At 72.1% G+C, this 57455-nt stretch carries 46 protein-coding genes and 2 tRNA genes (2 of these 48 running past the window's edge); 20 read left to right on the top strand and 28 right to left on the bottom strand.

The window, feature by feature from the left end:
* Nucleotides 1–1340, bottom strand: the 5' portion of a protein-coding gene (locus AB0E07_RS14805; protein ID WP_362250542.1) for a folylpolyglutamate synthase/dihydrofolate synthase family protein. 145 nt of this gene lie to the left of the window's left edge; the window shows 1340 of its 1485 coding nt (coding positions 1–1340); the start codon lies at nucleotides 1338–1340; its stop codon lies off the left edge, out of view.
* Nucleotides 1341–1967: 627 nt separating this feature from the next.
* Complete coding sequence (locus tag AB0E07_RS14800; RefSeq protein ID WP_362250539.1) at nucleotides 1968–4592, bottom strand: valine--tRNA ligase; 2625 nt, start codon at nucleotides 4590–4592, stop codon at nucleotides 1968–1970.
* 135 nt (nucleotides 4593–4727) lie between these two features.
* Here AB0E07_RS14800 and AB0E07_RS14795 point away from each other — a divergent pair, with 135 nt between their 5' ends.
* Nucleotides 4728–5633 (top strand): hypothetical protein, encoded by a 906-nt coding sequence (locus AB0E07_RS14795; protein WP_362250536.1) that lies wholly within the window; start codon nucleotides 4728–4730, stop codon nucleotides 5631–5633.
* A 71-nt stretch (nucleotides 5634–5704) separates the two neighbouring features.
* On the opposite strand, the gene clpX is transcribed toward AB0E07_RS14795, so the two are convergent.
* From clpX to AB0E07_RS14770, 5 genes are all read right to left on the bottom strand, one after another.
* The gene (clpX, locus tag AB0E07_RS14790; RefSeq protein WP_351924148.1) at nucleotides 5705–6991 is read right to left on the bottom strand and encodes an ATP-dependent Clp protease ATP-binding subunit ClpX; all 1287 of its coding nucleotides are present in this window, start codon (nucleotides 6989–6991) and stop codon (nucleotides 5705–5707) included.
* Nucleotides 6992–7150: 159 nt separating this feature from the next.
* A complete protein-coding gene (locus tag AB0E07_RS14785; protein WP_362250532.1) occupies nucleotides 7151–7831 on the bottom strand; it encodes an ATP-dependent Clp protease proteolytic subunit in 681 nt (226 codons plus the stop codon).
* A 50-nt stretch (nucleotides 7832–7881) separates the two neighbouring features.
* On the bottom strand, nucleotides 7882–8487 hold the full coding sequence (locus AB0E07_RS14780; RefSeq protein WP_079311141.1) for an ATP-dependent Clp protease proteolytic subunit: 606 nt from the start codon (nucleotides 8485–8487) through the stop codon (nucleotides 7882–7884).
* 345 nt (nucleotides 8488–8832) lie between these two features.
* Nucleotides 8833–10230, bottom strand: coding sequence for a trigger factor (gene tig, locus AB0E07_RS14775; protein WP_362250530.1), 1398 nt, complete (start codon nucleotides 10228–10230; stop codon nucleotides 8833–8835).
* Nucleotides 10231–10398: 168 nt separating this feature from the next.
* A tRNA-Pro gene (locus tag AB0E07_RS14770) sits at nucleotides 10399–10475 on the bottom strand.
* 130 nt (nucleotides 10476–10605) lie between these two features.
* Between AB0E07_RS14770 and AB0E07_RS14765 the strand changes: the two genes are divergently transcribed.
* Nucleotides 10606–10676 (top strand) — tRNA-Gly (locus AB0E07_RS14765).
* A 79-nt stretch (nucleotides 10677–10755) separates the two neighbouring features.
* On the opposite strand, the gene AB0E07_RS14760 is transcribed toward AB0E07_RS14765, so the two are convergent.
* Both AB0E07_RS14760 and AB0E07_RS14755 read right to left on the bottom strand, forming a co-directional pair.
* Nucleotides 10756–10995 (bottom strand): hypothetical protein, encoded by a 240-nt coding sequence (locus AB0E07_RS14760; protein WP_362250527.1) that lies wholly within the window; start codon nucleotides 10993–10995, stop codon nucleotides 10756–10758.
* Between the two features lie 141 nt (nucleotides 10996–11136).
* Entirely contained in the window at nucleotides 11137–11331 is a 195-nt protein-coding gene (locus AB0E07_RS14755; protein WP_362250524.1) for a hypothetical protein, read from the bottom strand.
* A gap of 593 nt (nucleotides 11332–11924) precedes the next feature.
* Between AB0E07_RS14755 and AB0E07_RS14750 the strand changes: the two genes are divergently transcribed.
* Nucleotides 11925–13052, top strand: coding sequence for an acyltransferase family protein (locus AB0E07_RS14750; RefSeq protein ID WP_362250521.1), 1128 nt, complete (start codon nucleotides 11925–11927; stop codon nucleotides 13050–13052).
* Between the two features lie 70 nt (nucleotides 13053–13122).
* On the opposite strand, the gene AB0E07_RS14745 is transcribed toward AB0E07_RS14750, so the two are convergent.
* Entirely contained in the window at nucleotides 13123–13575 is a 453-nt protein-coding gene (locus AB0E07_RS14745; protein ID WP_362250518.1) for an HD domain-containing protein, read from the bottom strand.
* On the bottom strand, nucleotides 13572–14762 hold the full coding sequence (locus tag AB0E07_RS14740) for a PP2C family protein-serine/threonine phosphatase (RefSeq protein ID WP_362250516.1): 1191 nt from the start codon (nucleotides 14760–14762) through the stop codon (nucleotides 13572–13574). The genes AB0E07_RS14745 and AB0E07_RS14740 overlap by 4 nt, the downstream gene beginning before the upstream one ends.
* 162 nt (nucleotides 14763–14924) lie before the next feature.
* Here AB0E07_RS14740 and AB0E07_RS14735 point away from each other — a divergent pair, with 162 nt between their 5' ends.
* Complete coding sequence (locus AB0E07_RS14735) at nucleotides 14925–16181, top strand: GNAT family N-acetyltransferase (protein WP_362250513.1); 1257 nt, start codon at nucleotides 14925–14927, stop codon at nucleotides 16179–16181.
* Nucleotides 16182–16265: 84 nt separating this feature from the next.
* On the opposite strand, the gene AB0E07_RS14730 is transcribed toward AB0E07_RS14735, so the two are convergent.
* Both AB0E07_RS14730 and AB0E07_RS14725 read right to left on the bottom strand, forming a co-directional pair.
* Nucleotides 16266–17072 carry a DNA-formamidopyrimidine glycosylase family protein gene (locus tag AB0E07_RS14730; protein WP_362250511.1) on the bottom strand — a complete coding sequence of 269 codons (807 nt, stop codon included), beginning with the start codon at nucleotides 17070–17072 and terminating at the stop codon, nucleotides 16266–16268.
* A gap of 184 nt (nucleotides 17073–17256) precedes the next feature.
* Nucleotides 17257–17742 carry a ribose-5-phosphate isomerase gene (locus tag AB0E07_RS14725; protein WP_362250508.1) on the bottom strand — a complete coding sequence of 162 codons (486 nt, stop codon included), beginning with the start codon at nucleotides 17740–17742 and terminating at the stop codon, nucleotides 17257–17259.
* 217 nt (nucleotides 17743–17959) lie between these two features.
* Here AB0E07_RS14725 and AB0E07_RS14720 point away from each other — a divergent pair, with 217 nt between their 5' ends.
* Nucleotides 17960–19435: an amino acid permease gene (locus AB0E07_RS14720; protein WP_362250505.1), complete on the top strand. Its 1476-nt coding sequence runs from the start codon at nucleotides 17960–17962 to the stop codon at nucleotides 19433–19435.
* A 75-nt stretch (nucleotides 19436–19510) separates the two neighbouring features.
* Here AB0E07_RS14720 and AB0E07_RS14715 read toward each other — a convergent pair whose 3' ends face one another.
* On the bottom strand, nucleotides 19511–21940 hold the full coding sequence (locus AB0E07_RS14715; RefSeq protein WP_362250503.1) for a protein kinase: 2430 nt from the start codon (nucleotides 21938–21940) through the stop codon (nucleotides 19511–19513).
* Between the two features lie 195 nt (nucleotides 21941–22135).
* Here AB0E07_RS14715 and AB0E07_RS14710 point away from each other — a divergent pair, with 195 nt between their 5' ends.
* Nucleotides 22136–22867 (top strand): hypothetical protein, encoded by a 732-nt coding sequence (locus tag AB0E07_RS14710; RefSeq protein ID WP_362250500.1) that lies wholly within the window; start codon nucleotides 22136–22138, stop codon nucleotides 22865–22867.
* 100 nt (nucleotides 22868–22967) lie between these two features.
* Here the strand turns inward: AB0E07_RS14710 and AB0E07_RS14705 are convergent, their stop codons facing one another.
* On the bottom strand, nucleotides 22968–23549 hold the full coding sequence (locus tag AB0E07_RS14705; RefSeq protein WP_362250497.1) for a biotin transporter BioY: 582 nt from the start codon (nucleotides 23547–23549) through the stop codon (nucleotides 22968–22970).
* Between the two features lie 352 nt (nucleotides 23550–23901).
* Here AB0E07_RS14705 and AB0E07_RS14700 point away from each other — a divergent pair, with 352 nt between their 5' ends.
* Complete coding sequence (locus AB0E07_RS14700; RefSeq protein WP_362250494.1) at nucleotides 23902–25287, top strand: amino acid permease; 1386 nt, start codon at nucleotides 23902–23904, stop codon at nucleotides 25285–25287.
* 294 nt (nucleotides 25288–25581) lie between these two features.
* On the opposite strand, the gene AB0E07_RS14695 is transcribed toward AB0E07_RS14700, so the two are convergent.
* Nucleotides 25582–26244 carry a DsbA family protein gene (locus AB0E07_RS14695; protein WP_362250491.1) on the bottom strand — a complete coding sequence of 221 codons (663 nt, stop codon included), beginning with the start codon at nucleotides 26242–26244 and terminating at the stop codon, nucleotides 25582–25584.
* Between the two features lie 136 nt (nucleotides 26245–26380).
* On the opposite strand from AB0E07_RS14695, the gene pepN (AB0E07_RS14690) reads away from it, so the two are divergent.
* Both pepN (AB0E07_RS14690) and AB0E07_RS14685 read left to right on the top strand, forming a co-directional pair.
* Nucleotides 26381–28957, top strand: coding sequence for an aminopeptidase N (gene pepN / locus AB0E07_RS14690; RefSeq protein WP_362250488.1), 2577 nt, complete (start codon nucleotides 26381–26383; stop codon nucleotides 28955–28957).
* Between the two features lie 206 nt (nucleotides 28958–29163).
* On the top strand, nucleotides 29164–30201 hold the full coding sequence (locus tag AB0E07_RS14685) for a hypothetical protein (RefSeq protein WP_362250485.1): 1038 nt from the start codon (nucleotides 29164–29166) through the stop codon (nucleotides 30199–30201).
* A gap of 183 nt (nucleotides 30202–30384) precedes the next feature.
* Here AB0E07_RS14685 and AB0E07_RS14680 read toward each other — a convergent pair whose 3' ends face one another.
* The 4 genes from AB0E07_RS14680 to AB0E07_RS14665 form a co-directional block, all read right to left on the bottom strand.
* A complete protein-coding gene (locus tag AB0E07_RS14680) occupies nucleotides 30385–31548 on the bottom strand; it encodes a serine hydrolase domain-containing protein (protein ID WP_362250482.1) in 1164 nt (387 codons plus the stop codon).
* A 107-nt stretch (nucleotides 31549–31655) separates the two neighbouring features.
* Nucleotides 31656–33437 carry a TIGR03767 family metallophosphoesterase gene (locus tag AB0E07_RS14675; protein WP_362250479.1) on the bottom strand — a complete coding sequence of 594 codons (1782 nt, stop codon included), beginning with the start codon at nucleotides 33435–33437 and terminating at the stop codon, nucleotides 31656–31658.
* A gap of 257 nt (nucleotides 33438–33694) precedes the next feature.
* Nucleotides 33695–34573, bottom strand: coding sequence for a pyridoxamine 5'-phosphate oxidase family protein (locus AB0E07_RS14670; RefSeq protein WP_362250476.1), 879 nt, complete (start codon nucleotides 34571–34573; stop codon nucleotides 33695–33697).
* Between the two features lie 2 nt (nucleotides 34574–34575).
* Nucleotides 34576–35019, bottom strand: coding sequence for a VOC family protein (locus tag AB0E07_RS14665; RefSeq protein WP_362250473.1), 444 nt, complete (start codon nucleotides 35017–35019; stop codon nucleotides 34576–34578).
* A gap of 127 nt (nucleotides 35020–35146) precedes the next feature.
* Here AB0E07_RS14665 and AB0E07_RS14660 point away from each other — a divergent pair, with 127 nt between their 5' ends.
* Both AB0E07_RS14660 and AB0E07_RS14655 read left to right on the top strand, forming a co-directional pair.
* Nucleotides 35147–35689 (top strand): CGNR zinc finger domain-containing protein, encoded by a 543-nt coding sequence (locus tag AB0E07_RS14660; RefSeq protein WP_362250470.1) that lies wholly within the window; start codon nucleotides 35147–35149, stop codon nucleotides 35687–35689.
* Between the two features lie 165 nt (nucleotides 35690–35854).
* Nucleotides 35855–39145 (top strand): S8 family serine peptidase, encoded by a 3291-nt coding sequence (locus tag AB0E07_RS14655; RefSeq protein WP_362250467.1) that lies wholly within the window; start codon nucleotides 35855–35857, stop codon nucleotides 39143–39145.
* 236 nt (nucleotides 39146–39381) lie between these two features.
* Here the strand turns inward: AB0E07_RS14655 and AB0E07_RS14650 are convergent, their stop codons facing one another.
* Nucleotides 39382–40137: a hypothetical protein gene (locus AB0E07_RS14650; RefSeq protein WP_362250464.1), complete on the bottom strand. Its 756-nt coding sequence runs from the start codon at nucleotides 40135–40137 to the stop codon at nucleotides 39382–39384.
* A 1-nt stretch (nucleotide 40138) separates the two neighbouring features.
* Entirely contained in the window at nucleotides 40139–40678 is a 540-nt protein-coding gene (locus tag AB0E07_RS14645; RefSeq protein ID WP_362250461.1) for a sigma-70 family RNA polymerase sigma factor, read from the bottom strand.
* 450 nt (nucleotides 40679–41128) lie between these two features.
* On the opposite strand from AB0E07_RS14645, the gene AB0E07_RS14640 reads away from it, so the two are divergent.
* Complete coding sequence (locus AB0E07_RS14640; RefSeq protein WP_362250458.1) at nucleotides 41129–42145, top strand: aspartate-semialdehyde dehydrogenase; 1017 nt, start codon at nucleotides 41129–41131, stop codon at nucleotides 42143–42145.
* Here the strand turns inward: AB0E07_RS14640 and AB0E07_RS14635 are convergent.
* Nucleotides 42142–42612, bottom strand: coding sequence for a DUF1203 domain-containing protein (locus tag AB0E07_RS14635; RefSeq protein WP_362250455.1), 471 nt, complete (start codon nucleotides 42610–42612; stop codon nucleotides 42142–42144). The two genes, AB0E07_RS14640 and AB0E07_RS14635, sit on opposite strands and share 4 nt — an antisense overlap.
* 113 nt (nucleotides 42613–42725) lie before the next feature.
* Here AB0E07_RS14635 and pepN (AB0E07_RS14630) point away from each other — a divergent pair, with 113 nt between their 5' ends.
* Nucleotides 42726–45299 carry an aminopeptidase N gene (pepN, locus tag AB0E07_RS14630; protein WP_362250452.1) on the top strand — a complete coding sequence of 858 codons (2574 nt, stop codon included), beginning with the start codon at nucleotides 42726–42728 and terminating at the stop codon, nucleotides 45297–45299.
* A 193-nt stretch (nucleotides 45300–45492) separates the two neighbouring features.
* Here the strand turns inward: pepN (AB0E07_RS14630) and AB0E07_RS14625 are convergent, their stop codons facing one another.
* Nucleotides 45493–46470 (bottom strand): EamA family transporter, encoded by a 978-nt coding sequence (locus tag AB0E07_RS14625; protein WP_362250449.1) that lies wholly within the window; start codon nucleotides 46468–46470, stop codon nucleotides 45493–45495.
* 105 nt (nucleotides 46471–46575) lie between these two features.
* Between AB0E07_RS14625 and AB0E07_RS14620 the strand changes: the two genes are divergently transcribed.
* A complete protein-coding gene (locus tag AB0E07_RS14620) occupies nucleotides 46576–47094 on the top strand; it encodes a MarR family transcriptional regulator (RefSeq protein WP_362250446.1) in 519 nt (172 codons plus the stop codon).
* 19 nt (nucleotides 47095–47113) lie between these two features.
* Here AB0E07_RS14620 and AB0E07_RS14615 read toward each other — a convergent pair whose 3' ends face one another.
* Complete coding sequence (locus tag AB0E07_RS14615; RefSeq protein ID WP_362250443.1) at nucleotides 47114–48646, bottom strand: FAD-dependent monooxygenase; 1533 nt, start codon at nucleotides 48644–48646, stop codon at nucleotides 47114–47116.
* A gap of 130 nt (nucleotides 48647–48776) precedes the next feature.
* On the opposite strand from AB0E07_RS14615, the gene AB0E07_RS14610 reads away from it, so the two are divergent.
* Nucleotides 48777–49376 carry a TetR family transcriptional regulator gene (locus AB0E07_RS14610; RefSeq protein WP_362250440.1) on the top strand — a complete coding sequence of 200 codons (600 nt, stop codon included), beginning with the start codon at nucleotides 48777–48779 and terminating at the stop codon, nucleotides 49374–49376.
* A 318-nt stretch (nucleotides 49377–49694) separates the two neighbouring features.
* Here AB0E07_RS14610 and AB0E07_RS14605 read toward each other — a convergent pair whose 3' ends face one another.
* The 3 genes from AB0E07_RS14605 to AB0E07_RS14595 form a co-directional block, all read right to left on the bottom strand.
* Entirely contained in the window at nucleotides 49695–49967 is a 273-nt protein-coding gene (locus tag AB0E07_RS14605; RefSeq protein ID WP_362250437.1) for a hypothetical protein, read from the bottom strand.
* Nucleotides 49968–50052: 85 nt separating this feature from the next.
* Nucleotides 50053–52221: a 4-alpha-glucanotransferase gene (gene malQ / locus AB0E07_RS14600; RefSeq protein WP_362250434.1), complete on the bottom strand. Its 2169-nt coding sequence runs from the start codon at nucleotides 52219–52221 to the stop codon at nucleotides 50053–50055.
* Nucleotides 52222–52524, bottom strand: a complete 303-nt coding sequence (locus AB0E07_RS14595) for a hypothetical protein (protein WP_362250431.1) — start codon at nucleotides 52522–52524, stop codon at nucleotides 52222–52224.
* 358 nt (nucleotides 52525–52882) lie between these two features.
* On the opposite strand from AB0E07_RS14595, the gene AB0E07_RS14590 reads away from it, so the two are divergent.
* From AB0E07_RS14590 to AB0E07_RS14570, 5 genes are all read left to right on the top strand, one after another.
* Entirely contained in the window at nucleotides 52883–53491 is a 609-nt protein-coding gene (locus AB0E07_RS14590; RefSeq protein WP_362250428.1) for an RNA polymerase sigma factor, read from the top strand.
* Nucleotides 53488–54432 carry a zf-HC2 domain-containing protein gene (locus tag AB0E07_RS14585; protein ID WP_362250425.1) on the top strand — a complete coding sequence of 315 codons (945 nt, stop codon included), beginning with the start codon at nucleotides 53488–53490 and terminating at the stop codon, nucleotides 54430–54432. Before AB0E07_RS14590 ends, AB0E07_RS14585 begins: the two co-directional genes overlap by 4 nt.
* A 341-nt stretch (nucleotides 54433–54773) precedes the next feature.
* Nucleotides 54774–55553: an ABC transporter ATP-binding protein gene (locus AB0E07_RS14580; protein WP_362250422.1), complete on the top strand. Its 780-nt coding sequence runs from the start codon at nucleotides 54774–54776 to the stop codon at nucleotides 55551–55553.
* On the top strand, nucleotides 55550–56878 hold the full coding sequence (locus AB0E07_RS14575; protein ID WP_362250419.1) for a hypothetical protein: 1329 nt from the start codon (nucleotides 55550–55552) through the stop codon (nucleotides 56876–56878). The genes AB0E07_RS14580 and AB0E07_RS14575 overlap by 4 nt, the downstream gene beginning before the upstream one ends.
* Nucleotides 56875–57455, top strand: partial view of a hypothetical protein gene (locus AB0E07_RS14570; protein WP_362250416.1) — the 5' portion only. It continues 19 nt past the right edge of the window; 581 of the gene's 600 nt are visible here — the first part of the coding sequence; it begins with the start codon at nucleotides 56875–56877; its stop codon lies off the right edge, out of view. The genes AB0E07_RS14575 and AB0E07_RS14570 overlap by 4 nt, the downstream gene beginning before the upstream one ends.

Here is a 57455-nt window from a genome sequence, read left to right as displayed (position 1 = left end):
ACGCGCTCGTCGCCGAACACCTCCACCGCGACGGCGGCCAGTTCGTCGGCGTCCATCGCGCGGTGGCTGGAGTTCTGGGTGACGACGATCTCGGCGAAGATCGGCTCGAAGGCCTCCAGCAGCCCGCGCACGTTCTTGTCGCCGCTGGCCCCGACCACGCCGATCAGCCGGCTGAAGTCGAACGCCTCCTGGACCGCCTCGGCGGCGACCCGGGCGCCCGCGGGGTTGTGCGCGGCGTCCAGCACGACCGTCGGCGACCTGCGGACGACCTCCATCCGGCCGGGCGAGGAGACGGCGGCGAAGGCCTTGCGGACGGTGTCGCCGTCGAGCGGCTCGGCGCGCACCGCGCCGACCCCGAAGAACGCCTCCACCGCGGCCAGCGCCACGGCCGCGTTGTGCGCCTGGTGGGCGCCGTGCAGCGGGAGGTAGACCTCCGGGTACTCGCCGCCCAGGCCGCGCAGGGTGACCAGCTGTCCGCCGACGGCGACCTGCCGGGACACCACGCCGAACTCCAGGCCCTCGCGGGCGACCGTCGCGTCGACCTCCACGGCCTTCTTCAGCAGCACCTGCGCCGCGTCCACCGGCTGCTGGGCCAGGATGACGGTGGCGTCCTGCTTGATGATCCCGGACTTCTCCACGGCGATCTCAGCCGGCGTGGAGCCGAGCCGGTCGGTGTGGTCGAGGTCGATGGGCGTGACGACGGCGACGTCGCCGTCGATGACGTTGGTGGCGTCCCAGGAGCCGCCCATGCCGACCTCGACGACGGCCACGTCCACGGGGGCGTCGGCGAAGGCGGCGTACGCCATGCCGGTCAGCACCTCGAAGAAGGACAGCCGGTACTCCTGCTGGGTGTCGACCATCTCGACGTACGGCTTGATGTCCTGGTACGTCTCGATGAACCGCTCGGCGGAGACGGGGGCGCCGTCCAGGCTGATCCGCTCGGTGACGGACTGGACGTGCGGGCTGGTGTACCGGCCGGTGCGCAGTTCGAAGGCGCCGAGGAGGGCCTCGATCATGCGGGCGGTGGAGGTCTTGCCGTTGGTGCCGGTGATGTGGATCGAGGGGTACGAGCGCTGCGGCTCGCCGAGCACGTCCATCAGCGCGGCGATGCGGCTGACCGAGGGCTCCAGCTTGGTCTCGCCCCAGCGAGTGGCGAGCTCCGCCTCGACCTCGCGCAGCGCCTTGTCGACCTCGGGGTCCTCCGGGCGGGTGGGTACGTCCGCGCTGGGGGCTCCGCCCTGGGTACGGAGGGTGCGGCTGCCGGCCTCGATGACCGCGAGATCGGGGTCGCGGTCGGTCTCTTCCGCGACGATCTCGTCGAAGGGGTCGCTTTCACTCACGGGGTCAGTCTAAGGCGGCGCCTGTGGAAGGGGGCGGCTGGTCCCGGTGGGCGGGTGCGGGTCCGTGGGGGGCGGTCGCGCAGTTCCCCGCGCCCCTGGGGGGTGCCGATGGCCCCCGGTCCTTTGGCGCGGCGAGCGCCTGAGGGAGGGGGCCCGCCGGTCCTGCCGGGCGGGCGCGGGTCCGTCGAGGCCGGTCGCGCAGTTCCCCGCGCCCCTGGGGGTGCCGATGGCCCCCGGTCCTTTGGCGCGGCGAGCGCCTGAGGGAGGGGGCCCGCCGGTCCTGCCGGGCGGGCGCGGGTCCGTCGGGGCCGGTCGCGCAGTTCCCCGCGTCCCTGGGGGTGCCGCGGGCCACCGGTCCTTTGGCGCGGCGAGCACCTGAGGGAGGGGGCCCGCCGGTCCTGCCGGGCGGGTGCGGGTCCGTCGGGGCCGGTCGCGCGGTTCCCCGCGCCCCTGGGGGTGCAGGTCCGGCTGCCCTGGCCGCGGGCAGTCGTGCCGCTGGGGCGGCACGGGTGGGCGCTGGGGGTACCCCCTCTGGGGGAGGCACCCCGTGAGCGCCGGGCGGCGCGGCTCCCCCACGGCAGCCCAAAGCCCCGGAACTTCGCAGCTCCGGGGCTCGGGGGATGTAGGTTACGCCGTCGGCAGGCGGTCCAGTTGGGACTGGATGCGGGTGATGTCCTCGTCCGCCTTGGCCAGGCGGCCGCGGATCTTGTCCACGACGTTGTCCGGGGCCTTCGCCAGGAACGCCTCGTTGCCGAGCTTGGCCGTGGCCTGGGCCTTCTCCTTCTCCGCGGCGGCGAGGTCCTTCGCCAGACGCTTGCGCTCCGCGGCGACGTCGATCGTGCCCGAGAGGTCGAGCGCGACCTCCGCGCCCGCGACCGGAAGGGTCGCCGTGGCCGCGAAGCCCTCGCCCTCCGGCTGGAGGCGCAGCAGCTGGCGGATGGCGGCCTCGTGGGAGGCGAGGGCCGTGCCGTCCAGGGTGAGCCGGGCCGGGACCCGCTGGCCGGGCTGGAGGCCCTGGTCGGCGCGGAAGCGGCGGACCTCGGTGATCACCGACTGGAGGCTCTCGATCTCCTGCTCGGCGCCCCGGTCGCGGAAGCCGCTGTCGCTCGGCCACTCGGCGACGACGACCGACTCACCACCGGTGAGGGTGGTCCACAGGGTCTCGGTGACGAACGGGACCACCGGGTGCAGCAGCCGCAGGGTGACGTCGAGGACCTCGCCGAGGACCCGCTTGGAGACCTCGGCCGGCTCGCCGCCCGCCTGGAAGGTGGTCTTGGACAGCTCGACGTACCAGTCGAAGACCTCGTCCCAGGCGAAGTGGAACAGCGCGTCGGAGAGCTTCGCGAACTGAAAGTCGTCGTAGAGCGCGTCGACTTCGGAGACCACCGAGTTGAGCCGGGAGAGGATCCAGCGGTCCGTGGACGACATCGCGGACGCGTCCGGCAGCGGACCCTCGACCGTCGCGCCGTTCATCAGCGCGAAACGGGTGGCGTTCCAGATCTTGTTGGCGAAGTTGCGGGAGCCCTGGACCCAGTCCTCGCCGATCGGGACGTCGACGCCGGGGTTGGCGCCGCGCGCGAGGGTGAAGCGGAGCGCGTCGGAGCCGTACTTGTCCATCCAGTCCAGCGGGTTGACCGCGTTGCCGAAGGACTTCGACATCTTCTTGCCGAACTGGTCGCGGACCATGCCGTGCAGGGCGATGGTGTGGAACGGCGGCGTGCCGTCCATCGCGTACAGGCCGAACATCATCATCCGGGCGACCCAGAAGAAGAGGATGTCGTAGCCGGTGACCAGGACGGAGTTCGGGTAGAACTTGCCGAGCGACTCGGTCTGTTCGGGCCAGCCGAGGGTGGAGAAGGGCCACAGGCCGGAGGAGAACCAGGTGTCGAGGACGTCGGTGTCCTGGTGCCAGCCCTCGCCGGTCGGGGCCTCGTCGTCGGGACCGACGCAGACGACCTCGCCGTTCGGGCCGTACCAGACCGGGATCCGGTGCCCCCACCACAACTGCCGCGAGATGCACCAGTCGTGGAGGTTGTCGACCCAGTCGAAGTACCGCTTCTCCATCTCCTGCGGGTGGATCTTGACGCGGCCGTCGCGGACCGCGTCACCGGCGGCCTTGGCGAGCGGGCCGACCTTGACCCACCACTGCATGGACAGACGGGGCTCGATGGTGGTCTTGCAGCGCGAGCAGTGGCCGACGCTGTGGACGTAGGGCCGCTTCTCGGCGACGATCCGGCCCTCGGCGCGCAGCGCGGCGACGATGGCGGAGCGGGCCTCCAGACGGTCCAGGCCCTGGAAGGGGCCGTGGGCGGTGATGACGGCGTGCTCGTCCATGACCGCGATGGCCGGCAGGTCGTGCCGCTGGCCGATCTCGAAGTCGTTCGGGTCGTGCGCCGGGGTCACCTTGACGGCGCCGGTGCCGAACTCGGGGTCGACGTGCTCGTCCGCGACGACCGGGATGGAACGGTCCGTCAGCGGCAGCTTGATGAGCTTGCCGACGAGGTGCTTGTACCGCTCGTCCTCGGGGTGGACGGCGACGGCCGTGTCACCGAGCATCGTCTCGGCGCGGGTGGTGGCGACGACGATGGTGTCGTCCCCGTCGCCGTACTTCATGGAGACGAGCTCGCCGTCGTCGTCCTGGTACTCGACCTCGATGTCCGAGATCGCCGTCAGACAGCGGGGGCACCAGTTGATGATGCGCTCGGCGCGGTAGATCAGCTCGTCGTCGTAGAGGCGCTTGAAGATGGTCTGGACGGCCTGGGACAGGCCCTCGTCCATGGTGAAGCGCTCGCGGGACCAGGCGACGCCGTCGCCGAGGCGGCGCATCTGGCCGCTGATCTGGCCGCCGGACTCGCCCTTCCACTGCCAGACGCGCTCGACGAACGCCTCGCGGCCCAGGTCGTGGCGGGACTTGCCCTCCTTGGCCAGTTCGCGCTCGACGACGTTCTGGGTGGCGATGCCGGCGTGGTCCATGCCCGGCTGCCACAGCGTCTCGAAGCCCTGCATGCGCTTGCGGCGGGTCAGGGCGTCGATGAGGGTGTGCTCGAAGGCGTGCCCGAGGTGCAGGCTGCCGGTGACGTTCGGCGGCGGGATGACGATGGTGTACGGAGGCTTGTCGCTCTTAGCGTCCGCCTCGAAGTAACCGCGCTCTACCCAGCGCTCGTACAGCGGCCCCTCTACATCGGCCGGCGCGTACTGGGTCGGCAGTTCGGTGCTGGGCGCTGGTGGCTGCTGCTGAGCGTTCTCGGTCACGGGCCCAGTTTAGGGGTGTCGCGGCCTCGTCCCGAACACGATTCTTCTGTAACGGTGCGACCCCCGGTGCCGTTCCCCGGCCGGGATTGGGTCAGGATGTCGTGAACACATAAGCATCTGGAGGGGAACCCAGAAATGAGCTACAACCAGCCGGGCCCGTACGGCGGGCAGCCCCAGCAGCCCGGTCCGTACGGCCAGCCGGGTCCGTACGGCCAGCAGCCGCAGGCCCCTCAGCCCGGCTACGGCTACCCCCAGCAGCCCCAGGCCCCGCAGCCGGGTTACGGCTACCCGCAGCAGGGCGCTCCCGGTGTTCCGCCCCAGCAGCCCCCGTACGGCCAGCAGCCTCCCTACGGCCAGGCCCCGTACGGCGCCCCGGTGCCCCCGCCCCCGGGCGGCAAGAAGAAGACGGGCCTGATCCTCGGCGCGGTCGCCGTCGTGGCGGCGATCGGCGTGGGCGTGTACTTCGTGGTGGGCGGGGGCGGCGGCGCGGGCGGCGTCGAGGACGACGGCCCGCACAAGCTCACGGCACCGGCGACGGTCCTCGACGGCGAGTTCAAGAAGGGCGACCAGGGCGACATCGATGGGCTGTCGGAGGACGAGCTCAAGGACGCGGAGGGATGGGGCGTCAAGAACCCCAAGGACGTTGGCGCGAGCTACGTGTCCGGCGAGAGCCTCACCGCGAAGAACCTGATGTTCTCCGGCGTCTACGGCACCATCGACGACCCGGAGGAGGTCGTCGACGCGATGTTCGCCAAGATGAAGGAGGAGTCCGAGGGCGACGAGGACGCCAAGCTGCTCGGCAGCCCCACGGCGTTCACCCCCGCGGGCTTCGAGAACGGGGTGCTGAAGTGCCAGGAGAGCGAGTCCTCCGAGTCCGGTCAGACCGTGACGATGCCGCTGTGCATCTGGGGTGACCACAGCACCGTGGCCTACGTCATCTCCTTTGACATCGCCGCCCTGACCGCCGGCAAGAGCACCTCCATGGAGGACGCCGCCGAGCAGGCCGCCAAGCTGCGCAACGACGTCCGCGTCAAGGCCTGACAGCCGTACGCGCTGCTACGACGAAGGGGCCCCGGTCGGTCGACCGGGGCCCCTTCGCATGCGCTGTGCGGCTACGCCGTCTTCTGTTCGCCCGAGCCCCGGCCGCGGGCGTCGCGGGGGATGAGGGTCGGGTTGACGTTGGAGTGGACGACGTCCGCGGTGATGACGACGCGGGCCACGTCCTTGCGGGACGGGACCTCGTACATCACCGACATCAGGACCTCCTCCATGATGGCGCGCAGGCCGCGCGCGCCGGTCTGGCGGAGGATGGCCTGGTCGGCGATGGCCTCCAGGGCCTCGCGCTCGAAGTCCAGCTCGACACCGTCGAGTTCGAAGAGGCGCTGGTACTGCTTCATCAGCGCGTTGCGCGGCTCGACCAGGATCTGGAGCAGGGCCTCGCGGTCCAGGTTGTGGACGGAGGTGATGACGGGCAGTCGGCCGATGAACTCCGGGATCATGCCGAACTTGACCAGGTCCTCGGGCATGACGTCCTCGAACTGGTCCTTCGCCTCCAGCTCCCGCTTGGAGCGGATCGTGGCGCCGAAGCCGATGCCCTTGGCACCCGCCCGGGACTCGATGATCTTCTCCAGGCCGGCGAAGGCACCGCCCACGATGAACAGGACGTTCGTCGTGTCGATCTGGATGAACTCCTGGTGCGGGTGCTTGCGGCCGCCCTGCGGCGGGACCGAGGCGGTGGTGCCCTCCAGGATCTTCAGCAGGGCCTGCTGCACGCCCTCGCCGGACACGTCCCGGGTGATGGAGGGGTTTTCACTCTTCCTGGCGACCTTGTCGATCTCATCGATGTAGATGATCCCGGTCTCGGCCTTCTTGACGTCGTAGTCCGCGGCCTGGATCAGCTTCAGCAGGATGTTCTCGACGTCCTCGCCGACATAGCCCGCCTCGGTGAGCGCCGTGGCGTCCGCGATGGCGAACGGCACGTTCAGCATGCGGGCCAGGGTCTGGGCGAGCAGGGTCTTGCCGGAGCCCGTGGGGCCGAGGAGCAGGATGTTGGACTTCGCCAACTCGATCGCGTCGTCACGGCCGTTGGCCCCGCCGTTCTCACCGGCCTGGACCCGCTTGTAGTGGTTGTACACCGCGACGGAGAGGGCCTTCTTGGCCGCCTCCTGGCCGACCACGTACCCCTCGAGGAACTCGTAGATCTCGCGGGGCTTCGGGAGTTCCTCCCAGCGCACCTCGCTGGTCTCCGCGAGCTCTTCCTCGATGATCTCGTTGCAGAGGTCGATGCACTCGTCGCAGATGTACACACCGGGCCCTGCGATGAGCTTCTTGACCTGCTTCTGGCTCTTGCCGCAGAACGAGCACTTGAGCAGATCGCCGCCGTCACCGATGCGTGCCACGGTGTGCTTCCCCTTCGCCTGGGAGACGCCTGGGTACAGCGGCTCCTGGTGCTGCCTTCATCCGACGGTACCTTGCCGGGGGCCTCGTTCGGGCCCCCCTTGGCACGGTTCACTTTGTCGTGCACCGCGCCAAGGAGCGCCCGACGATACCTGCCCGGGTCAGCGGACGGACGCGTTGTTCATCTTCCGGGTGGAGATGATCTGGTCGATCAGGCCGTACGAGAGCGCTTCCTCAGCCGTGAGGATCTTGTCGCGCTCGATGTCCTCGCGGATCTTCTCGATCGGCGTGGTGGAGTGCTTGGCCAGCATCTCCTCCAGCTGCGCACGCATCCGGAGGATTTCGTTCGCCGCGATCTCCAGGTCCGAGACCTGGCCGCGGCCGGTCTCGCTGTACGGCTGGTGGATCAGGACACGCGCGTTCGGCAGCGCCATGCGCTTGCCCGGCGTACCGGCGGCCAGCAGGATCGCGGCGGCGGAGGCCGCCTGGCCCATGCAGACCGTCTGGATGTCCGGCTTCACGAACTGCATCGTGTCGTAGATGGCCGTCAGCGCCGTGAAGGAGCCGCCGGGGCTGTTGATGTAGACCGAGATGTCCCGGTCGGGGTCCATCGACTCCAGGCACAGCAGCTGCGCCATGACGTCGTTGGCGGAGGCGTCGTCGATCTGGACGCCGAGGAAGATCACGCGCTCCTCGAAGAGCTTCGCGTACGGGTCGTACTCGCGGACGCCCTGCGAGGTGCGCTCGACGAAGCGCGGGATGACGTAGCGGGACTCCGCCGCGGGACCCGTGTACTCGGCGCGCGTGCGGTCGTACAGGCCGCTGCCGGGGAAGTCGTTCACTGTCTCTCTCCTAGGGGCTGAGGCGGTCGGCTGAGGGCTGCGCAGGGGTCTCAGGCCCCGGTGCCGCCGCCGCCCGGCATGTTGGCGGCCGTGGTGATGACCTCGTCGATGAGGCCGTACTCCTTGGCCTCCTCCGCGTCGAACCAGCGGTCGCGGTCGGAGTCGCGGGTGATCTGTTCGAAGGACTGGCCCGTGTGCTGGGAGGTCAGCTCGGCCATGCGCTTCTTGGTGTGCAGCAGCCGCTCGGCGTGGATCTTGATGTCCGACGCGGAGCCGGCCAGGCCGGCGGAGGGCTGGTGGATCAGGATCTCGGCGTTCGGGAGCGCGAAGCGCTTGCCCGGGGTGCCCGCGCTGAGCAGGAACTGGCCCATCGAGGCGGCGAGGCCCATGGCGATCGTCACCACGTCGTTCTTGATGTACTGCATGGTGTCGTAGATCGCCATGCCGGCCGTGATCGAGCCGCCGGGGCTGTTGATGTACAGGTAGATGTCCTTGTCCGGGTCGGCGGCAAGGAGCAGCAGCTGTGCGGTGATCTTGTTTGCGATGTCGTCGTCGACCGGCTGGCCGAGGAAGATGATCCGCTCGTTGAGCAGCCGGTTGTAGACCTGGTCACCGAGGCCGCCACCGATGGAAGGCTCGCCGGCGGCGGAGGGCATCAGATTCGTCACGTATCCACCTGCTCGTCTTACGACGGCGCCGGGCCGTCTTCACGTTTCCCTGCCGGGGGCCTCCGGCAGTTTCGCCGACTCCCCTGCCCCCGTACTCATGGACCCTAACGCGCTGGTCCCTCCGGGGAATCCCGGAGTGGGGAGTGTTCGCCGGGGGCGTAGCGCACTGGTGACATTTCGTGCACGGGCCGCTGCGGGACGTCCGGTGACCGGTCGCGCGGTCCTCCCGCGCGCCCCCGGGCGCACCCGCGCGTCCCTTGTGTCCGTAAGGCGGAAGGGCCCCGGGGACATGGTCCTCGGGGCCCTTCCTGGGGTCCGGCAGGCGCCGAGGGATCAGCCCTCGGTCTTCTCCTCGGCGGCCTCGGTGGCGTCGGCCTCGGTGGCCTCGGCGGCGACCTCGGCGGCCGTCTCGACCTCGTCCTCGTCGTCCAGGTCGATGACCTCGCCGTTGGTGTCCTTGACGGTGGCCTTCTCGACCACGACGGCCAGGGCCTTGCCGCGGGCGACCTCGCCGACCAGGAGCGGAACCTGGCCGCCCTCGACGACCGCCTGGGCGAACTGGTCGGGGGACATGCCGGAGGAGGCCGCGCGCCGCATGAGGTGCTCGGTGAGCTCCTCCTGGTTGACGTTGAGCTTCTCCTGCTTGACCAGCTCGTCGAGGACGAACTGGGTCTTGATGCCCTTGACCGCGGCTTCCTTGGTCTCGGCGTCGAACTCTTCCTCGGTCTTGCCCTGGATCTCCAGGTACTTCGCGAGGTCGAGGCCCATCTGGCCGAGCTGGTGGTGCTCCAGGTTGTGCTTGCGGGTGTTGATCTCGTCCTCGAGCAGCTTCTCGGGGACGGGCACCTCGACGAGCTCCAGCAGCTTCTCCAGGACGCGCTCCTGGGCCTGCGTGGCCTGGTCGTACTGCTTCATGTTCTCGAGGCGCTTGCGGCTGTCGGCCTTCAGCTCGTCGAGGGTGTCGAACTCGGACGCGAGCTGCGCGAAGTCGTCGTCCAGCTCGGGCAGTTCGCGGGCGGCGACCTGGGAGACCTTGACGGTCACCTCGGCCTCCTTGCCGGCCGCGGAACCGCCCTTGAGCTCGGAGGTGAAGGTGGCCTCGCCACCGGCCTCCAGGCCCTTCACGGCGTCGTCGATGCCGTCCAGCAGCTCGCCGGAGCCGATGGTGTAGGACACGCCGTTGGCGATGCCGTCCTCCAGCACCTCGCCCTCGACCTTGGCCTCCAGGTCGATGGTGACGACGTCGCCGTCCTCGGCGGCACGCTCGACCGGGGAGGTCGACGCGAAGCGCTCACGGAGCTGCTCGACCGACTTGTCGATGTCCTCGTCGGTCACCTCGACGGCGTCGACCTCGACCTCGATGCCGGAGAAGTCCGGGATCTCGATGGCGGGGCGGACGTCGACCTCGGCGGTGAAGTTCAGCGTCTCGCCGTCCTTCAGCTCCGTGATGTCGACCTCGGGCTGGCCGAGGACGTTCAGCTCGGCCTCGTTGACGGCCTCCGTGTAGAACTTCGGAAGCGCGTCGTTGACGGCCTCCTCCAGCACGGCGCCACGGCCGAACCGCTGGTCGATGACCCGGGCGGGGATCTTGCCCTTGCGGAAGCCCTTCACCGTGACCTGCTGGTTGATCTTCTTGTACGCCGCGTCGAGGCTGTCCTTGAGCTCCTCGAAGGGCACCTCGACAGTGAGCCGAACCCGGGTCGGGTTCAGGGTCTCCACGGCGCTCTTCACGGTTCGGTCTCCTTGTGGCTGACTTCTTGGGTTCTGCCGGAGCCAGACTGGTCCCGGCGGATTCGCCGCCCGGGGGCTTCAGTGGATGAGAGACACGGGCGCGCAGCTTGCATAGTAACCGCAGGCGCTGAACGGCCCAAAGGCGATCACTCGGGATGATCGGGCAGGTGGTCGGGGTGGCGGGATTTGAACCCACGGCCTTCCGCTCCCAAAGCGGACGCGCTACCAAGCTGCGCCACACCCCGTCTGGTGCGACACGTAGGGTACATGCCCGCAGGCCGCGGGACCGCCGCATTTACGGGGTGTGCGCCGACGGCGCCCGACCCGCTACGATGCCTTCAGTGCCGCGGTCACCTGACCTGCGGCGCGTCCTGTGCGGGCGTAGCTCAATGGTAGAGCCCTAGTCTTCCAAACTAGCTACGCGGGTTCGATTCCCGTCGCCCGCTCTGTACGACGTCGGGGCCGGCCGGAGGATTCTTCCTCCGGCCGGCCCCGAGTCGTTTCTCCGGGCTGCAGGCCGGCGCCTCAGCTGCCCGAGTGGTCGACGACGTTGCCGTTGGAGCAGTTGTTGGCGTGATCACTCACCCAGTCGCCCAGGACGGGCACCACGGCCACCTCGGCGAGACAGACGGCCGCGGCCGTGAAGTTCCAGTTGTCGGCGGCGTTGGCGCCGCCGCCGAAGTTGCTGTCGTTGTCGGCGTGGGCCGGGGCGGCGGTGGCGAGGGCGGCCACGGCGAGGGTGGCGGCCAGGACGGTCTTCTTCATGTCCGTCGCAACGATCATGGGGACGCCGGGGCACGAGCCGTCGTCCGGCTTCCCCCGTACGGCCGGGCCGGCCGACGACTTGCCCGCCGGCGCGCAGGGGTGTGCGCCCCCGGCCGGGTCGGTCGAGGGCGGGTCCGGGGGTCAGAACTGGATCGAGTTGACCATTTCGGCTATCGAGTCCAGGAACCGCTGGATGTCGTCGGCCATGCCGGTCGAGGCCAGGAAGAAGCCGAAGAGGACGGCGACGACGGCGGGGCCGGCCTTGAGGGAGCCGCCACGGATCAACACCACCAAGATGATCGCCAACAGCAGCACCACTGACAGCGAAATGGCCACAACGGATCACACCCTCGGTCGGTCCACTCTCCCGGCCCGGGGGTGCCATCCCCGCGCACCCCCGCCAGAACCATCGTGCCACCAACAGGCCCGCCCTATGCGGCGGGTGAGGCATCAGTGACCACAACTCCTGGCGGACCAGGGGCCGGCGGGCCGCCCGCCCGACCATCCGTCGTCGCCCGCACGGTAATTCGAGGTGACACTCGAACGAGAAATTCGACGCGATCGTTTCCATCTCCACACAACGTGTTCGCGGGTAATTCGAATTGCCGTCACAGGTGCCGCCAAGCACTCGCCAAAGCTCGCGATATGCACCATTTAGCAGGGATTCATCTACACAAAGCGGTCACATCCTGCTGCCAAGTGCCGTGTATTCACCCGCTGAAGACGGCGCTGACGTGGCGCGTTTTACGAATGCGCACAGCCGCCGCTAGGGTGCCTCAGATGTTCCACGCCGCCTCGTCCCCCGAAAAGGCAGCGAGGTTCCGGATCGGCTCCCCCCACTGCTGGCGGGAGGGTCTGTGACGAACTCGCTGCGACCGCACGGACATCACGGAGCGCCACTCCCGCCGGCCCAAACGCCGGCCCGGGGAGTGCCGAGCGCGCGCTCGTCACCGAGACGAAACGAACAGCGCCCGCCCGACGGCAAGCGGCGCGACGCCTTCTTCGACAACGCCAAGTTCCTGGCGATCGTGCTGGTCGCGGTGGGCCACACCTGGGAGCCCCTGAAGGGCGACAGCCGGACCCTGGAGGCGCTGTACACGGTCGTGTACGCCTTCCACATGCCGGCGTTCATCCTCATCTCCGGCTACTTCTCGCGCAGTTTCGACCTGCGCCCCGACCGGCTGCGGCGGCTCATCACCGGTGTCGCCGTGCCGTACATCGTCTTCGAGACCGCCTATCCGCTGTTCAAGCGGGCGATCGACGACGACCCGAGCATGAAGATCAGCCTGCTCGACCCGTGGTACCTGACCTGGTTCCTGGTCGCGCTGTTCGTCTGGCGGCTGACCACCCCGATCTGGAAGCTCGTCCGCCATCCGCTGCCCCTCGCGCTGGTCCTCGCGATGCTCGCCTCCGTCTCCCCGGCCATCGGCGACGACCTGGACCTCCAGCGCGTGCTGCAGTTCCTGCCGTTCTTCGTGCTCGGGCTGCAGATGAAGGCCGAGCACTTCCAGTGGGTGCGCCGGCGCTCGGTGCGGATCCTGTCCGTGCCGGTGTTCGCGCTGGCGCTCGCCGTGGGCTGGTGGTCGGTCCCGCGGATGAACACCGGCTGGTTCTACCACCGTGACTCCGCGCAGGAGCTGGGTGCGCCGTGGTGGACCGGGCCCGTCATGGTGCTCGCGCTGTTCGGCTGCTCCCTGGTGCTGACCGCGTGCTTCTTCGCCTGGGTGCCGCGTCGCACCCTGTGGTTCACCGCGCTGGGCGCGGGGACGCTCTACGGCTACCTGCTGCACGGCTTCGTGGTGAAGGCCGGCGACTACCAGGGCTGGTTCGAGCCGGCCTGGCTGCACGGCCCGCTCGGCGCGCTCTTCGTGACCGTCCTCGCGGCCGCCGGTGTCACCCTGCTGTGCACCCCGCCGGTGCGCAGGGTCTTCCGGTGCGTGATGGAACCCGAGATGAAGTGGGCGTTCCGGCCGGACGCGGCGGAGTCGGCCCGCGCCCGGGAGCGGCAGCCGGTGCGGGAGACGGCCGAGCGGGAACGGACGACGGTCGGTGCCTGAAACGGCTGCCGGAGAGGTCCGTCACGGCCGTGAAGGGCGTCCGTCACGGATGCGAGGGGCGTCCGTCACGCTACGGCTGCCGCAGACCGAGGAGTGCGCGCATGGCGGCGTACTTCTCGGTCAGGCGCAGCCGGGTCGCCTCGTCCAGGACCGCCAGCCGCGCCGGATCCGCGTTGTGCGCCAGATCCGCCTCCTTCACCAGCGGAGCGCCCGGCGTCGCGAGGATCCGTCCGGCGTACTCCCGCGGCGGCTCCCCCGGCCGCTTGCTCACCGCGCGGACGATGTCCTTGGTGCGGCGGCTGAGCGCGGCCTCCTCCAGCCAGCGCTCGGAGAGGGCGTCGTCCTCCACCGCGTCGTGCAGCCAGGCCGCCGCGATCTGGTCCTCGTCGCCGCCGCGGGCCCGGACGCCGTCGGCGACCGCCCTCAGGTGCTCGGCGTAGGGGCGGCCCGCCTTGTCGGTCTGGCCCGCGTGGGCGGCGCGCGCGATGTCCTCGACCTCGGCGAGGGTGAGCCGGCCGGTCACGCCTGGCCTCCCGCCCGGGCCGTGACCGTGGGGCCCTCGCGGGAGATCAGCAGCAGCGCGCGGTCGTCGTTGACGTCCTTGGCCACCGCTTCGATGAGATGCCAGGCCGCGCCGTGGAAACCGCCCGCGACATAGCGGTCGGCCTCGCCGGTGAGGCGGTCGATGCCCTCGACGATGTCCCGGTCGGACGTCTCCACCAGGCCGTCCGTGAAGAGCATCAGCACGTCCCCGGGGCGCAGCGAGCCCTTCACCGGGTCGAACTGCGCGCCGTCGTACACGCCCAGCAGCGGACCCTCGGCGGCCTTCTCCTCCCAGCGGCCGCTGCCGGCGCTGAGCTGGAGGCCCGGCGGATGGCCCGCGGAGTACAGCTCGTAGTCGCCGGAGTCGAGGTCCAGGACGAGGTGGATGGAGGTGGCGAAGCCCTCGTCCCAGTCCTGGCGCAGCAGATAGCCGTTGGCGGCGGGCAGGAAGGCGTGCGGGGGCAGGCTGCCGAGGAGGCCGCCGAAGGCGCCGGAGAGCAGCAGCGCCCGCGAGCCGGCGTCCATGCCCTTGCCGGAGACGTCCGTGAGTACCGCTTCCAGGGTGCGGCCGCCGTTGGTCCGGGCCGCGACCACGAAGTCACCGGAGAACGACTGGCCGCCCGCCGGGCGCAGCGCCATCTCGCGGTGCCAGCCCTTGGGCAGCTGCGGCAGCTTGCTCTGCACCCGGATACGTTCGCGCAGGTCGAAGAGCATGGTGCCGCCGCGCCGCCAGGGCACGCCGACCCGGCTGCGGAACTGCGCGATGAGCAGGCCGACGAAACCGCAGGCCGCGACCACCAGGACCACACCGGGCGTGACCCGGGCGGCGCCCTCGGTGTACGGGCCGAGCCGCACGGACTCCACGATGAGCGCGGTGGCGGAGGCCGCGTACAGACCGAGCAGGCTGGCCGGGCGGAGCAGCAGCCCGCCGGCGACGATGGGGAGGACCAGCGCGGCCGGTGAGCACCAGACCGGGTTGGCCAGCGTGACGGCCGCGATCAGCGGGACGGTGAGCAGCAGTCCGGCCAGCGCGATCCAGTCCGAGCCGTCGCCGCGGAAGTAGTCCACGGCGCTTCTGCGCAGGCCGACGCGGACCCGGTGCCACTGCATTCGCAACCGGGCCGCGAACGTATCGGCGGCCGCGCGCCGCTCTCGTCCTGCTGCCATTAGTTCGGGACCCTATCCATCGGACCAGGCGCTTGGCACGGGAGGTCCCACTTGTCCCCCGTCCGAGGCTCGAGTTCACAGTCAACGCCACGGAATGCCGTCGTGCGGGCACCCGGAGGAAATTCCCTGGCTCGTCCCGCAATGCCCTGGTAGGCATGGGGTATGGCAACGCATCTCCCCACTGGTTCCGAGATCGACCTGCGCCCGTTGCGGCCCGAGCAGTGGGACGGCTGGTACGACGTCCTGCTGCGCGCCTTCGGCGGTGTGCCGGAACCCTCCGAGGAACGTGAACTCTACCGGGAACTCACCCAGTTCGACCGTTCCCTGGCGGCCTGGGACGGGGATCAGTGCGTGGGTTCGGCCGGGGCGTTCCGCTTCGGCGTGACCGTGCCCGGGGGTGCCTCGGTGCCCGCCGCGGGCGTGACGATGGTGGGCGTGGCCGCCACCCACCGGCGGCGCGGCATCCTCTCCTCGATGATGCGCAGGCAACTGGACGACGTACGGTCCTGGGGCGAGCCGCTGGCCGTGCTGACGGCGTCCGAGCCGGCCATCTACGGGCGGTTCGGCTACGGCACGGGCACCCTCCAGCTCAACGCGGACATCGACACCAGCCGGGTGCGGCTGGCGGTGCCGGACGGGACGGACGCGGTACGGCTGCGGTACGCGGAGCCCAAGGACGCCGTCGAGGCGTGCGAGGCCGTGTACGCGGCACTGGTGCCGGCCCGGCCCGGGATGCTGGCCCGGGTGCGGCCCGGCTGGGAGCGGGTCGGCGTGCTCGATCCGACGGACCGGCGGGACGGGGCCTCGCCGCTCCAGTGCGTGATCGCCGAGCGGGACGGCGCGCCCGTCGGGTACGCCCGCTACGCCGTGAAGCCGGAGTGGGACGTGAGCGGGCCGCAGGGCACGGTGGTGCTGCACGAGCTGGCGGGCCTGGACCCCGCGGCGCAGGCCGCGCTGTGGCGGTTCCTGTTCGACATCGACCTCACCACGACGCTGACGGTGTACGGGCGTCCGGTGGACGAGGCGTGGCAGTACCAGGTCTCCGACATCCGGCGCTGCCGCCCGCGCCTGAAGGACGCGCTGTACGTACGGCTCGTCGACGTCGGGGCGGCGCTCGCCGCGCGCACGTACCAGGCGCCGGTGGATGTGGTGTTGGAGGTCGAGGACGCCTTCTGCCCGTGGAACGCGGGGCGTTGGCGGCTCTCGGGCGACCCGAAGGGCGCCTCCTGCGAGCCGACCCGGGACACGCCCGATCTGGCGCTGTCCGTACGGGAGTTGGGGTCCGCCTATCTGGGCGGGGTGAGCCTGACGGCGCTGGCGGCGGCGGGACGGGTGCGGGAGCTGCGGCCGGGGGCGCTGGAGGAGGCCTCGGTGGGGTTCGCCTCGGCGGTGGCGCCCTGGATGCCGCACGGGTTCTGACGGTTTCGGACGAGTTCTGGCGGGTCCTGGCGGGTTCTGGCGATCTCTAGGTGAGCAGGCCGGGTTCCGGGCGGGCGGACCCGGTCAGCGGCGTTGACACTTCGGGCACCAGAAGAGGTTGCGGGCGGCGAGGTCGGCGGTGCGGATCGCGCCGCCGCAGACGTGGCAGGGGAGGTTGGCCCTGCGGTAGACGTAGACCTCGCCGCCGTGGTCGTCCACGCGGGGCGGGCGGCCCATCGCCTCCGGGGTGTGCTCCGGGCGGACCGTGTCGATGCGGTTGAGGCGGACGCCCTCGCGCATCAGCTCCACGAGGTCGGTCCAGATCGCCCGCCATTCGGCGGGCGTGACGTCCTTGCCCGCGCGGTAGGGGTCGATGCCGTGCCGGAAGAGGACCTCGGCACGGTAGACGTTGCCCACGCCCGCGATGATCTTCTGGTCCATCAGCAGGGCGGCGATCGTGGTGCGGCTGCGCGCGACGCGCCGGTACGCGGCTTCGTGGTCCGCGTCGGTCCTGAGCGGGTCCGGGCCCAGGCGGTCGTGTATCGCCTGCTTCTCGGCGGGCGTGATCAGGGCGCAGGTCGTCGGGCCGCGCAGGTCCACGTACGCGCTGGCGTTGGCCAGGCGCAGGCGGACGGTGTCCGTGGGCGGGGGTGGTGGGGTGGGGCCGAAGCCGACCTTGCCGAAGAGGCCGAGGTGGATGTGGACCCAGGATTCGGTGAAGCCCAGGAAGAGGTGCTTGCCGTGGGCCTCGGTGGTGGTGAGGGTCGTGCCGGTGAGGAGGGCGGCGGCGTCGGAGAACTTGCCCTGCGGGCTGGTCACCTGCGGGGCCGTGCCGGAGAAGGCGGCGGCGTAGTCCTTCGCCAGTCGGTGGATCGTGTGACCCTCCGGCACGGTGGCTCCTTCTGTTCCTGGTTTTTTCGCCCCCGCCGCCCCTTCCCGTCCCGTCCCTGGGGGCTGCCGCCCCCAGACCCCCGCTTCGGCCCTGAAGGGGCCTTGTCCTCAAGCGCCGGACGGGCTGGAGGGGCGGGCCTTGTCCTCGAACGCCGGACGGGCTGGAGGGGGCGGGCTGGGTTGGCTACTGCTGGGGGTGGTGCGGGGGGATCGGGGGGAGGTCGCCGGTCGTTTCGTAGGCCGCGAGCATGTCGATGCGGCGGATGTGGCGCTCGTCGCCCGAGAACGGGGTGGCCAGGAACGTCTCGACGAACCTGGTCGCCTCGTCCTGCGTGTGCATCCGGGCGCCCACGGCGACGACGTTGGCGTTGTTGTGCTGGCGGCCCAGGGAGGCCGTCTCCTCGCTCCAGGCGAGGGCCGCACGGACGCCCTTGACCTTGTTCGCCGCGATCTGCTCGCCGTTGCCGGAGCCGCCGATCACGATGCCGAGGGCGTCGGGGTCGGCGGCCGTGCGCTCGGCGGCGCGCAGGCAGAAGGGCGGGTAGTCGTCCTGGGCGTCGTAGATGTGGGGGCCGCAGTCGACGGGCTCGTGCCCCGCCGCCTTGAGCCAGTCGACGAGGTGGTTCTTGAGTTCGTAGCCCGCATGGTCGGAGCCGAGATACACGCGCATGGGAGGAGTGTGTCATGCGCGGGCGGGCAGCAGCGGGAGGGGCCCACTGAAGGCAGGACCGCGAGAAAGACTACAGAACCTCAGGGAAACCTCAAGTAACAATCTGGATTCAAAGGTTCACGAATCCAGTTGCCTCCGATTCACTGGACCGGCTCGTACACCGCCGCCAGTTCGCGCACGAGTTCCCCCCTCCCCCGGCGCAAAGGAAATCCGTCCAATGACCTCGCAGCCGACCCCGACGAAGACCGGAACCGGCGATCCCGGTTCCGGTCTTCAGGCTGGGCTGAAGAACCGGCACCTCTCCATGATCGCCATCGGCGGTGTGATCGGCGCCGGTCTCTTCGTGGGCTCCAGCTCCGGCATCGCCACCGCGGGTCCCGGCATCCTGCTGTCGTACGCCCTCGTCGGCACGCTCGTGGTCCTGGTGATGCGGATGCTCGGTGAGATGTCCGCCGCCAACCCGTCCTCCGGCTCGTTCTCGGCGCACGCCGACCGCGCGCTCGGCAGCTGGGCCGGGTTCTCCATCGGCTGGCTGTACTGGTTCTTCTGGGTCGTCGTGCTCGCGGTCGAGGCGACCGCCGGCGCGGTGATCCTGGAGGGCTGGATCCCGTCCGTCCCGCAGTGGGCCTGGGCGCTCATCGTGATGGTGGTGCTGACCGCCACCAACCTGGTCTCGGTCGGCTCCTACGGCGAGTTCGAGTTCTGGTTCGCCGGTATCAAGGTCGTCGCCATCGGCGCGTTCATCGTGGTCGGCGGGCTCGCCGTCTTCGGCGTGCTGCCGGGCGTCGACGCCGACCAGGCCGGACTCGGCAACCTCACCGACCACGGCGGCTTCCTGCCCAACGGGCCCGGCGCCATCCTCACCGGTGTACTGCTCGTCGTCTTCTCCTTCATGGGCAGCGAGATCGCCACCCTGGCCGCCGGTGAGTCCGAGGACCCGCAGCGGGCCGTCACCAAGTCGACCAACAGCATCATCTGGCGTATCGCGGTGTTCTACCTGGGCTCGATCTTCGTGGTCGTCACCCTGCTGCCCTGGGACTCCGAGGCCATCGCCGAGGACGGCTCGTACGTGGCCGCGCTGGACTCCCTCGGTATCGCGCACGCCGGTCAGATCATGAACTTCATCGTGCTGACCTCGGTGCTGTCCTGCCTCAACTCCGGTCTGTACACCGCCTCGCGGATGGCCTTCTCGCTCGGTCAGCGCGGTGACGCGCCCAAGGCGTTCGCCAGGACCACCGGCCGCGGTGTCCCGTTGATCGCGATCATCGCGTCGGTCGTGTTCGGCTTCGTCGCGGTGTTCTTCAACTACAAGTTCCCGGACTCCGTCTTCCTCTTCCTGGTCAACTCCTCCGGTGCCGTCGCGCTCTTCGTGTGGCTGGTGATCTGCTTCTCCCAGCTGCGCATGCGGAAGATCATCATGCGGGAGTCGCCGGAGAAGCTCGTCGTCCGGATGTGGCTGTACCCGTACCTGACCTGGGCCGCGGCCGCGCTGATCGTGTTCGTGCTCGGCTACATGCTCACCGACACCGAGCACGACGGACGCAAGACGGTGCTGTTGTCCCTGCTCGTCGCGGCGGTCGTCCTCGTCATCGCCTTCGTCAAGCAGAAGATGCGCGGCGACCGTGGGCCGGCTCGGGCCGGGGTCCGTGCGGACGCCGAGGCCGAGGCCGCCGACGAGGTCAAGGTCGGCTGATCGCTTCACCTCGACGCGCTGGAAGGGGCCCTTCGGGGCCCCTTTCCCGCGTTCGACGGGTCCCGCTCCTCGTGCTCACAGGATCGTGAAGCTGTCCTTCACCTCTTCGTAGGTGCTCAGCGCCTGCTCCTCGGTGTCCGGCTGGTACCAGGTGTTGATCTGGTACGACTTGCCCTTCTCGTTGAAGCCCAGCAGTCGGGCGTGCCAGGGGACGCCCTGGAGGGTGAAGGTGTACTCCCACACGACCGCGGGGTGACCGCGGAACGTCGTCTCCTCCAGCCGGATCTTCCGGTACGCCTGCCCCTGGTGGGCGTTCTGCTCGGAGGTCTCCCAGGTCTTCATCAGGTCGCCGCGGGCGAGGGAGGACTTGGCGACGAGTTCCTGCTTGCCGTCGGGCGAGGTGTAGTGCACCTCGGCTCCCGTCTTCACGTCCCGCCGCCAGCCCTCGGGGGTCACCCAGGCGAACCCGCCGGCCTCCGTGCGCGCTCCCGGCGGCAGGGTCTGCGGGCGTGCGGTGCCCTCCACGGTCGGGGAGGGCGAGTTCGACGCCGGTGCGGAGGTCGGGCTCGGTGAGCCGGCCGCCTCGTCGTCGCCGGGCGATCCCGAGTTCATGAGCAGGGCCACGGCGACCACGGCGCCCGCCGTGACCAGCCCCGCGGCGGCGAGCAGCCCCGGCCTGCGCCGCGAGCGGCCGTGCGCCGGCACGGCGGGGCCGGGCAGTTCGCCCGGGGGCATGGCGGACGGGTCCCCGGCCGCGGGGGTGGACCCCACCCTCGGCTCGGTGGAACCGGGGGTTCCGGCGGCCGTCTGCCGGGCCGGCGTGGTGGCTGACGGTCCGGGCGCCCGGCCGGAAGGCGGGGTGCTCGGCCGGACCGGGGTCGGGGTGGGGGGCGGTCGTTGTTCCGTTTCCGCCTCGGTGTGCGGTGCGGCGGCCGGTTTCGGCTCCGCGATCGGCTTCACCTGTGTCGCGGCGGAGGCCATGGCCTCCCGCTCGGCCACCTCCCGTCCGGCGGCGGCCACCCTGGCCGCCGACTCGGCGTCGACCCTGGTTTCCGCGTCGGCGGCGGCCCTGGCCTCGGCCTCGCCGGCCCCCGGTGCCGCCTCCGCCCCTTCCGGGGCCTCCGCCGCCGCCCGGGGCGCGGCCTCCGTCAGCGGCCCGCCCTCGGCACCGGGCCTCGCCCCGGCTTCCGTCTCCGCCGAAGCCGACCCGGCGGCCGAGGTCGCGAGCGATTCCGATGCCGCACCTGCCCTCGCACGCGCACCCGCACCCGCACCCGCACCCGCACCCGCACCCGCACCCGCACCCGCACCCGCACCCGGAGCCTGAGTCTGAGCCGGGACCGAGCCCGAAACCGGTTCCGGAGTCGGGGGCGGAGTCGGGGGCGGGGGCGGAGTCGGGGGCGGAGTCGCGCTCTCCGCCTGCGTCTTCGCCCGTACGAGCGAGACCCCGGTGGGTCGAGGTGTGCCCTCCGCCGGGGTGACGGGCCGGTGGCGGCCGAAGTCGTGGGTGGGGCGGGGGGTTTCGGGCGGCGGAGTGTCGGACGGATCGGCGGGCGGGGACTGCCGGGGGTCCGGGAACCCCGAGGTCTCCGGCAGGGCGGGAGTCCCGGGCGCGGCCGTCTCCGGCGCGGCGGGACCAGGGCGCCCCGCCTCCCGCGGTGCCGGCGGTGGTTCCTCGACCCTGCCCACGGCGACGGTCGGTGTGGGCGGGGGGAAGGCGATCGGGCGGAGGGCGTGCTCCAGGTCTCCGAGGCCGGGGCGGAGTTCGGGCTCCTTCTCCAGCAGGGCGGCCAGTACGGACGTCAACGGTCCTGCCGTAAAGGGCAGTTCCGGCTCCTCGTAGAGGACCGCGTGCAGCGTGGCCAGCGTGGTCTCCCGGCTGAACGGGGACCGGCCGCCGAGGGCCGCGCACAGCGTGGCGCCGAGCGACCAGATGTCGGACGGCGGCCCCTGCGGGCGCCCGGAGATGCGCTCGGGAGCCATGTAGTCGGGGGAACCGACCAGCATGCCGACCATCGTGAGCGCCTTGGCGTCCTGGATCGCCGCGATGCCGAAGTCGGTGAGGACCACGCGCCGCGCACCCGCTTCCACCAGGACGTTGCCGGGCTTGATGTCCCGGTGCAGCACGCCCCGTTCGTGCACCTGGCGCAGGGCGGCGACCAGTCCGACGCCGACCCGGGCGGCCTCGGCGGGGTTCAGCGGCCCGTCCTCGGCGAGGAGCCGTTCCAGGGAGCGGCCGGCGACCAACTCCATGACGATCCAGAGCCGTTCGCCCTCGTCCACGACGTCGTACACGCGCACCACGTTGGGGTGGTCGATGCGCGCGGTGGCGCGGGCCTCTCGCAGGGTGCGTTCACGGCGGGTTCGGGTGTCCTCCGCGTCGAGGCCGTCGATCCGCATTTCCTTGATCGCGACCGGCCGGTCGAGTATTTCGTCGACCGCTCGCCACACCCGTCCCATTCCCCCCTGGCCGATACTCTCGGCCAGTCGATAGCGTCCGGTCACCAGTAGCCCTGGAACCCCGCCGCTCCTCGTGTTTCCCGTATTCCCCGGCAATCCGCTGCACCCCCTCAATTCCCCACGGAGCCTGTCCGTTTGAAACACGATGGTCACACTTCGGGCCACACCAGCATAGTGCGGAGAAATCTTGTGGTACCTCTTCAAGTACTGCGAATTCAGGCGCAGCCAAGGGGGACGAACATGAGTTCTCGTCGTACGACGACCATCGCGGGATCGCTGGTTGCAGCATCCTTCTCGGCAGTGATGATCCTTCCCTTCACCGCCGCGGCGGATGACCAGGGACCTCAGAGCAGCAAGGGGGGAAAGGCCGTCGACGAGGCACCGGCGGGAGTGGAACTGACCACGACTCTGCCCGAGAAGATCTCCGTCGACAACAAGTCGCAGGAAACGGCGATTACCGCCACCGTGAAAAACGAAGGGACCGAGGACAGCGGAGAGATCAGGCTTCTGGTCGTCGGATTCGACGGCCTGACGGTCACAGATGTTCAGGGCTGTTCAGAGATTGCCGAAGGCGATCTGCCGGAGGGGTCGAACAGCGGATTCGCCTGTGCCGTGGACAATCTCGCGGCCGGTGACTCGAAAGCGTACGACGTCGAGGCGACGTACGACCTGAGCAAGACGGGCAAGATCTGCCTGCCCGTCCAGACCGCGTCGGGTGACAAGACGTACTGGCAGCAGGGCCCGGTGCCGTTCGGTACGACGAACCCGTCGCCGAACGCCCCCGCGACACCGCTGCTGCTGGGCACCGACAACCAGCCGGTGGCGCCCGGAGGGGACGAGCTGGCCGAGACCGGCGCCCTCGGGCGGCGCGACGCGCTGCCGCTGGGCGCGGCGGGGGCCGCGCTGATCGCGGCCGGAGCGGCCGGGCTCTGGTGGACGCAGTTCCGGCGGCCGGCGGCCCGAGAGAGCTGAGACCGCCCGCGGAGACGGAAAGAGGCTCGCCGGTCCGACCTTCGGGGGCGGACCGGCGAGCCTCTCGTTCGGGGCCGCCGGACAGGCGGCCTCCGGGGGGCTACTTGTCGAGCAGCTTCCAGGCGGTGGGCAGCAGGCCCATCGCCAGGGCCGCCTTCAGGGCGTCGCCGATGAGGAACGGCGTGAGGCCGGCCGCGACGGCGGCGGAGAAGGACATCCCGGCCGACAGGGCCAGGTACGGGACGCCGACGGCGTAGATGATCGCCGAGCCGACCAGCATCGTGCCGGCCATGCGCGGCATCGAGCGGTCGGCGCCACGGCGGGCCAGGGCGCCCACGGCGGCGGAGGCGAGGAGCATGCCGAGGATGTAGCCGAAGGAGACCCCGATGCCGTGGCTGCCGCCCGCGAACCACGGCACCCCGGCGAGGCCCGCCAGGGCGTACAGGGCGAGCGCCGCGACACCCCGGCCGGCGCCGAGGGCGGTGCCGACGAGCAGCGCGGCGAAGGTCTGGCCGGTCACCGGGACCGGGGAGCCCGGCACGGTGACGGCGATCTGGGCGGCGAGTCCGGTGAGCGCGGCGCCGCCGACCACGAGCGCGATGTCCCGGACACGGGAGGCGGGGAGCAGGTCGGCGAGGACCTGTCCGGTGCGGGTGGGGGCGGCGACAGCGGCGGTGCTCATGGGGACTCCGCGAGGGTGAGGGCGGGTGGGGACACGGCGACGCTATCCCAGGGGCCCGGAGCCGATCACCGTCAGTGGTCGACAAAGGCCGGAACGTGGGCTTGGTGGGCTCTGCACAAAGGGCGGGGGTTACGCGCGGTGCGACGTGATACCGGTCACTGAGGTGAGGACGCGCACCTCACCAAGGGCGTCCCGGAGGCTCTGTAGGGTTCCGCCAATTCGGCGGGGTGAGGGTCCCCGTACGCTCTGTGCCGTACCTGTCCGCATTCTGGGCAGCCCCTTCGCCTGAGCGGACACGGCACCCAGACTGTGGGCGATTTTGCCCGCCTCACGCATTGGACGAGCCGCGCCCATGCCCAGCACCACAGTCGAGACACCGCCGCAGCAGGACGGTGTCTCCCTCTCCCACGGCCTCAAGCAGCGCCATCTGTCGATGATCGCCCTCGGCGGTGTCATCGGCGCCGGCCTGTTCGTGGGCTCCGGCGCCGGTATCGCCGCCGCGGGCCCCTCGATCGTCGTCGCCTACGTCCTCTCCGGCCTCCTGGTGATGCTGGTGATGCGGATGCTGGGCGAGATGTCGGCGGCCTATCCCTCGTCGGGTTCCTTCTCCGCGCACGCCGAGCGGGCGATCGGCCCGTGGGCCGGTTTCACCGCGGGCTGGTCCTTCTGGGTCCTGCTCTGCACGGCGGTCGGCCTGGAGGGCATAGGCGCCGCGAAGATCGTCACCGGCTGGCTGCCGGGTACGCCGGAGTGGGCCTGGGTCGCCCTGTTCATGGTGGTGTTCTGCGGCGCGAACCTGGCCGCGGTGAAGAACTTCGGTGAGTTCGAGTTCTGGTTCGCCGCGCTCAAGGTCGGCGCCATCACGCTGTTCCTCGGGCTGGGCGTGCTGGCCGTCGCCGGTGTGCTGCCCGGCACGGACTCCCCCGGCACCTCGAACCTGACCGACTTCCTGCCCAACGGCAGCGAGGGCCTGATCATCGGCCTGCTGGCCTCGGTCTTCGCGTACGGCGGCATGGAGACGGTGACCATCGCCGCCGCCGAGTCGGAGAACCCGGTCAAGGGCGTGGCGAGCGCGGTCCGTACCGCGATGTGGCGCATCGCGCTGTTCTACATCGGCTCGATGGCGGTCATCGTGACCCTCGTCCCCTGGGACTCCCCGGAGGTCGTGGAGAAGGGCCCGTACGTCGCCGCCCTCGACGAGCTCGGCATCCCGGGCGCCGGACAGCTGATGAACGTGGTCGTCCTGGTCGCGCTGCTGTCGGCGATGAACGCCAACATCTACGGCTCCTCGCGCATCGCCTACTCGCTGGTCCAGCGGGGTCAGGGACCGAAGGCGCTGGGCCGGGTCGCCGCGGGCGTGCCGCGGATCGCCGTCCTGGCCTCCTCGGTCTTCGGCTTCGCCTGCGTGCTGCTCAGCTACTGGCGTCCGGACGACGTCTTCCCGTGGCTGCTGAACATGATCGGCGCGGTCATCCTGGTCGTCTGGATCTTCATCGCGGTCTCCCAACTGCGCCTGCGGGCCCGCCTGGAGCGGGAGGCCCCGGAGAAGCTGACCGTGCGGATGTGGGCGTTCCCGGTGCTGACCTGGGTCGCGCTGGCCGGCATGGCGGCCATCTTCGTGCTGATGGCCCGTGAGCCGGACACTCGGGTACAGCTCTACTCGACCGGCGGAATGACCCTGTTCCTGGCGGCGGTCGGCTACGCCTGGCAGCGCCGGCGGGCGGCGGCCGAGGGCTGATCCGTCCCCCGGTCCGCCGCACGGCGGACCGGGGGACCGGGGGGCAGCGATGAACGGCGCGAACGGGTGCTCGACTCCGAGCACCCGTTCGCGCCGTTGTCGGCCCCTCCCTTCCGTTCGGCCTTAATGCTGCTAGCCTGCTATTGCAACTTGGTCGCAATAAGCGGCGGAGTCGCACCCGGGCGCCCCGCCTCGTGATCGTCTTCTCAACCTTCGCGCGGGTGGGCGGAAGGACGAAGAGCCCCCGCGAGGACGTGACTCGCGGGGGCTCTTCGCGCTCTCGGGCGGGCGGACTCAGAGGTTGCTGAAGTCCGGGCCCTTGGTGCGGGTGCGCTTGATCTCGTAGAAGCCGGGGACCGAGGCGACCGCGAGGGTGCCGTCCCACAGGCGGGCGGCCTCCTCACCCTTGGGCGCGGGGGTGACGACCGGACCGAAGAAGGCGATCTGCTCGCCGTCCTCACCGGGGACCGCGATCACCGGGGTGCCGACCTCCTGGCCGACCTTGTCGATGCCCTCCTTGTGGGAGGCGCGCAGCTCGGCGTCGAACTCGAAGTCCTTCTGGTCGAAGTAGTCGATCAGGTCGGCGGGCAGCCCGACGTCGGCCAGCGCGCCGGCGACCGCGTCGAGGGTCGGCCCCTGGCCCTCGTTGTGGATCCGGGTACCGAGCGCGGTGTACAGCGGGCCGAGGATGTCCGAACCGTGCTTCTGCCAGGCCGCGGTCACCACCCGGATCGGCTGCCACGCCTTGGTCTCCAGCAGCTCGCGGTACTCCTCGGGAAGTTCGTCCAGCTTCGGCTCGTTCAGCACGGCCAGGCTCATGATGTGCCAGCGGACCTCGATGTCGCGGACCTTCTCCACTTCCAGCACCCAACGGGAGGTCATCCAGGCCCAGGGGCACAGCGGATCGAACCAGAAGTCGACGGGGGTCTTCGCGGACGTCGTCGCGGTCTCGGTCATGGCTCTCCTAGGAATGCGGTCGATTGACATCGGCAACACCCGTGGCCGCCTCCCTCATTCCCGGCTGCCGCCGATTCACCGGCCGTGGGAGGATCAGCCCGTCCGCATACTGAACACCCTGTGAGGAGCGTCACCCGTGCCCGGTGAGAACCTGTCCCGCGACGAGGCCCGGGAGCGGGCCGCTCTGCTCTCCGTCGACGGGTACGACGTGTCCCTCGACCTGCGCTCCGCCGTCGGCGAGGGGCCCGCGGACGGGCCGCGCACCTTCCGCTCGGTCACCACGATCCGCTTCCGCTGCGCCGAGCCGGGCGCCACGACCTTCGTCGACCTGATCGCCCCGGCCGTGACCGCGGTCTCCCTCAACGGCCGCGACCTCGACCCCGGCGCGGTCTTCGACGGCTCGCGGATCGCTCTGGAGGACCTCGCCGCCGACAACGAGCTGGTGGTCGACGCGCGGTGCGCGTACTCCCGGACCGGCGAGGGCATGCACCGCTTCGTCGACCCCGAGGACGGCGAGGTGTACCTGTACACCCAGTACGAGCCGGCCGACTCGCGTCGCGTCCACGCCTGCTTCGAACAGCCGGACCTCAAGGCGCCGTTCCGCTTCGAGGTGCGCGCCCCCGAGGGCTGGACGGTGTGGAGCAACGGCGAGGGCCGGCTCGCGGACGGGGTGTGGCGGTTCGCGGAGACCAAGCCGATCTCGACGTACATCACCTGCGTGGTGGCGGGCCCGTACCACTACGTCACGGACTCCTACACGCGGACCTTCGACGACGGCACGACGCTGGAGATCCCGCTCGGCGCCATGTGCCGCAAGGGGCTCGCGCCGCACTTCGACGCCGACGACGTGTTCCTGGTGACCAAGCAGGGCCTGGACTTCTTCCACGACCACTTCGACTACCCGTATCCGTTCGGCAAGTACGACCAGGCGTTCGTGCCCGAGTACAACCTCGGCGCGATGGAGAACCCGGGCCTGGTGACCTTCCGCGAGGAGTACATCTTCCGCGGCAAGGTGACCCAGGCGTCCTACGAGGCGCGGGCCAACGTCATCCTGCACGAGATGGCGCACATGTGGTTCGGCGACCTGGTCACCATGGAGTGGTGGGACGACCTGTGGCTGAAGGAGTCCTTCGCGGACTTCATGGGGTCCTTCGCGACCGTCGGCGCGACCCGCTTCGCCGACGGCTGGATCACCTTCGCCAACCGCCGCAAGGCGTGGGCCTACCGCGCCGACCAGCTGCCCTCCACGCACCCGGTCACCGCCGACATCCGCGACCTCCAGGACGCCAAGCTCAACTTCGACGGCATCACCTACGCCAAGGGCGCCTCCGTCCTGAAGCAACTGGTCGCGTACGTCGGCCAGGACGCCTTCCTGGAGGGCGCCCGGCGCTACTTCAAGCGCCACGCCTACGGCAACACCCGCCTCGGCGACCTGCTCTCCGTGCTCGGCGAGACCAGCGGCCGGGACATGGCGGCCTGGGCCCGGTCCTGGCTTCAGACCGCCGGCGTCAACTCCCTCACCCCGCAGGTGCTGCTGGCCCCGGACGGCACGATCGAGGAGCTGGCGGTGGTGCAGGAGGCCGCCGAGTCGCACCCCGAACTGCGGCCGCACCGGATCGCGGTGGGCCTGTACCGCCGGACCGGCGACACCCTGCGGCGCTACGCGCGGGCGGAGGTGGACATCGACGGTCCGCGCTCGGTCGTGACGGAGCTGGCCGGGGTCGGGGCGCCGGACCTGGTGCTGGTCAACGACGACGACCTGACGTACTGCAAGACCCGGTTCGACGAGACCTCGCTGGCCGCGCTGCGCGAGGGCCTCGGCGACATCACCGATCCGCTCGCGCGGGCGCTGTGCTGGTCGGCGCTGTGGAACATGACCCGTGACGCGCTGCTGCCCGCCCGGGACTTCATCGACCTGGTCCTGCGGTTCGCCGGGCGGGAGTCCGACATCGGCGTGCTCCAGATGGTGCAGGTCTGGGCGGAGTCGGCGGCCGTGCACTACACCGCGCCCGGCCGGCGGGAGCTGACCGACCGGCAGCTCGCCGAGGGCGCGGCACGCGAGCTGTACGCGGCCGGACCGGGCAGCGAGCACCAGCTGGCGTGGGCCCGGTTCTTCGCCCGGGTGGCCGACGCGCCGGCCGACTTCGAGCTGCTGGGCGCGCTGCTGGACGGCACGGAGACCCTGGAGGGCCTGGCCGTCGACCAGGAGCTGCGCTGGGTGTTCCTGGACGCGCTCGCCGCGCGTGACGTGGTCGGCGAGAAGGAGCTGGCCGCCGAACTCGCCCGCGACGACACCGCGTCCGGCAAGCGCCACCAGGTGCGCTGCCTGGCCGCCCGTCCGCAGGCCGCGGTCAAGGCGCAGGCCTGGGCGCAGGTGGTGGAGTCGGAGGAGCTGTCCAACGCGCTGGTGGAGGCGACCATCGCGGGCTTCGACCGGCCCTCGCAGCGGGAGCTGACGGCGCCGTACGCGCAGAAGTACTTCGCGGCGATCGAGCGGCTGTGGGAGGAGCGGTCCATCCAGATCGGCATGGTCGTGGTGCAGGGCCTGTTCCCCTCCCTCCAGGAGTCCCGGGAGACCCTGGACGCGACGGACACCTGGCTCGCCGCCCACGAGGGCGCCGCCCCGGCACTGCGCCGGCTGGTCCTGGAGGCCCGGGACGATCTGGCGCGGGCCCTGCGGGGGCAGGAGTGCGACGCGGCGGCCGACGCATGAGCCTTGGCCAACGCTTCGTCCGTCCGTGACCGTTACGGAATTCGGGCAAGAGCAGCCGTAACCCCTGGTCCCACCCGAACGGACCAGGGGTTTTCCGTGCCTACTCGGCATCCGAACACCCGTCCTTTAGGGCGAGCTTGTCCGGAATGGTCGACGGGCGTGTAACAGGGGTTCAAGGGCGGTCCGGGGCCGGGAAGGTCCGGGTCATGAACCACAACACCCCGATCTCCCCCCGCCCCCTCCACCAGCTCGCCGACGTCCGGCGCCGGGTCCTGACGGCCGCGCAACTGCGGGCGCACGGAGTCTCGGCCGCCGAGACGGCCGCGCAGTGCCGGGCGGGCGGGCCCTGGCAGCAGATCCTCCCGGGTGTCCACCTGCTCCACCCCGGCCCGCCGACCGGCGAGGAGCGGCTGACCGCGGTACTGCTGTACGCGGGCCGGGAGCGCGCGGCCGGGGTGCCGCCGCAGCCCGCCGCCGCGGACCCGCACCGGCCCGCCCACGCCGAGGCGATGATCACCGGTCTGGCGGCGCTGACCCTGCACGGCTTCTCGTCGACCCCGCCGCTCACCGCGCTGGACACCCTCGACGTCCTGGTCCCCCGGCTGCGCCGGCTCCGCTCGACGGGCTGCGCGCGCATCGTCCGCACGGGCTCGCTGCCCGAGCCGGAGCAGGTCACGGGGCTGCCCGTCGCCCCGGTGGCGCGGGCCCTCGCCGACGCGGTCGCCGGGCTCTCGGACGCGGGCGCGGTACGCCGGCTGCTCACCGAGGCGGTACGCGGCGGCCACTGCGAACCGGCCTCGGTGGTGCGCGAGTTGAACCAGGCCAAGCTGCTGGGGCGGCCGCACGTGGTGGACGCGGTGGACTCGCTGCTGGCCGAGGGACGCGCCATCGCGGAGGACCGCCTGTACGCGATGGTCCGCGAGTACGGGCTGCCCGCCCCGGTGTGGAACGTCGACCTGCGTCTGCCGGGCGGACCGCACCTCGGCGGCCTCGACGCGTACTGGCCCGAGCACGCGGTCGCCGTCGAACTGGACACCAGGGCGCCCCGCCAGGACGACGACTCCGAGTGGACGGAGTACGCGCGCAAGCGCGAGCACCTGGAGCGGCTCGGCATCACGGTCGTGCACATCACGCCGAGGAAGCTGCGGGAGTCGCTGGACCAGCAGGCGGCGGTGGTCCGCACCGCCCTGATGGCCTCGGCCGACCGGGACCCGGCCGCGTATGTCGTGGTGCTGCCCCGGTAGGAGGGGGATCGGGGAAGCACCCGTGGGAAGCGGAGGGGCCGCCTGGCGGAGGGGACCGGGCGGCCCCTCCGCCCGTGTCACACGGGAACGGCCACCTCCCGACGACTACCTCCCGACGGCTGCCTCTCTACGACCGCCTCCCGACGGCTGCCTCCCTACGACCGCCTCCCGACGGCTGCCTCCCTACGGCCGCCTGCCGCAGAACTCCGCCTCCACGATCGCCTCGCTGTCGCCGGACCAGTCGCCGTTGAAGTTGAGGGACAGGGTGTGGCGGCCGTCCGCCGTGGTGACCGCCTCCGAGACCGAGCCGTGGATGCCGCCGCCGTGACCCCAGACCTTGGTGCCGCAGCTCAGCTCGCGTTCGATCAGACCGAGGCCGTAGCCGGCGTTCGGGATGCCCTCGACCTTCACGGTGGTCTTCATCTCCTTGAGCTGCTCGGCGGGGAGCAGCCTGCCCTTGAGCAGGGCGGAGTAGAAGCGGTTGAGGTCGGACGAGTCGGAGATCATCTCGCCGGCCGCGTGGGCCAGGGTGGGGCTGATCCGGGTGACGTCGTAGGTCGGGCCGGTGGTGGTGAGGGCGAGCTTGGAGTAGGCGCGGCTGCTCGGACCGGGGACGGAGACGCGGGTCCCGGGGACCGAGGTGGCGCGCAGGCCGAGCGGTTCGAGGACGCGGTCGCGGATCTCGTCGCCGTACGCGTGCCCGGTGACCTTCTCGATCACCAGGCCGGCCAGGACGTAGTTGGTGTTGGAGTACGACCAGGACGTGCCCGGCGCGAAGGCCGGTTCGTGGGTCATGGCGAGGGTGACGAGTTCGCGCGGGTCCTTGGTGTCGTAGCGGTGCTCGAAGAAGTTCTCCGCGGCCATGTACGTCGTCACGAAGGTGTCGTCGTCGGTGTAGTTGTAGACGCCGCTGGTGTGGTTGAGAAGCTGGCGGACGGTGATCCGGCGGCCGTCGTGGCCGTTGCCGCGGACCAGGCCGGGCAGCCAGGTGTCGACGGTGTCGTCCAGGGACAGCCGTCCCTCGGCCTCCAGTTGGAGCAGGACGGTGGCGACGAACGTCTTGGTGATGGAGCCGACGCGGTAGCGGTCGTCCGCGGAGCGGGGCGCGCCCGTGCGGAGGTCGCCCACGCCTGCGGTCGCCGTCCAGGTGCGGCCGCCCTGCCGCGCGGTGGCCGTCACCCCGGGCACGCCGTCCTTCACCGCCGCCCGTACGGCCTCCCGGGTGGCACCGTGTCCGCCGCCGTCGCCGCGGGCGGGTGCCGCCGCGGCGGCGGGGCCCGCCAGGGCGGCCGAGAGCAGTACCGCCGTCGCCGCCACCAGCGTCGCCCTCGTTCGAGTGGTCCTCATGTCTTCCCCCTTCGTCCGCCGAAGCGTCCGTGCTTCGGGCCGGTCGGGAAGGCAGACTCGCCGAGGTTTCACGAAGGTTGAGCGCTTGTGGACCGGTTGGGCCAGTTTCAGCCCTTCTTGAGGACCAGTTCGGTGTTCCGGTCGGCGCGGGCGCCGGCGAGGTCCGTCCGGGCGCCGGGGGCGTTGTAGGACAGTTCGCGGTACAGGGCGGCGAGGCCGGTCTGGGAGAGGTCGGTGAAGTCCGTGCGGTGCGGGGCCGCGGCCTCCACGCAGGTGGTGAACACCGAGAGCGTGCCGTCCTTGTTGTCGACGAGTTCGACGACGCGGGCGAGCTGGGGGTAGTCGACGTGCGAGGCGGTGGAGATCTCCCAGAAGGAGCGGCCGTCCGGCGCCGAGTGGGGGGTGATGGCGTTGCGGTGGATGTGGCCGTTGATCCAGGCCAGGACGTTGCGGTGGCTCGCGAGGAGGGCGATGACCTCCTGGCCGTTGTGGCGCCGCTCGTTCGGCCGGGCCGGGTCGCGGCGGGTGTTGTCCATCGTCTCGCTGGTGTGGTGGCTGAAGACGACGGCGTAGGAGTCCGGGTTGTCCCGCAGCGTCGCGTCCAGCCAGCGCAGCTGGGCGCTGCCGATGGAGCCCTCGTAGTGGCCGCCGGCGTCGGTGGTGTCGAGGCTGATGCCGATGACGTCGTCGGCGATGCGGAAGCTGTAGTACTGGGTTCCCGCGTCGAGGTTCGCCGAGGAGTAGCCGTGACCGACCGGGCCGACACCCTGGTACGCCGGGTCGAGGTGGGCCTTGATGTACTCGGTCGGCGTGTACGGGGCGCGCCGTTCGTCGGCGGTGACCGGGCGCAGGTCGCGGGCGTGGGCCTTGAGCAGCTCACGGAGCTGCGCGCCCTCGGGGTCCTGGGCCTTCTTCAGGGCCTGCCGGAGCTTCTTGGCCTCGGTCGCGTCCAGGCTCATCAGCTTCCTGCCGCCGACGGCGAAGTCGGTGAGGTAGGTGTCGCCGTGACTGGCGTAGCAGCCCAGCGGCATCGCGTCGTGGTTGCCGACGGTGGAGTACCAGGGGATGTCCAGGCCGGGGCTGCGCAGCTCCCGGGTCGCCGCGGCGAGGAAGCCCTCCAGGTGGGGGAAGCCGCGCTGCTTGTCGGCGTCCCGGACGGCGGAGTCGGGCTGCCAGTACTGCTTCAGACCGCTGTTGAGGACACCCTCGTAGTGCCGCGGGTCACCGGAGTTCGGGGTGATGCGGCCCCCGCTCATCACGGTGAGGAACCAGTCCAGCTCGGTACGGGCGTTGTTGTCGGTGTTGTCGCCGGTGGTGACGGCGAACTGGAGCGGGGCGCCGGTGACGGGGCCGCCGCGCAGCGCGTTGACCCGCTCGACCAGGGAGACGGCACCGTGCACGGTGAGCGCCTCGTGCGGCCGCCAGGCGTGCACGTCGGTGGAGCGCAGGAACTCCAGGCGCATCGGGTGCTGGGCGTCGATGATGTGCAGGTCGGTGAGCTGCACGAACGCGGCGAGCGTCGTACGGCGGTCCGCGCGGCCGGCCTTGGGCGCCGCCAGTTCGCCGCGCACGATGCGGCCCCAGCCCGGTCCGTTGGCGAGCCGGCGGTAGCCGGAGGTGCCGCGCGGGGCGGCGGTGGACGCGAGGGTGGTGCCGCGGCTGTAGGGGGCGAGCGGCCGGAAGGGGGCACGGCCGGAGGAGGCGACCGGGGCCTCCTGCGCGGCGGCCGTCGCCGGGGTGCCGGCGGGGGCGGGGGTGGCGGCCTGGCTGTCGGTGGGGCGCAGGGCGTAGCCGACACCGGCGGAGAGGGACACCGCTCCGGCGGCGGCGAGGACGGAACGGCGGTGGACGCCCAGCGCGGAGCTGGCGACAGAGCGTATGCGCGACATGGCGCGGTCTCCCCGAGTGCGTGACGCGTCGGCAGTGGTCGCGGGCGTCGCTGTCGCGAACGACCCGCTCGCTCTGGATCGTTGGCACCGGGGATGACCTGCGCGTGAACGAGGCGGCAACGCGCAGCGCCGATCACCGTACGTGGATCTTGGCCACCCTGGGCGCCTCTGAGCGCTCCTCGGGCGGCCGGTGGACGGCTACTCCGTGTTCATCTTCGCGGGTATCGGAGGCTGCTCAGAGGTGTTTCGGAGGCTGCTCAGGGCTGCTCCGGATTCGCGGGCGAGTACTCCGGAGGGGACCAGCGCAGGGGGACGGCCGCCGGGATCTCCAGCACCTCGAAAAGGGTGAAACGGACGCGGCGTTCGGGTGTGTACTCGGTCCGGGCCTCGCCGGTGAGATGGAGGGCGGTGCCGGACGTCCAGTCGAGGACGAGCAGCCCGGCGCGCGGGTCGGCGGCGAGGTTGCCGAGGCTGAGGAACATGGAGTTGCCCGGGTAGTCGCGCCAGCTCAGCTCGTGCGGCGAATCGACCCGCAGGAAGCCGGGGTTGCCGCCGCGATGGCTGGCGTCGGCTCCGCCCTCGTGGACGCTGGCCAGGAAGAAGGTGTCGGCGGCGGTGACGAACCGGGCCTGTTCCCCGGTGAGTTCGGTGCCCCGGACGGGCTCGCCCGGAGTGCGGCCGGGCGGTGTCTCGTAGCCCTCCCTGCGCTGGAGGTACTTGGGGCAGTTGGCGAAGACCCGGTCCGCCTCGATCACGAACCCCCGGGGAGTGGGCCTGATCCGTCCGCCCAGCCGCATGCGGCGCCGGGTGCGCGGGTCGAGGGCGATGACGCCGGCCGGGGTGCCGTCGGTGGCGAGGGCCGCCGCGAGAGGGGCGGCCGGGGAACCCCCTCCCGCGACGGAGACCTGCCGGGTTCCGGTGGCCCGGACGAACCCGGGCTCACCGGACAGGGCGGCGGCCCACACCCGGCCGGTCGCCGGGTCGGCGGCGCCGACCACCAGCAGGGGCTGGAGCTCCAGGAACGCGGCGGCCACCGGCTTGATGCCCGCCCCGACGGAACGGCCGACATGGTCGGCGAGGTCGCGTACGCCGAGCCGTTCCTGCACGGCGAGCGAGCCCGCGTGGTAGACGCCCATGACTAGAAGAACCCGCAGGTCGGGGCCGACTCATGGGGAGCCGGCGCGCCCTCGGCGCCGTCGGGCACCGAGATCTCCAGGCGGGTGCCGTCCGGGTCGTGGAAGAAGATGCCGCCGGACCCGGCGCCCTCGGCGTGGGCGACGACCCCTTCGTACGCGAACTCGGCGCCGTACGCGCGCAGCGCCGTCTCGTAGGCGCGGACCCGCTCGACGGAGTCGGCCCGGAAGGCGAGGTGGTGCAGGCCGGCGCGGTCCGGGCCGTACGGTTCGCCGGCCTGCTGCCAGAGGGTGAGGACGAGCTGCTCACCGTCGCCGAGGAACACGTACCGCCGGTCCTCCTCCTTGCCCTCGGCCAGCGGTGAGAAGCCGAGGACGTCCCGGTAGAAGGCGAGCGAGCGGTCCAGGTCGGTGACGTTCAGGCCGATGTGGCCGGTGCTCAGGGGCATGTCTGGCTCCAAGGTCGGCAGGTCCGCACGTTTGATTTTCTAACCTCTGTCATCGAGATTAGAGGTTAGAAAGGGGTGCGTCAACCGGTCACGTACTCTTGACCGGTTAGCACGAAGGGAGCCCCGCATGTCCGCCGTCCCCGACCCCCGTCCGCTCACCGGTGAGCCGCTCTCGCTGGACCTGCTGAACACGCGGTGGATGCGCGACGGGACCCTTCAGGACCTGCTGGCCGACACCGGCGGCCTCGCCGTCTGGCTCGCCTCCAACGGCCTGGACGGCACCTGCGCCGCCGACGCGGCCACCCTGCGCCACCTGCTGACGGCCCGCGACGCGCTGCGGGCGGCGGTCGACGGACCGCCCGGGGAGGCGGCGCCCCGGGTCGACGCGGTCCTCGCTCACGGCCGGATCCGCGCCACGCTCACCGCCGAGGGACCCGGCGAGGTGCCCGAGTTCCCCTCCCCCGCCTGGGCTCCGGCCTGGCTCGCCGCCCGCGACTACCTGCGGCTGCTGTCCACCGCGCCGGACCGGATCCGGGCCTGCGCCCACGAGTCCTGCGTCCTGCACTTCTTCGACACCTCGCGCAACGGCACCCGGCGCTGGTGCTCGATGGCCGCGTGCGGCAACCGGGCCAAGGCGTCCCGTCATTACGCGCGCTCGAAGGAGGATTGACGGCCTCCGGGTGACTTGCCCCGTTCGCGGCGATCGCCCCGGAAGGGGATAGCGGGTTTTCCCCATCCCTCGATTTCGTTTGGGTCAACTCTCCCCAAACATCTGATCCTTGCGTAAGGCTGAGCGATCGTTCCACGCTCGTTCCTTTACCTACAAGGGATGCCGATGACCCACACCCCCCAGCGCGATCCGATAACGGGTGCCAGACGGGCGGCCCGGATAGCCGTGGCCGCGGGGCTCGTGGCCGCGCTCTCCGCCGCGGGGCCGATACCCATGGCCTTCGCCGCGGACACCCCGGCCGCGGCCGACCCCGCCGTCAAGTCCGCGCACGAAAAGCTCGGTTCGGACGACGCGGACCTGCTGGCCGCCGCCAAGGCGGCCGGCGACAAGAACGTCACGATGATGATCGCCACCGCTCCCGGCGGCACCGAGCAGGTCGCCGAGCAGCTGGACGCGGTCAAGGGCGGCTCGGTGGGCCGTACCTACGACAAGCTCGGCTACGTCCGCGCCACCGTGCCGACCGGCAAGGCGGACGCGGCGATCGCGGCCGCGGCGAAGCTGTCCTCCGTGCACGGCATCGACCTGCGCGAGGAGATCCCGCTCGACGACCCGGCCGTCTCCACCAGGAAGTCGGCGTCGACCGCGGCCGCCTACCCGGCCCCGAGCAAGCGGACCCCGGCCGAGAACCCGTACAACCCCTCCTTCGAGACCGGTGCCGTCGACTTCGTCGAGGACCACCCGAAGGCGGACGGCCGCGGCATCACCATCGGTGTCCTGGACTCCGGCGTGGACCTCTCGCACCCCGCCCTCCAGAAGACCACCACCGGTGAGCGCAAGATCGTCGACTGGGTCACCGCGACCGACCCGATCGTCGACGGCGACGCCACCTGGCGTGCGATGACGACCAACGTCTCCGGGCCGAGCTTCACCTACTCCGGCCGCACCTGGACGGCACCCGCCGGGTCGTACCAGGTCAACCTGTTCCGCGAGTCCGTCACCGCGGGCGGCGACGCCAAGGGCGACGCGAACCGGGACGGCGACACCACCGACGTCTGGGGCGTGCTGTACGACGCCACCGCGGGCACGGTCCGGGTCGACCTGAACAACAACTCCGACTTCAGTGACGACACCCCGATGAAGCCGTACAAGGACGGCTTCCAGATCGGCTGGTTCGGCACCGACAACCCGGACACCGACGTCGCCGAGCGGCAGCCGTTCGTCGTGGAGATCCGCAAGGACGTCCCGATGGACCCCTACGGCGGTGACTGGGTCGGCCAGAAGCGCGACTTCGTCAACATCGGCGTCATCGAGTCCGAGCACGGCACCCACGTGGCCGGCATCACCGCCGCCAACGGCCTGTTCGGCGGAGAGATGAACGGCGCGGCGCCCGGCGCCAAGGTCGTCTCCTCCCGCGCCTGCACCTGGACCGGCGGCTGCACCAACGTCGCGCTGACCGAGGGCATGATCGACCTCGTCGTCAACCGTGGCGTGGACATCGTCAACATGTCCATCGGCGGTCTGCCGGCGCTGAACGACGGCAACAACGCGCGCGCCGAGCTGTACACCCGCCTGATCGACACCTACGGCGTCCAGCTGGTGATCTCCGCGGGCAACTCCGGCCCCGGCGCCAACACCATCGGCGACCCCTCCCTGGCCGAGAAGGTCATCTCGGTCGGCGCCTCCGTCTCCCGGGAGACCTGGGCCGCCAACTACGGGTCCAAGGTGAAGAAGCGGTACGCCATGATGCCGTTCTCCTCCCGCGGCCCGCGCGAGGACGGCGGCTTCACCCCGACGCTCGTGGCGCCGGGTGCCGCGATCAACACCATCCAGACCTGGCTGCCGGGCGCCCCGGTCGCCGAGGCGGGCTACACCCTGCCGGCCGGGTACGGCATGCTCCAGGGCACCTCGATGGCCTCCCCGCAGGCCGCCGGCGCCTCCGCGCTGCTGCTGAGCGCCGCCAAGCGCAAGGGCATCGAGCTGACCCCGGCGACCCTGCGCACCGCCCTCACCTCGACCGCCGACCACATCAGCGGCGTCCAGGCGTACGAGGAGGGTGCCGGCCTGATCAACGTCCCGGACGCCTGGGACTCGATCAAGGACGGTGCCACCGCCCACACCTACTCGGTGAAGGCGCCGGTCGACACCGCGATCGACCAGTTCCTGAAGACCCCCGGCTTCGGCACCGGTCTGTACGACCGTGAGGGCGGTCTCAAGGCCGGCCAGAAGAAGACGTACGAGATCACCCTGACCCGTACGTCCGGCGCCGACCGCGCCATCCGGCACGAGCTGTACTTCGAGAACAACGCGGGCGGTACCTTCCGCATCCTCGGCGACGACGTGGTGAAGCTGCCGCTGAACCAGCCGGTCACCGTCAAGGTGCAGGCCGCGCCGAAGTCCGCCGGGCTGAAGAGCGCGATCCTGGAGGTCGACGACCCGCGCACCGAGGGCATCGACAAGCAGGTCATGTCGACGGTCGTGGTCTCCGCGCCGCTGAAGTACACCTACTCGGCGTCCGGCACGGTGCAGCGCAACAGCACCCAGCACTACTTCGTGACCGTGCCCGAGGGCGCCAAGTCGCTGGAGGTCGCGATCGGCGGGCTCAAGGCCACGAGCCAGACCCGCTTCATCGCCATCCACCCCTACGGCGTCCCGGTCGACACCACGTCCACGCCGAACTGCTACAACAACTACCTCGACGGCAACGGCTGCCGCCCGGACCTGCGTTCGTACGCGGACCCGCAGCCCGGCGTCTGGGAGATCGAGGTCGAGTCGCGCCGTACGTCGCCGCTGCTCGACAACCCCTACAAGCTGGACGTCACCGTCCTCGGCGCGGCCTTCGACCCGGAGACCGTGACCGTGGCGGAGGCCGAGGTGGGCACCCCGGTCGAGGCGTCCTGGACGGTGACGAACAAGTTCGCCGCCCTCGACGGCAAGCTGGCCGGCGGCCCGCTCGGCTCGTCCAAGTCGGACCGGCCGACCATCGCCGACCACGAGACGCAGACCGCCACGGTCGAGGTGCCCGCGGGCGCCGCGTCCCTGGACGTCTCCATCGGCAACGTCTCCGACACCGCCGCCGACCTCGACCTGACCGTCTACGACCAGGACGGCAACCAGGTCGGCCAGTCCGCCGACGGTGACTCGGAGGAGTCGGTCTCCATCGCGACGCCGGCCGCCGGCACCTACACGATCGAGATCGTGGGCTACTCGGTGCCGGCCGGCTCCACCGCCTACGACTACCTCGACGTGTTCTTCTCCGCCGCGCTTGGCTCGGTGAGCGTCGACGACTCGGCGTCGGTGAAGCTCGGCACGGGCGACTCCGCCACGGTCTCGGCGAGCGTCACCGCCGCGGCCGCCGCGCCGGAGGGCCGGGAGTTCTTCGGCCAGGTGCAGCTGCTGAACGCGCGCGGCACCGTCGCGGGCGCGGGCAGCGTCAAGATCGAGAAGGTCACGCCGTAACCACACCCGGCTGACCGGGGCGGGCGTCCGTCGGGGCGCCCGCCCCTTTCTCATGTCCGGGGCCGATCACGGGTCCGGCGCGGGCAGGAGGCCGGTCCCGTGGCGGGTCCGGCGGCCTCGCGGGCCATGCGCCGCGGCCGATCCGGCGCGGTCGCGGATCCTGCCGTCACGGGTCCGGTGCCATGACGGGCCGGGCACCGTGGCGGGTCCCGCGGCCTCTCCTGTCCGGGACCGTCTCAGTCGCAGCCCCGGGAGCGGGCCTCGGGGAGGGTGCGGGTGATCCACTCCCGTTCCAGGGCGATCTCCCGGTCGCCCACGACCCACAGGTCGGGCGCCTCCGCCCCGCGTGGGACGCCGAACAGGACGTGGTCGCCCGCCCGCAGACCGGGCACCGTGTTCTCGTCGACGAGGTAGGTGAGCCGGTCCCGCTTCGCGGCCGTCCGCCCACCGGCCTGCTGGAGGACCCGGGTCAGCTCCAGCGTCACCCGCGCCCCGGCACCCGCGGCCGGTGCGGCGGCGGTGACCTCCGCCTCGGCGACCAGGGCGGCACAGGCGAGATAGTGCGGGTTCGCGAAGGCGGGAGCGGCTTCCTGGGAGGCGGGCGTGCCGCCGGACTTGGCGCTGTCGGCGGCCGAGGACGCCGCGTCGCCGCTCGCGCCCGTGCCGGACACGGAGACCAGCCAGCCCAGGCCCGCCACCACGCTCGCGGCCGCCGCCACCGCCAGGGAGCCGAGCGTCACACGGAACATCCGGCGCCGGACCGGACGGACCGGACGCGGTGAGCGGGGCGCCGGGGCGGGGCGCTCGGCCGGGACCGGATCACCCTCCTCGGCCAGCACCCGTCCGATGACGCCCAGTTGCTCGCGCAGCAGCTCGATGTCGGCGGCGGCCGAACGGTGTTCGGCGAGGAACGCGGCGTCCGCCCCCTCGGGCAGGGGTTCGTCGGTGATCGCGGCCATCAGTGCGTCGACGCCACGGTTCTCGGCGGTCACGTCACACCACCTCGTCCTCGTGCAGGCGGGAGCGCAGGGCCCGGACCGCCGTGTGCAGCCTGCTCTTGACCGTGCCCTCGGGGATCGCGAGCTGCTCGGCGATGTCCCGCACCGGCAGGTCGGCGAAGAAGCGCAGGACCACCACCTGGCGCTGCGCGTCGGGCAGTTCGTCCAGCCCCTGGGCGACGGCGAGGGAGAGCAGGCTGGTGTCCTCTCCGGAGGGGTGCTCCGACTGGCGCAGGGCGGCCAGGCGTTCACCGATCCGCTCCTGGCGGCGCTTGGCCCGGTGCCAGTCCATGGCGAGGTTGGAGGCGACGACCGCCGCCCACGCCGAGACGTCCCGCGGCGCCTCCCGGCCGCTCGCGGCGCGCTCCAACAGTCGCAGACGGACCTGCTGCACCCCGTCCGGCAGGTCCGTCTGCGGCACCCCGCCGAGTGCGAGCACCGCTCGCACCCTGCGCTCCTGAGTCGCGTCCAGCGGGTCGTCCGGCGCCTTCGGCGCTCCGTCCCCCTGGCCGCGACGGGTCATTCCGCGCAGCACAGCCACCCCTCCCCAGCCGCGTTTCCCCTAAGACGCCGGCGGGGGCCGAAACGTTCGGCCCGAATTCCGGAGTCCTCCGCGCGATCTCTCCGGGCGACGTGACCGCGCACTCCCCGGTCCGCCCGGGGCGCCGCGCGGGGAGTCGTACGTCACATCGGACCGCCGGTGGAGGTGCCGTACGTCTCACTCGGAGGCCTCCAGCACCTCCACCCACTGGACGAAAACCCGTTCCCCGCGCTCAAAGTCACCGCAACTTCCGGCCCGTACCGCGTCTCGGCGGGAATCGTGCACGTCAGGGCCATCGGCGGGTGGGTGATCGACCAGCGGGGCCGACAGGAGTGACTGTCCGCCCTTTGGGCAAACGATTGGACACATCCGCCCGGGTCCCGCGCATGATGGAAGGGTCCCGGGCGTCTGGGCACACAGAGCACGTCATACCAAGGAGTCGCCGTGAAGGTAGGAATCGTCGGAGCAACCGGCCAGGTCGGCACGGTCATGCGCAGGATCCTCACCGAGCGGAACTTCCCGGTCACGGAGCTGCGCCTGTTCGCCTCGGCCCGCTCGGCGGGGACGGTCCTGGACGGCGTGACGGTGGAGGACGCCTCGACGGCCGACTACACCGGCCTGGACATCGTGCTGTTCTCCGCGGGCGGCGCGACCTCCAAGGCGCTGGCCGAGAAGGTCGCCGCGCAGGGCGCCGTGGTGATCGACAACTCCTCGGCCTGGCGCAAGGACCCCCAGGTGCCGCTGGTGGTGTCCGAGGTGAACCCGCACGCCATCGCGGACCGGCCCAAGGGCATCATCGCCAACCCGAACTGCACCACGATGGCCGCGATGCCGGTGCTGCGTCCGCTGCACGAGGAGGCGGGCCTGGAGGCGCTGGTCGTCGCCACCTACCAGGCGGTCTCCGGCTCGGGCCTCGCGGGCGTGGCCGAACTGCACGGCCAGGCGCAGAAGGTCGTCGCGGACGCGGACAAGCTGACCCACGACGGCGAGGCGATCGACTTCCCCGAGCCGCAGGTCTACAAGCGCCCCATCGCCTTCAACGTGCTGCCCCTCGCGGGCAACCTCGTCGACGACGGTCTGAACGAGACCGACGAGGAGCAGAAGCTGCGCAACGAGTCCCGCAAGATCCTGGAGATCCCGGAGCTGAAGGTGTCCGGCACCTGCGTCCGGGTCCCGGTCTTCTCCGGTCACTCCCTCCAGGTCAACGCCCGCTTCGCCCGCCCGATCAGCGCCGAGCGCGCCACCGAGCTGCTGGCCGGCGCCCCCGGTGTGGTCCTCTCCGACATCCCGACCCCGCTCCAGGCGGCCGGCCAGGACGCCTCGTTCGTGGGCCGGATCCGTGCCGACGAGACGGTGGAGCACGGCCTGGCCCTGTTCGTCTCCAACGACAACCTCCGCAAGGGCGCCGCGCTGAACGCGGTGCAGATCGCGGAGCTGGTGGCGGCGGAGCTGAAGGGCTAGTCCCGCCGCACCTCGTAGAGGAAACAGCCGTACTCGACGGCCCGGACGTGGACCAGCGCCACGGCCGGGTCGTCGAAGGCGTTGTGGAAGACCTCGTCGTCGAGCGACCGGACGAGTTCCCCGCCGAGGATGCGTCCGTCGGCGGAGTACCGGCGGACCGTGCGGTGGGTGCGGGCGAAGGGGTAGCCCGCACCGGCCGGGCCGGCGCACTCCTCGGCGTGGACGAAGACCGGGCCCTGCTCGTCGTAGGCGCCCGGGTCGGCTCCGGTCGCGGCCGCCCAGCGGCGCAGCGGCGCGTAGCTGACCAGCGCGATCCGCTCGCCGGGGGCGCTGCGGCGCAGACAGCAGCGCAGGGGTGCGCCGCCCTCGTGGTCGGTGCGGGGCACGGTGGCCCGCCCGGCGTCGTCGGTGACGCGCAGCTCTTTCAGGACCTGCGGCTCGATGGGGCGTGCGGTGTGGGTCGTCATGCTCCCCAGGCTCCCGCCCGCGCGCCGCACTGACCGGCGGTAAACGGACATCGCCTTCCGTGCGGGTCGCATGGAAGGATGACCGAACCCACACATAACGAGGAGATGACCGCGTGCCTGGCACAAACCTGACTCGCGAAGAGGCGCAGCAGCGGGCGAAGCTGCTCACCGTTGACTCGTACGAGATCGATCTCGACCTCTCCGGCGCGCAGGAGGGCGGCACCTACCGGTCCGCGACCACGGTGCGCTTCGACGTTTCCGAGGGCGGAGCCGAGTCCTTCATCGACCTGGTGGCGCCCGTCGTGCACGAGGTGACCCTCAACGGCGACGCGCTCGACCCGGCCGAGGTCTTCAAGGACTCCCGGATCGCGCTCGCGGGCCTGCTGGAGGGCCCCAACGTCCTCCGGGTCGTCGCGGACTGCGCGTACACCAACACCGGTGAGGGTCTGCACCGGTTCGTCGACCCCGTCGACGACCAGGCCTACCTCTACACCCAGTTCGAGGTGCCGGACGCCCGTCGGGTCTTCGCCTCCTTCGAACAGCCGGACCTCAAGGCCACGTTCCGCTTCACCGTGAAGGCGCCGACCGGCTGGACCGTCGTCTCCAACTCGCCCACGCCGGAGCCCAAGGACGACGTCTGGGCCTTCGAGCCGACGCCGCGGATCTCGACGTACATCACGGCGCTGATCGTCGGCCCGTACCACTCGGTGCACAGCGTGTACGAGAAGGACGGCCAGACCGTCCCGCTCGGCATCTACTGCCGTCCCTCGCTCGCCGAGTACCTCGACTCCGACGCGATCTTCGAGGTCACCCGGCAGGGCTTCGACTGGTTCCAGGAGAAGTTCGACTACGACTACCCGTTCGGGAAGTACGACCAGCTCTTCGTGCCGGAGTTCAACGCGGGCGCGATGGAGAACGCGGGCGCGGTGACCATCCGCGACCAGTACGTCTTCCGCTCCAAGGTGACGGACGCGGCCTACGAGATGCGGGCCGAGACGATCCTGCACGAGCTGGCCCACATGTGGTTCGGCGACCTGGTCACCATGGAGTGGTGGAACGACCTGTGGCTGAACGAGTCGTTCGCCACCTACACCTCCATCGCCTGCCAGGCGTACGCGCCCGGCTCGCGCTGGCCGCACGCCTGGACGACGTTCGCCAACTCCATGAAGACGTGGGCCTACCGGCAGGACCAGCTGCCCTCCACGCACCCGATCATGGCCGAGATCCGGGACCTGGACGACGTCCTGGTCAACTTCGACGGCATCACCTACGCCAAGGGCGCCTCGGTCCTGAAGCAGCTGGTCGCCTACGTCGGCATGGACGAGTTCTTCCGGGGCGTGCAGGCGTACTTCAAGGCGCACGCGTTCGGCAACACGCGGCTGAGCGATCTGCTCGGGGCGCTGGAGGAGACCAGCGGGCGTGATCTGAAGGCCTGGTCGAAGGCGTGGCTGGAGACGGCCGGCATCAACGTCCTGCGCCCGGAGATCGAGACGGACGCGGAGGGTCTCATCACCTCCTTCGCGATCCGCCAGGAGGCCCCGGCGCTGCCCGCGGGCGCCCAGGGCGAGCCGACGCTGCGTCCGCACCGCATCGCGGTCGGCCTGTACGAACTCGACGAGGCCACCGGCAAGCTGGTGCGCGAGGAGCGTCTGGAGCTGGACGTCGACGGCGCGCTGACGGCGGTGCCGCAGCTGGCCGGCCGGCGCCGTCCGGCGGTCGTCCTGCTCAACGACGACGACCTGTCGTACGCCAAGGTCCGCCTGGACGAGGAGTCGCTGGCGTTCGTCACCGAGCACCTGGGCGACTTCGAGTCCTCCCTGCCGCGCGCCCTGTGCTGGGCGTCCGCGTGGGACATGACCCGGGACGCGGAGCTGGCCACCCGGGACTACCTCTCGCTGGTGCTGTCCGGCATCGGCAAGGAGTCGGACATCGGTGTCGTGCAGTCGCTGCACCGCCAGGTGAAGCTGGCGATCGAGCTGTACGCCGACCCGGCGGCCCGTGAGGCGCTGCTGACCCGCTGGACCGACGCGACGCTGGCGCATCTGCGTACCGCTCCGGCGGGCGGCGACCACCAGCTGGCGTGGGCGCGGGCGTTCGCGGCGACGGCCCGGACGCCGGAGCAGCTGGACCTGCTGGAGGCCCTGCTGGACGGCTCGCAGTCGATCGAGGGGCTGGCCGTCGACACCGAGCTGCGCTGGGCGTTCGTCCAGCGGCTCGCCGCGGTGGGCCGCTACGACGAGACGGAGATCGCGGGCGAGTACGAGCGGGACCGGACCGCCGCGGGCGAGCGCCACGCGGCGACGGCCCGCGCGGCCCGTCCGACCCCGGAGGCGAAGGCGGAGGCCTGGACCCAGGTGGTGGAGTCCGACAAGCTCCCGAACGCGGTCCAGGAGGCGGTGATCGCGGGCTTCGTGCAGACGGACCAGCGTGAGCTGCTGGCGGAGTACACGGACAAGTACTTCGAGGTCCTGAAGTCGGTCTGGGACACCCGCTCGCACGAGATCGCCCAGCAGATCGCGGTCGGTCTGTACCCGACGGTGCAAGTCTCCGAGGAGACCCTCGCCAAGACGGACGCCTGGCTGACCGCCGCCGCGCCGAACGCGGCCCTGCGCCGCCTCGTCTCGGAGTCGCGGTCGGGCGTGGAGCGCGCCCTGAAGGCCCAGGCGGCGGACGCGGCGGCCGGATAGCGGGTAGGGCCGGACAACGGCCGGTACGGCTGGATACGGCTGGATACGGCCGGTACGGGCCGGTGTACGGCTGGTACGGGCCGTTACGGGGAAGGGGCGCCGGTCCTGGGCAGTTGCCAGGGGCCGGCGCCCCTTCGCCTTGCAGGCGGGGTTGCCAAGGGTCGGCGCCCCTTGGCTCTACGGGCGCCGTGTCCTAGCGTCGGGCGGCGCCGGCACTCGGCACCGGGGCGTGAGCCGGGTCCGCCGGGGCGTCGGCGGTGGTGGTGCGCCGGGACTTCTCGCGGGTCGGGCGGAGGAGCCGTACCGTGACCGCGCCGGCGCCCACCAGCTGCCCGGCGACCGTCGCGCCGAGTGCGAGCGCCATGCCCGTCAGCTGCACCGGGGTCAGCGACTCCCCGAGGGCCGCCCACCCGACGAGGGCCGCGGTGAGCGGGGAGAGCGGGATCAGGAAGGTGACCTGGGTGGCGGTGAGGCGGCCGATGCCGCGGAACCAGAGCCAGTACGCGACCGCCGTGCCGGCGAGGGCCAGGTAGAGGTACCCGGCGGCCGCGCGGGCGTCCAGGGCGGGCGGCGCGCCCTCGACCAGCAGGGCGGCCGGCGCGATGAGCAGACCGCCGACCGTGAGCTGCCAGCCGGCCAGCGCGGTCGGTCCGGCGCCCTCGGGACGTCCCCACCGCTTGGCCAGCACCGTGCCGGTGGACATCGACGCGGTCGAGGCGAGGGCCGCGAGGAGGCCGGGCCCGTCCAGCGCGCCGACCGCCTTGAGCACCACCAGACTCACCCCGGCCACCGCGACCGCCCCGGTGACCAGGGCCCGCGCGGTCGGCCGGGTGCCGAGCAGCAGCGCCGAGAGGCCGACGACGAGGAGCGGCCCGACGGAGCCGACGACCGCGGCCGGACCGCCGGGCAGCCGGTACGCGGCCAGGAAGAGCAGCGGGAAGAAGGCACCGATGTTGAGGGCGCCGAGCACCGCGGACTTCCACCACCAGGACCCGCGCGGCAGTACCCGGGCGACGGCGAGCAGCAGCAGACCGGCGGGCAGCGCGCGCATCAGCCCGGTGAACAGCGGGCGGTCCGGCGGGAGGAACTCGGTGGTGACGTAGTAGGTGGTGCCCCACGAGACGGGCGCCAGGGCGGTGACGGCGGTGAGCGCGGGACGGCTGGTGGCCATGGGACACACCCCTCAATAAGGTCGATGGCAAGTAGCTTAACGCTAAGCAACTTTCCGTCAAGCCACTTTCTTGCGGGCGACCCTTCCGGACCGGATACTCGGCACATGAACGCACGCCCTGACCGGCGCCCCGACGCCGTCGACGCGATCATCGACCAGTGGGCGGCCGTGCGGCCCGACCTCGACACCGCGGCGATGGAGGTCTTCGGGCGGATCACCCGCCTCGCCCGCGCCATGGGCGACCGCATGGAGAAGGGCTACGCCCGCCACGGGATCTCCCGGGGCGAGTTCGACGTGCTGGCGACCCTGCGCCGTTCCGGCACCCCGTACACGCTCTCGCCGCGTCAGCTCTCGGCGACGCTGATGCTCACCACCGGCGGGATGACCGGGCGGCTGGACAAGCTGGAGCGGGCGGGGCTGCTGCGCCGCTCCCCCGACCCGCACGACCGCCGGGGGCTCCAGGTGACGCTGACCGAGCAGGGGCTGAACCTGGTCGACCATGCGGTCGGCACCGGACTCGCCCTCCAGACGGAGGCGCTCTCCGCCCTGAACGCCGAACAGGCCGGCCAGCTGGCCGACCTGTTGCGGGAACTGCTGGAGGGGACCGGGGAGTCCGCCCGCTAGCGGGCGGCCCGGAGACGGTTCAGGGGGCCAGGCAGACGCGCTCCCCCACGTGCGCGGCCACCGCCGCCTCGACCTCCGCCCGGGAGGGCGCGTCCGCCGCCCAGGCCACGTACCCGTCGGGGCGCACCAGCACCGTCAGGGAGCCGTCCCGTCCGCGGCCCGCGCGGCGCTCCACCGCCAGGACGTCCTCCAGGCCCGTCTTGTCCGCGCACTCCTCCGGGGTGACCAGCACGAACCGGCCGCCGCGCAGCGCCTCGTAGAGACGGCCGCCCGCCAGGTCCTCGTCGGCCGCCCGGGAGCCGGTGAGGGCGTGGGCGCCCTCGGGGGCGCCGTAGTCGACGCCGATGCCGGTGATCTGGAGGGCCACCTTGCGGCGCAGCGGGCTGAGGGCGTTGAGGCCGGCCGTCAGCGTGGCCCGCATCCCCAGCTCCCAGGAGTGCTTGGCCATGGCGAGCCGGACGATGGCACCGGAGCTGCGCATGGCCTGGGTGCCGACGGGGTGCCGCTCCTCCTGGTAGGTGTCGAGCAGCGCGTCCTTCGCCCGGCCCTGGACCACCGCCGCGAGCTTCCAGCTGAGGTTCGCCGCGTCCTGAAGCCCGAGGTTCATGCCCTGGCCGCCGGCCGGGGTGTGGACGTGGGCGGCGTCGCCGGCCAGGAAGACCCGGCCCACGCGGTAGGCGGGCGCCTGGCGTTCGTCGCTGTGGAAGCGGGACAGCCAGCGGGCGTCGTGCATCCCGAAGTCGTGACCGGCGGCGCGCCGGACGGTCTCCCGGACCTCCTCCAGGTGCAGCGGCTCGCTCTCGGGGGTGTCCCGGCGGCGGTCCCAGGCCACGACCCGGTGGTAGCCGTCGCCGAAGTCCGCGAAGAAGACGAACGCGTCGCCGTTGGCGTGCACGGAGAGCATCTCGTTGGGCGGTTCGGCCAGTTGGACGTCGGCGAGCAGGACGGAACGGATCACGGAGCGGCCCGGGAAGGGCAGACCCACCGCGCCGCGCACGGTGCTGCGCATCCCGTCGGTGCCGACGACGTACGCGGCCCGCAGCGTCTCGGCGGCGCCGGCGGGGCCGCGCGTCTCCAGCGTGACGCCCTCCTCGTCCTGGCTGAGCCCGGTCACCTCGGTCTCGTACCGGAAGCGCACCCCGGCCGCGACCGCGCGCCGCTCCAGGATCCGCTCCATCTCGTACTGCGGCAGGACGAGCAGGTGCTTGAAGCGGGAGGGGAGGGTGTCGAACTCGACGGTGAGCCGGGTGAACAGGCGCATCCGGTCCAGCCGCCGGCCGAGCGACTCGGCCTCCTCGGAGAGCGCGCGGGCGTCGAGGAGTTCGAGGGTCCGGGCGTGGACGACGATCGCGCGGGAGAGGTTGCTGATCTTGTGCGGGCGCTTCTCGACTAGGGTGACCGGCACGCCGGCGGCGGCGAGGTCGCCGGCCAGCAGCAGACCGGTGGGACCGCAGCCCACGACGATCACGGAGCGAGTCGTGTCCTCGGCGCCCGGGCGGGGGGTGGGGTTCGGGTCGGTGCCGATACCGAGGCCGGTGCCGATGCCATTCATGGTTGCCTCCTAGAGCCAACGCCTCCGGTTCGCCAACACCTGTTGGCCAACACTCGTTGACGAGACTATTGCCCCGCCCATCGGGAGTCAACACTTGTTGGCCCACGCTCGTTGGCCTACGCTTGTTGGCATGACTGGAAATGAACGCAGTACCGCGGCCGATTCCGGGAACGGGGGTCGCCGCCGCTCCGACGCCACCCGCACGGCGATCCTCGCCGCGGCCCGCGAACGCTTCGCCGCCGACGGCTACGAACGGGCCACCATCAGGGCCATCGCCAAGGACGCCGCCATCGACCCGTCGATGGTGATGCGCTACTACGGCAACAAGGAGGGGCTCTTCGCTGCGGCCGTCTCGGTCGACCTGAAACTGCCGGACCTGGACCGCCTGCCGCGCGCGGAGGTCGGCGAGGCGATGGTCCTGCACTTCCTGCACCTGTGGGAGGAGAACGAGGTGCTCACCGCCCTGCTCCGGGTCGGCGTCACCAACCAGGCCGGGGCCGAGCGGATGCAGCACATCTTCGGGGAGCAACTGCTGCCGCTCGCCCGGCAGGTGTGCCCCGACCCCGAGCAGAGTCCGACGCGGGCGGGGCTCATCGCGACGCAGCTGCTGGGGCTGGCGCTCACCCGGTACGTGCTGCGGCTGCCGCCGGCCGTCGCGCTGCGCCCGGAGGAGGTGGTGGCATGGCTGGCGCCGACGGTTCAGCGGTACCTGACGGCCCCGAACCCGTGACCGCGCCGGAGGGCCCGGCGGCGGGCGAGGGCCCGGCGGCGGGCGGGGACTCGGCGGGCGAAAGCGACTCGGCTGCCGACGAGGATCCGCTGGGCGGCGAGGATCCGGCGGGAGGTGAGGATCCGGTCGGAGGTGAGGGCGGCGCGGACGGGGATGGCGGCGCGGACGACGAGGAAGCCGCGGACGACGAGGAGGCCGGGCCGGCCGTCGACGGTGCGGAACCGACGCCGGAGACACGGAAGGCGCCGCCCCCGGCCCCGTACGGCGGTCTGCGCGTACAGGTGTGGGGGGCGGCGCCCTCGAAGAGTTCGGGTGGGGTCAGACCTTCGCGGGGGCCTTCGCCTTCGGCTTGGTCCTGACCAGGTGCTCCGGGTTCGAGCGGTCCAGCACCATGACCAGGGCGGTGATCGCCACGAACAGGACGATCGGGGCCACGACGAACAGCCCCAGCGTCTCGATGACGCTCAGGCCGGTGCCGGGGTCGTCACCGTCGTCGCGGGTCAGCGCGAGCGCGGGGGACGACATGAGCAGCATCATCAGCGTCGTACCGGCAGCCAGGGCGCCGGCGCGCAGGGCGTTCTTCTTGTCCACGGTGCCAAAGTATCGAACCCCGGTCGGGGCCGCGCGCCCGGGGGTGCGTAGGAGGCCCCGGGAGCCGGAACGGGGCCTCGTACGGCTAGGCGTCCGGGTGGCGCAGTACCTCCAGCAGCGCGTGCAGTCTGGGTGAGGTCATCAGGTCCTCCAGGGTCACCGGTCTGCCGTCCGCGTCGGCGATGGGCAGGCGCCAGTTCGGGTACTGGTCCCAGGTGCCGGGGAGGTTCTGGGGCCGGCGGTCGCCCACCGTGTCGGGGAGCCAGAGGCCGACCATGCGGGCCGGGGTGCGCAGCAGGAAGCGGTGCACGGCCTGGATCTCGGCCTCCTCCCTGGCCGTGGCGTCCTCCTGAGCCGCGCCGTCTTCGCGCGCCGCGCCATCGCCCTGGGCCGCGCCGTCCCCGCGCGCCGCCCAGTCTCCGCGCAGCAGGCCGAGCCGGGCCAGCAGCGCCAGCCACTCCCCGGTGTCCGCCGCCGCCTCCGCGCGCTCCTCCGCCAGGGAGCGGGTCAACAGGTCGAGCCGGTGGCGCAGTTCGACGTGCTCACCGGTGAGGCGGGCGGCCGTGGAGGGCAGGTCGTGGGTGGTGGCCGTGGCCAGGCAGTCGGACCGCCAGTCCTCGGGGGCGAGCGGACGGCCGTCGCCCTCCCAGTCCCGTTCGAACCACAGCACCGAGGTGCCGAGTACGCCCCGCGCGCGCAGCGCCTCGCGCACGCCCGGCTCCACCGTGCCGAGATCCTCGCCGATCACCAGCGCCCCGGCCCGGGACGCCTCCAGGACCAGGATCGCCAGCATCGCCTCGGCGTCGTAGCGGACGTAGGTGCCCTCGGTGGGCGGGTGGCCCTGCGGGACCCACCAGAGCCGGAAGAGGCCCATCACATGGTCGATGCGCAGCGCGCCGGCGTACCGGAACAGGGCTTTGAGCAGGCGCCGGTAGGGCGTGTAGCCGGACTCGGCGAGGCGGTCGGGGCGCCAGGGCGGCAACCCCCAGTCCTGGCCCCGTGCGTTGAAGGCGTCCGGGGGCGCTCCGACCGACATCCCGGCGGCGAAGTACTCCTGCTGTGCCCAGGCGTCGGCGCCCTCGGGGTGCACGCCGACCGCGAGGTCGTGCACGATCCCGACCGGCATGCCCGCCTCGCGCGCGGTGCGCTGGGCGGCGGTGAGCTGGGCGTCGGTGAGCCAGGCGAGCAGCGAGTGGAAGCCGACGCGGTCCGCCAGTTCCTCGCGGGCCCGTGCGGTCCCGGCGGAGCGGGGGTCGCGCAGGTCGGCGGGCCAGCCGCGCCAGTCGCTGCCGTGCACCTCGGCGAGGGCGCACCAGGTGGCGTGGTCCTCCAGGGCCTGGCCCTCCTCGGCGAGGAAGGCGGCGTAGGAGGCGTGCCGTTCGGGGGCGAGCGGTACTTCGGCGACCAGGCGCAGCGCGTCCCGCTTCAGTTCCCAGACGGCGTCGCGGTCGATCAGTTCGTCCTTCTCCAGCACCGCCTCGCGCAGCCGCCCGGCGCGTTCCAGCAGGTCCCGGACCCGCTCGCCGTCCTCGACGAGGGCGTACTCCGGGATGTCCTCGACGCGCAGATGCGCCGGGTCGGGGAAGCGGCGGGAGGAGGGGCGGTAGGGGGAGGGGTCGGTGGGCGCTCCGGGTACCGCCGCGTGCAGGGGGTTGACCTGGACGAAGCCGCTGCCGAGGGTCCGGCCCGCCCAGTCGGCGAGTTCGGCGAGGTCCCCGAGGTCCCCCATGCCCCAGGAGCGGTGGGAGAGCAGGGAGTAGAGCTGGACGAGGAGTCCGTGGGTGCGCCCGGTGGTGGCGGGCAGCCGTTCCGGTGCGACGACGAGGTGGGCCGTGCCGGTCCGGCCGTCCGGCGCGGTCGCGGTGAGCCGGTGGACGCCGGGCGGGAGCCCGTCGACGGCCTCGCTCGTGCCGCCCTGTTCGGTCTCGATCCGCAGGCGGGTGCCGGGCGGAAGCCCGGTGACGGCGGCGGGCGGCGCGGTGTCCGGTCCGCTCCAGCACACGAGCGTCGGCGGCAGCAGCCGCCCGCGCAGCACGTCCTCCCGCGCGGCGAGGGCGCGTGCGACGGCCTCGGGGGTGCGCACGTCGACGTCGAGCGCGGTGAGCGCGAGGGTGAGCGCGGTGGCCGAGGCCCGGACCGTGACGTCCGGGGAGGGGCGGTAGAAGGGGGCGACGCCGTGCAGTTCCGCGAGGCGCGACAGGGCCTCGGAGGGGGCGTCCTCGGACGGGGGTTCGGCCGACCGCCGCTCTGTCATCTACGGCCTCGCGCGGTCCGGGTCGAGGGAGAAGACCTCACCGGTCAACGGCTCCGCGAGGGACAGCGGCGGCTCGCTGGTCAGCGGGACCTCGTGCAGCGGGGGCTCACTGGTCAGCGGCGGGTCCTCGTGCAGGGGCGGCTCGCTGGTCAGCGGCTCGACCGCGGACAGGGCCGGCTCGCTGGTCAGCGGGGGTTCGGCGCCGGCGCTCTGCGCGCTGAAGACGCAACCGTGCGGTTCGGGCTCGGTGAGCGCCTCGGGTTTGGACAGGGCGGTGAGCAGAAGGTGTGCCGATGCGGCCACGGGGGCCTCCTTGTCGAGTACGGCGACCTACGGCCTCTCCGGCGGCGGGCGCCGGCCAGGCCCTTGCGGGTTACCGCAGCCCTACCCAGCGGACGCGGCGGCAGACGTGCCCGGGCGGACAACGTGCCTGTCGTCACATTCCGCTCCGCCGTGACACTTCCAGACCCGGACAATACCGTCGCAACGGTCTCGGCCGCCCGCGTTCGTCCGTGTTCGCCCGCCTTCCGTCGAGGGTGCCTCCGGCGCGGCCCGACGCTTGGTCAAGGGTGCCTCCGGCGCGGCCCGACGCTCCGTCGAGCGGGCGTGAACCGGTTCCGTCCGGGCCGTCGATAGACGGGGTGTGAGACTGTTCCGCCCCATGGGGGGCCATCGGGAGAAGGACGAGGGAGCGGCGGCCGACACCGTGCTGCTGCGGGACGTCGCCGCCGGGGACTCGGCCGCGATGGCCGCCCTGTACGACCGGCACGCGGGCTGGCTGCACGCCCGGCTGACCCGGCGCTGCGCGGACCCCGAGGTGGTGCGGGAGGTACTCCAGGACACCTTCGTCACGGTGTGGCGGTCGGCGGGGGCGCACCGCGGCGAGGAGGCGGGCGGCTGGCTGTGGACGATCGCGGCACGCCGGCTGGTCGACGCGCGGCGGGCGCAGGAGCGGGCCGCACGCCTGGAGACCACGCCGATCGACGGGACCCGGTCCGGGTACGAGCCCGCCGCGTCCGCGCCCTCCGCGGAGGAGAGGGTGCTGGCGGGGCTGGAGTTCGGCGATGTGGGCACGGCCCTGGACCGGATCTCGCCGGAGCTGCGCGAGGTGCTGCGCGCCACGGTCGTGGACGGTCTGACCACCCGTGAGACGGCCCGGCTGCTCGGCATACCCGAGGGCACCGTGAAGTCCCGGGCGAACCGTGCCCGCGCCGAACTGCGCTCGGCACTGGCCCAGTTGAACCCGTCCCCGCTGGGAGGCCCGGCATGACCGACTGGCACGCGTCCGACGCCCTGGTCGCCCGCTACACCGACGGGTCCCTGCCGGACTCCGACGCCTGGTCGCTGGAGAAGCACCTGGAGTCCTGCGGGGCGTGCGCGGACCGCGTCTCCCGGTCGGTGCGCGCCACCGCGGCGGGCCCGGCGCTGGACTCCGTACGGCGGGCGGTCCTCGCGGCGGCTCCCCCGCGGCCGGTCGCGGCGGCGCGCACCTCCGGCCGGAACGCCGGGTTGCCGCACTCCCCCGGACTGCCCGGATCCCCTGGACTGCCCGGATCCCCCGGACGACCCGGTCCGGCGGTACGCCTCCACGCGGCCCGCCTGCTGTGGGCCGCCGGTCCCGCCGTGCGCGGGGCCTGGCTGCCGGCGGTGCTGCTGGCGGTACTCGGCGCGGTGGCGCTCGGCCACTGGGCCGGCTTCGAGGGGTCCCGTCCCCTGCTGCTGGCCGTGGCGCCCCTCGTACCGGTCGCAGGGGTGGCCCTGTCCTACGGCCCGCACGCCGACCCGGTGCACGAACTCGCCGCGGCCACGCCGTCCGCGGGCCTGCGCCTGGTGCTGGCGCGCACCGCGGTCGTCCTCGCCGTGAGCCTGCCGCTGCTGGTCCTCGCCGGGCTGCTGCTGCCGTCGTCCGGTGCGCCTGGGGGTGCCGCCTGGCTGCTGCCGGGGCTCGCGCTGACGCTGGCCTCGCTGGCCCTCGGCGGGTGGCTCGGACTGCGTACGGCGACGGCCGTGACCGGCGTCGGCTGGCTGTGCGCGGTCCTCGCGCCGCCCCTCGCGGCACAGGACGGCGCGGCGTCCGAGGCCCTGGTGGACCGGCTGTCCGCGTACGTCGGCGGCGCGCCGGCGCAGGGCGGCTGGGCGGCGGCGGCCGTGCTGTGCGCGGCACTGCTGGCCACCCGCCGCACCGCGTACGACCGCCTCGAACGGCCCTGACCCGCGCCCGTCGGGCGCCGCCACCCCGGTGGCCCGGCGGCACGGCAGCGCGGCGGCACGGCGGCACGGCAGCGCGGCGGCACGGCGGCACAGCGGCACGGCGGCACGGCGGCCAACGGCACCGCCCCCGGTGGCACGGCGCACAACCGCCGCGCAAAGCACCGAACCACGCGCCGACGTACGCCGAAGCGCGCCGCCCCGAACCTCCCCCGGCTCCGGCACGGCCACGGCCCCGTCCGCACGCCCACCCGCGTGCGGCCCCGGCCCCCCGGCGCCGCCACCCCTTCTCCCCTCCCCATCCCCCCTCCCCTCCCCTCCCCTTTCCCTTCCCAGGAGCACCTTTGACCACGATCCAGGTGGCCGGGCTGCACGTCCGGCACCGCAAGACCGTCGCGCTCGACTCGCTGGACCTCGACTTCGGGCCCGGGGTGCACGGGCTGCTCGGCCCGAACGGCGCGGGCAAGACCTCGCTGATCCGGGTCCTCGCCACGGTCGCCGCCCCGAACGGCGGCCGGGTGGAGATCCTCGGCGAGGACATCGCCGACCCGCGCGGCCGGGCCGAGGTCCGCCGCCGGCTGGGCTATCTGCCGCAGGAGTTCGGCTACTACCCGGGGTTCACCGTGCGCGAGTTCGTGGCGTACCTGGCGTGGCTGAAGGAAATGCCCGCGGCCTCCGCCCCGGCGGCGGTGGAGCGGGCCGTGGCCCGGGTGGGGCTCGCCGACCGGATCGACGCCAAGATCCGCACGCTGTCCGGCGGGATGGTCCGCCGCGTCGGCATCGCCCAGGCGATCGTCAACGACCCGAGCGTCCTGCTGCTGGACGAGCCGACCGCGGTACTCGACCCCGAGCAGCGGGTGGAGTTCCGTGAGCTGCTGCGCGAGCTGGGCGCTTCGTCGACCGTGCTGGTCTCCACCCACCTGGTGGAGGACGTGGCCGCGGCCTGCACGGACGTCACGCTCGTCGCGGCTGGGCGCCTCGCCTACCGCGGGACGCCCCGCTCGCTCACCGAACTCGGCGCCACGGCCGACGGCGTCGGCGACCAACCCATCGAGCGCGGCTACACGGCCGCACTGCGCAGCCACCGCGCGTCCCTCACCGCGGCGCAGGTGACGGTCCGATGACGCTGCTCGCGGAGCGGAGACCGACGCGTCCCGCGCATCCGTTGCGCCCCGAGTACCGGCGCGGCTTCGCTCCGCTCGCGGGCGCCGCGGTCCTGGTCACCCTGCTGGTGTCGCTGGCGATCGTGGCGGTCACCTGGCAGGGCGGCTGGGCCGAGACCCGGGACCGGGCGCACTTCGGGGCGGTGCTGCTCGGCATCCCGCTGGCCCTGGCCGCGGGGTGCTGGCAGGGCGGACGGGAACACCGGCGCGGCACCGGCGAGCTGCTGCGCACCTCCGTGCGCGGGTCGCTGTCCCGTTTCCTCGCCGCGGCGCTCCCGGTCGCGGCCTGGGTGGTCGCGGGGCACCTGGCCGCCGCCGGGCTCGCCCTGCTGGCCACCTGGTACTGCGCCACCGGGGACAGTCCGTACCTGGTCGTTCCGCTGACGGACGCCGTACTCCTCGGCTGCGCCGCGCTCGCGGGCCATGTCGTGGGCCGGGTCGTGCCCTGGCGGCTGGCGGCCCCGCTGCTGGCGATCGGCGGGTACGTCGTCCTCGGCGTGCTGTCCTACGACCACCGCGGCGCGCTCTCCCACCTCTCCCCGCTGCTCGACTCCTGGCCCGAGGAGGTCCAGGTCTGGTGGCGGCCGCCGGCCATGACGGCCTGGCTCGGCGGTCTGACCCTCGCCGCGGTCCTGGCGCACGCGGCCCGCCGCCGGGCCACCGCCCTGCTGCCGCTGGTCGCCGCCACCGCCGCCGCGGTCCTGCTCACCCAGACCGGGGAGGGCCTGACCCGGCCCAATCCGGTCAGTCTGCGCCAGGTGTGCGACACCTCCACCACGCCGCAGATCTGCGTCAACGCCCGGTACGAGAAGCTCCTGCCGCAGATCACCGACGCGCTGTCCGGGCTCACCGGCCGACTGGAGGGCGTACGGAACGTGCCGGTCCGATTCGCCGACGGCCGGGGTCCGCAGCGCGCGGACGAGGTGGGGCTGCCGTCGGTCGACTCGCTCGGCTGGTCGGTCGTACGGGGCAGGCTGGTGGATCCGGAGCGGTTCGCGTGGGAGGCCGGGATGGCCTTGGTCGGGCGCGGCGACTGCTCCCGTACGGAGCCCGAGCCGGCCGCCACGGACGCCGCCGTGGAGCACTATCTCGCGCCGAGCCCCACGGAGGCGTACTTCGACCGGCTCGACGCACGCGGCGACGCGGAGAGCCGTGCCGGGCTCAAGGCCCGACAGGAGGCGCGCGCCCGGCTGCTGGCGATGGACGAGGAGCGCCGCCGGGAGTGGCTGTCGGAGTACTTCGCCACGGCGACGGGCTGTGACGCGAGCGGGGTACCCGCCCTGTGACAGCCACCGGACTCGTCCTCCACGCCCGCTCCCGGGCCGTGCCGCAGACGGTCGCCACGCTGGTCGCGACCGCGCTGCTGGCGGTGTGGGCTGCGCACGCCCTGGACACCCACCTCGACCCCGAGCGCCGGGTCCCGGTGGTCGCCCTGGCCCCGCTGATCGCGTCGGCGGCCATCGGCACCGGCCTGCATAGCGCCTCCGACGAACTGGACCGCACGGAGGTGCGCCCCTGGTGGCACCGCAGGGCGGCCCACCTGTCGGCGCTGACCGCGCTCGCGGCGGCCCTGCTCCCGCTCGCGGTACTCACCGAGGCGCAGACGTTCGGCCCGCTCGCCATGATCCGCAACGTACTGGGGTGCACCGGTCTGACGGCGGCGGCAGCGGTGGTGCTGGGCGCCCGGCTGTGCTGGCTGCCGGTGTTCGCGTACGTGAGCGCGGTGTACCTGGGTGTCTCGGGGCTGCCGGGCGGCTCGCTGCCGGCGTGGGCATGGCTGCTCCAGCCGGCGGCGGGCGGGACCGCCTGGACGACGGCGGCCGTGCTGTTCCTGGCCGGGGCGGCCGCCTACACGGTGCGCGG

Origin of the sequence: Streptomyces sp. NPDC048002, from assembly GCF_040653275.1 — a bacterium.
GTDB lineage: Bacteria > Actinomycetota > Actinomycetes > Streptomycetales > Streptomycetaceae > Streptomyces.
The sequence above is the reverse complement of the archived record's forward strand: the minus strand, read 5'-3'. Positions and strand labels throughout refer to the sequence as shown.

Excerpts from the sequence above, each read along its gene's own strand:
- AB0E07_RS14795 (WP_362250536.1), top strand. The coding sequence starts at position 4,728 with ATGAGCTACAACCAGCCGGGCCCGTACGGCGGGCAGCCCCAGCAGCCC.
- AB0E07_RS14780 (WP_079311141.1), bottom strand. The coding sequence starts at position 8,487 with ATGCCCTCCGCCGCCGGCGAGCCTTCCATCGGTGGCGGCCTCGGTGAC.
- AB0E07_RS14760 (WP_362250527.1), bottom strand. The coding sequence starts at position 10,995 with ATGAAGAAGACCGTCCTGGCCGCCACCCTCGCCGTGGCCGCCCTCGCC.
- AB0E07_RS14740 (WP_362250516.1), bottom strand. The coding sequence starts at position 14,762 with ATGGCAGCAGGACGAGAGCGGCGCGCGGCCGCCGATACGTTCGCGGCC.
- AB0E07_RS14735 (WP_362250513.1), top strand. The coding sequence starts at position 14,925 with ATGGCAACGCATCTCCCCACTGGTTCCGAGATCGACCTGCGCCCGTTG.
- AB0E07_RS14725 (WP_362250508.1), bottom strand. The coding sequence starts at position 17,742 with ATGCGCGTGTATCTCGGCTCCGACCATGCGGGCTACGAACTCAAGAAC.
- AB0E07_RS14720 (WP_362250505.1), top strand. The coding sequence starts at position 17,960 with ATGACCTCGCAGCCGACCCCGACGAAGACCGGAACCGGCGATCCCGGT.
- AB0E07_RS14710 (WP_362250500.1), top strand. The coding sequence starts at position 22,136 with ATGAGTTCTCGTCGTACGACGACCATCGCGGGATCGCTGGTTGCAGCA.
- AB0E07_RS14705 (WP_362250497.1), bottom strand. The coding sequence starts at position 23,549 with ATGAGCACCGCCGCTGTCGCCGCCCCCACCCGCACCGGACAGGTCCTC.
- AB0E07_RS14700 (WP_362250494.1), top strand. The coding sequence starts at position 23,902 with ATGCCCAGCACCACAGTCGAGACACCGCCGCAGCAGGACGGTGTCTCC.
- AB0E07_RS14695 (WP_362250491.1), bottom strand. The coding sequence starts at position 26,244 with ATGACCGAGACCGCGACGACGTCCGCGAAGACCCCCGTCGACTTCTGG.
- AB0E07_RS14685 (WP_362250485.1), top strand. The coding sequence starts at position 29,164 with ATGAACCACAACACCCCGATCTCCCCCCGCCCCCTCCACCAGCTCGCC.
- AB0E07_RS14680 (WP_362250482.1), bottom strand. The coding sequence starts at position 31,548 with ATGAGGACCACTCGAACGAGGGCGACGCTGGTGGCGGCGACGGCGGTA.
- AB0E07_RS14675 (WP_362250479.1), bottom strand. The coding sequence starts at position 33,437 with ATGTCGCGCATACGCTCTGTCGCCAGCTCCGCGCTGGGCGTCCACCGC.
- AB0E07_RS14670 (WP_362250476.1), bottom strand. The coding sequence starts at position 34,573 with ATGGGCGTCTACCACGCGGGCTCGCTCGCCGTGCAGGAACGGCTCGGC.
- AB0E07_RS14665 (WP_362250473.1), bottom strand. The coding sequence starts at position 35,019 with ATGCCCCTGAGCACCGGCCACATCGGCCTGAACGTCACCGACCTGGAC.
- AB0E07_RS14660 (WP_362250470.1), top strand. The coding sequence starts at position 35,147 with ATGTCCGCCGTCCCCGACCCCCGTCCGCTCACCGGTGAGCCGCTCTCG.
- AB0E07_RS14655 (WP_362250467.1), top strand. The coding sequence starts at position 35,855 with ATGACCCACACCCCCCAGCGCGATCCGATAACGGGTGCCAGACGGGCG.
- AB0E07_RS14635 (WP_362250455.1), bottom strand. The coding sequence starts at position 42,612 with ATGACGACCCACACCGCACGCCCCATCGAGCCGCAGGTCCTGAAAGAG.
- AB0E07_RS14625 (WP_362250449.1), bottom strand. The coding sequence starts at position 46,470 with ATGGCCACCAGCCGTCCCGCGCTCACCGCCGTCACCGCCCTGGCGCCC.
- AB0E07_RS14620 (WP_362250446.1), top strand. The coding sequence starts at position 46,576 with ATGAACGCACGCCCTGACCGGCGCCCCGACGCCGTCGACGCGATCATC.
- AB0E07_RS14615 (WP_362250443.1), bottom strand. The coding sequence starts at position 48,646 with ATGAATGGCATCGGCACCGGCCTCGGTATCGGCACCGACCCGAACCCC.
- AB0E07_RS14610 (WP_362250440.1), top strand. The coding sequence starts at position 48,777 with ATGACTGGAAATGAACGCAGTACCGCGGCCGATTCCGGGAACGGGGGT.
- malQ (WP_362250434.1), bottom strand. The coding sequence starts at position 52,221 with ATGACAGAGCGGCGGTCGGCCGAACCCCCGTCCGAGGACGCCCCCTCC.
- AB0E07_RS14590 (WP_362250428.1), top strand. The coding sequence starts at position 52,883 with ATGGGGGGCCATCGGGAGAAGGACGAGGGAGCGGCGGCCGACACCGTG.
- AB0E07_RS14585 (WP_362250425.1), top strand. The coding sequence starts at position 53,488 with ATGACCGACTGGCACGCGTCCGACGCCCTGGTCGCCCGCTACACCGAC.
- AB0E07_RS14575 (WP_362250419.1), top strand. The coding sequence starts at position 55,550 with ATGACGCTGCTCGCGGAGCGGAGACCGACGCGTCCCGCGCATCCGTTG.